The sequence below is a fragment of the Arthrobacter sp. TJ-178 genome, from assembly GCF_058269275.1.
Genome location: NZ_JBZCNK010000004.1, coordinates 224,279 through 280,850, shown reverse-complemented (window position 1 = coordinate 280,850; position 56,572 = coordinate 224,279). Strand labels below are relative to the sequence as shown.

The following is a 56,572-nucleotide window of genomic DNA, read 5'->3' as shown; positions in this document are numbered from 1 at the left end:
CCGCCACCTTCGAGACGAAGCTGGCAGGCGGCGAGCACGCCGGCGAAGACGCCACCGTCACGGTCACCATCAAGGCTGTCAAGGAGCGCGAGCTTCCCGAAGCCGACGACGACTTTGCCCAGCTGGCCAGCGAATTCGACACCATCGAAGAACTGCGCGAAGACCTGACCAAGCGTGCCGCTGAGTCCAAGCTCATGGAGCAGGGCGTCGAAGCCCGCGACAAGGTCCTGGAAAAGCTGCTGGAAATGATCGAGGTTCCGGTTCCGGAGTCCGTCATCGAAGAGCAGCTGGAACAGCACTTCAGCTCTGAGGGCGCACAGACCCAGGCTGCCGATCACGACACCGAAGAGCACCGCGCCGAAGTTCGCGAGAACACCGCCGCTGCCTTCAAGAACGAGATCATCCTTGATGCAGTTGCTGACAAGGAAGAGCTGGGAGTCAGCCAGAACGAGCTGATCGACTACATCGTGTCCGCTGCCGGCCAGTACGGCATGGATCCGAACCAGTTCGCCCAGCTGATCGACCAGAGCGGCCAGGTTCCGATGATGGTTGGCGAAGTCCGCCGCCGCAAGGCCCTCGCCAAGGTCCTGGAGCTGGCCAAGGTCACCGACACCACCGGTGCCGAGATCGACCTGACCGACTTCGTCCGCCCCGCAGGCGAAGAAGCACCGGCCGCTGAAGCTGAAACCGAAGCCCCCGAGGCCGAGGTTGCCGAAGAGTCCAAGAGCGACGACAAGGCATAGTCTCCTTCAAGAGGAGACCGTGACCCCGGGTCACTCCAGAAGCGCCGCCGGCCCTGAAAAGGGCCGGCGGCGCTTTTTTGCTGACCGGGGACGGTGTGACCGGGCTTGTCCAGCGCTGTGACGGGCATCGTGCGCCGTCAGCGAACAGTCAGCAAAACGGGAGCAGATCACAGCCGTAACAGGTTAGGGTCCTAGAAGAGATAAACGGCGGGACCAGCTGACGCGGTTAGCGGTTCTGTACCCCGCCAGAGCGAGAGGTCACTCAGTATGGCAATTGCACCCAACACACCCACAATGGCAACGGTGGACCCGGCTAGCCGGGACGACTACATCTACAATCGTCTGCTGCGTGAGCGGATCATCTGGTTGGGCTCTGAAGTCCGCGATGACAACGCCAACGCCATCTGCTCTCAGCTGCTGCTGCTCTCCGCCGAGGACCCTGAAAAGGACATCTTCCTCTACATCAACTCTCCCGGTGGATCCGTGACGGCCGGCATGGCCATCTACGACACCATGCAGTTCATCCCGAACGACGTGGTCACCGTGGCAACCGGCCTGGCCGCATCCATGGGCCAGTTCCTGCTGTCCTCGGGCACCAAGGGCAAGCGCTACGCCACGCCGCACGCACGCATCCTGATGCACCAGCCTTCCGGCGGCATCGGCGGCACCGCCTCCGATATCCGGATTCAGGCAGAACTGATCCTTCACATGAAGCAGGTCATGGCGGAACTGACTGCCGAGCAGACCGGCCAGACGGTGGAGACCATCCTGAAGGACAACGACCGCGACAAGTGGTTCACGGCCCAGGAAGCACTGGAGTACGGATTCTTCGACAAGATCTCCGCCCATGCAGGCGGCGTCACCGGCGGCGGCGGAACGGATCAGGACAAGGGCGCGGCTCCGGCCGAGGACTAACCCTCCCTTCCTCCCAGCGCACCTTTCTTAGACTTCAGGAGTAAAGCAATGAACATGAATTTTGGAACCGCAGGCGGTGCGGCACCGCAGATGCCATCCAACCGCTACGTATTGCCGCAGTTCGAAGAGCGCACGCCGTACGGCTTCAAGCGCCAGGACCCGTACACCAAGCTGTTTGAGGACCGCATCATCTTCCTGGGTGTCCAGGTAGACGACGCCTCCGCCGATGACGTGATGGCACAGCTCCTGGTTCTCGAGTCGAACGACCCGGACCGCGACATCACGCTGTACATCAACTCCCCGGGCGGTTCGTTCACGGCCATGACGGCCATTTACGACACCATGCAGTACATCCGCCCGGAAATCCAGACGGTCTGCCTGGGCCAGGCGGCCAGCGCCGCTGCGGTGCTGCTGGCAGCAGGTACGCCGGGCAAGCGCCTGGCCCTGCCGAACGCCCGCGTGCTGATCCACCAGCCGGCCCTTGGCGGCGGCGAGCGTGGTCAGGCTTCGGACCTGGAAATCCAGGCAGCCGAGGTCATGCGCATGCGGACCTGGCTGGAAGACACCCTGGCCCTGCACTCCAACCACACGTCCGAAGAAGTGAACCGGGACATCGAGCGTGACAAGATTCTCACGGCCGCCGGCGCTATGGAGTACGGACTGATCGACCAGGTGCTGGACTCCCGGAAGATCAAGACTCCGGCCATCAACCGAATGTAAGCCTCCCCAAGGCCCGCGGTGCGAAATTACGCACCGCGGGCCTTTCGGTTGCTGTATCACCGAACCAAGTGTCCTAGAGTGGAACATGGCTCCGGCCTTCGGCTGTCCCGCACGGGACGGATGCCGGCACTGTTTTAACGATGGACCATCTAAGGGGACTGAATTATGGCTCGCATTGGTGAGAGCACGGATCTGCTCAAGTGCTCTTTCTGCGGAAAGAGCCAGAAACAGGTTCGCAAGCTTATTGCCGGGCCCGGAGTCTACATTTGCGACGAGTGCATCGACCTCTGCAACGAGATCATCGAAGAGGAGCTCTCCGAGGTAGCTGATCTGGGCACCTTCGAGCTGCCCAAGCCCCGGGAAATCTTCGACTCCCTTCAGGAGTACGTCATCGGCCAGGAACCGGCCAAGCGTTCCCTCGCCGTCGCCGTGTACAACCATTACAAGCGCATCCAGGCCGGCCACGCTCCGCGCAACACCGGCAACCTGTCGGACGCAGTCATCTCCGACGACGTGGAAATCGGCAAGTCAAACATCCTCCTCATCGGCCCCACCGGCTGTGGCAAAACCTACCTTGCGCAGACTCTCGCGCGGCGGCTGAACGTTCCCTTCGCCGTCGCCGACGCCACCGCGCTCACGGAAGCCGGCTACGTGGGCGAGGACGTGGAAAACATCCTGCTCAAGCTCATCCAGGCCGCAGACTATGACGTCAAGCGCGCCGAGCAGGGCATCATCTACATCGACGAGATTGACAAGATCTCGCGCAAGAGCGAGAACCCCTCCATCACGCGCGACGTGTCCGGCGAGGGCGTGCAGCAGGCCCTGCTGAAAATCCTGGAAGGAACGGTCGCCTCCGTTCCCCCGCAGGGCGGCCGCAAGCATCCGCACCAGGAATTCATCCAGATCGACACCACCAATGTCCTCTTCATTGTTGCCGGCGCCTTCGCCGGCCTTGAGGAAATCATCGGCTCCCGGTCCGGCCGGAAGGGCATCGGCTTCGGCGCACCCCTGAACGAAAGCGCCAAGGAAGCAGATTCCTATGCCGACGTCATGCCGGAGGACCTGCTGAAGTTCGGCCTGATCCCCGAGTTCATCGGCCGGCTTCCCGTGATCACCACCGTGTCCAGCCTGGACCGCGAGGCGCTGATCCGGATCCTCACCGAACCCAAGAACGCCCTGGTCAAGCAGTACCAGCGGATGTTCCAGCTCGACGGCGTTGAACTCACCTTTGAACCGGCTGCCCTGAACGCGATCGCCGACGCAGCGCTGTCCCGCGGCACCGGCGCGCGCGGACTCCGGGCCATCCTGGAAGAGGTCCTGCTGCCGGTCATGTTTGATCTGCCCAGCCGCGAGGACGTCGCCACGGTGGTCATCACCGAAGACGTGGTCACGAACAAAGCAGAGCCCACGCTCATTTCGCAGGCCGTGGCAGCCAAGCGCCGGAACAAATCCGCCTGATCCGCGGTTGCCCCAAACAGCTGTTACTTTCAGCGGGGGAGCACCGGCCCGCCCGCTTCGTTTTTGAGACCCGAAGGAGTGTGCCGTGAGCTCACCCGATACTGCAGCAAAAGCCGACTTTTGGTTTGATCCGATCTGCCCGTTTGCCTGGGTAACCTCCCGCTGGATGGGCGAGGTGGAGCAGGTCCGCGACGTCAGCACTCAGTGGCATGTCATGAGCCTGTCCATCCTGAATGAGGGACGGGACCTGCCCGGCGACTACATGGAACGCATGAAGGCTGCCATCAAGCCGGTGCGCGTAATCACCGCTGCGAAGGAGCTGCACGGCGACCAGTACATCAAGCCGCTCTACGACGCCATAGGTACGCGGATCCACATCGGACAGAACGATGATTTCGATGCCGTCATCCGCGAGTCCCTGGAGGAAGTCGGCCTTCCGGCCGAGCTGGCCCAGTTCGCGGACAGCGACAAGTACGACACCCAGCTGCGCGCCTCGCACCAGGAGGGCATCTCCAAAGTGGGCGACGACGTCGGAACCCCCATCGTGGCCTTCAACGGCACCGCCTTCTTCGGGCCGGTCCTGACGCGTATCCCGCGCGGAGAGGAAGCAGGCCGGATGTTTGACGGAGCCGTCATGCTCGCCTCAAACCCCGCGTTCTTCGAACTCAAGCGCAGCCGCTCCGAGAGCCCGCAGTTCGACTAAAGCCCGCTGCTTCCAGCAAACAAAACGCCCGGCCGGAAATCTCCGGCCGGGCGTTCTGTTTTAACCTGTGCTGTGTCTGTTACTCGGGCGCAGGGGCCGGTTCCACCGGAGCCAGCTCCACGTCGGAGACAGCCAGTTCGCCGTCACCGGCAGCCAGGGACAGCTCGCGGACGTTGCCCGCCGCCTTGAGGTCAGCCAGGCCGGCCTGCAGCTGCGCCACCTGTGCAGCGGATGCGGTGACCGTGGCACTGAGGACCTCGGTGCGCTGCTTGACCTTGGCTTCGGACTTGGCCTTGCGGATGCCGCCCAGGGCGGTTGCCACGGTGGCGAGGATGCCGGCGTCGGCCGTTGCCACCGCGGTGGCCAGCGCGTCAACGTTCGGCCACGGTGCGCGGTGCACCGAGCCGTGGCGCCACCAGCCCCACACCTCTTCGGTGGCGAAGGGCAGGAACGGTGCAAAGAGGCGCAGCAGCGCATCCAGGGTGGTCGCCAGGGCGGCCAGCACCGATGCCTGCTCCTCTTCGCCGAAGGCTCCGTAGGCGCGGTCCTTGATCAGTTCCACGTAGTCATCCGTGAAGGACCAGAAGAAGGACTCGGTCAGCTGCAGGGCCTTGGCGTAGTCGTAACGCTCAAACGCTGCGGTGGAAGCATTCACCACTTCAGCAAGCTGCTTCAGCAGGGCGGAGTCCAGGGCGTTGGTGATCACCGAAGTGTCCGCCGTGACGACGTTCTTCTCGGTGGCACCCAGGTTCAGGACGAACTTCGAGGCGTTGAGCAGTTTGATGGCCAGACGGCGGCCGATCTTCATCTGCGCAATCTCATAGGCCGTGTCCGCGCCCAGCTTGGCGGAGGCCGCCCAGTAGCGCACGGCGTCGGATCCGTAGTCGTTGAGCACATCGGTGGGAACCACGACGTTGCCCTTGGACTTGGACATCTTCTTGCGGTCCGGGTCCAGGATCCAGCCGGAGATGGCCGCGTGCTTCCACGGTGCCGCGTGGTTGAGCGCATTGGCGCGAACCACGGAGGAGAACAGCCAGGTCCGGATGATGTCGTGGCCCTGCGGGCGCAGGTCAAACGGGAAGACCTTGCTGAAGAGGTCTTCATTGCGGCTCCAGCCGCCCACAATCTGCGGGGTGAGGGAAGAGGTGGCCCAGGTGTCCAGGACATCTGCATCACCCACGAAACCTCCGGGCTGATTGCGTGAGGATTCCTCGTAGCCCGGAGCCGGCTCGGCGGCGGGGTCCACGGGCAGCGACTCGGATGCCGGCAGAACGGGGTTGTCATAATCCGGGTTGCCCGAGGCATCCAGCGGATACCAAACGGGAACCGGGACACCGAAGAAGCGTTGGCGGGAGACCAGCCAGTCGCCGTTCAGGCCTTCGATCCAGTTTTCGTAGCGCGAACGCATGAACGCCGGGTGGAAGTCGATCTCCTTGCCGCGGGCAATCAGGGCCGCGCGGCGGTCCTCGTCACGGCCGCCGTTGCGGATGTACCACTGGCGGCTGGTGACGACCTCGAGGGGCTTGTCGCCCTTCTCGAAGAAGTTGACCGGGTGGGTGATCTTCTTGGGTTCGCCCTCGAGGTCTCCGCTTTCGCGCAGCATTTCGACGACGGCTTCCTTCGCGCTGAAGACCGTCTTGGCGGCCACGGCGGCGTAGTTTTCCTTCGCCTTTTCCGTGGTGATCCAGTCCGGGGTCTCAGCCAGCAGGCGTCCGTCGCGACCGACGACGGCGCGGGTGGGCAGGTTCAGCTCGCGCCACCAGGTGACGTCGGTCTGGTCGCCGAAGGTACAGATCATGGCGATGCCCGAGCCCTTGTCCGGCTTGGCCAGCGGATGTGCGCGCACCTCTACCTCGACGTCGAACAGCGGGGAGGTGACCTTGGTGCCGAACAGGCGCTGATAGCGCTCGTCGTCGGGGTGGGCCACCAGGGCCACGCAGGCCGGAAGCAGCTCGGGGCGGGTGGTCTCGATGAAGACCTTTTCGCCGTCCGGCGCATGGAAGCTGATGCGGTGGTAGGCGCCGGACTGTTCCCGGTCCTCCACCTCGGCCTGGGCCACAGCGGTGCGGAACGTGACGTCCCACAGGGTGGGAGCCTCGGACATGTAGGCGTCCCCGGCCTTGAGGTTCTCCAGGAAAGCGCGCTGGCTGACGGCGCGGGAGTTGTCATCGATGGTGCGGTAGGTGCGGGTCCAGTCAACGGACAGGCCCAGCGTGGAGAAGAGGTCCTCGAAGACCTTTTCATCCTCCACAGCCAGCTCTTCGCACAGCTCAATGAAGTTCCGGCGGGAAATCACGTCGAAGTCGCGCTGGTTCTTGGGTGCGGTAGCCGGCGGGCGGTAGTCCGGATCGTACGGCTTTGTAGGATCGCAGCGGACGCCGTAGTAGTTCTGCACCCGGCGTTCGGTGGGCAGGCCGTTGTCATCCCAGCCCATCGGGTAGAACACGTTCTTGCCGGTCATGCGCTGGTAACGCGCCATGACGTCGGTCTGCGTGTAGGAGAACATGTGTCCCACGTGCAGCGAGCCGGAGGCCGTGGGCGGGGGAGTGTCGATCGAGTAGACGTCCTCGCGGACGGTGTCTTCGTTGAACGCGTACGTTCCCTCATCCCGCCAGCGGCGGCTCAGGGTTGCTTCCAGCCCCTCAAGGGCGGGCTTGTCGGGGACGGATACGGTCTTGGGTTCATTGTCGGGCGTGTCTGTGCCCGGAAAGTTTTCAGCCATACTGCCATTCTTCCATGCGGGCGGGAGGGTGGGGGGAACTGTTGCGCGGTCCGGCCCGGTTCCTCCGGTGCGGCCCTGTCCGGTCCGGACCGCCCGCCGTAGCATCCGGGGTATGGAAAAGATCCAGGAAAATCCGGCTTCGATCCGCATCCGCCGTATTTATGAACCGCCCGACGGCGGCTACCGGGTTCTGGTGGACCGGCTGTGGCCGCGCGGTGTTTCCAAGGAACGGGCAGACCTGGACGAATGGGTTAAGGACCTCGCGCCAAGCACTGACCTGCGCAAGTGGTTCGGTCACCAGGAAGAGCGCTGGTCCGGATTCCAGGACCGGTACCGGGAGGAGCTTGCCGCGAATCCGGAGGTTGCGGATTTTTCCCGGGCCTGTGCCTCCCGGGCGGACACCGTGCTGCTCTACGGGGCGCGTTCCGGGACGGAGAATGAAGCCGCGGTGCTCCGCGACTACCTGTTGGGTCTGGGTCTGACCGGCCAGCCGTGACATTCGGGTGATTATTGGCCTGTGCGGCAAAATGGCAGGATGCCTCTGGAAAATCTTCTCCTCAGCCTCAGCGCGCTTCCCGAATCAGGACCGCGGGACGCATATCTGCAGTTCCTGAACGCCGCAGGGGATGCCTCCCTGCGGCGCGGCGGCGGCCCGGAACACGTCACGGGGTCGTGTTTCGTGTTTTCGCCCGACTTCGATCATGTGCTCCTGTGCTTCCACCGCAAGGGGCAGTTCTGGGTCCAGTTCGGCGGTCACATTGAGCCGAACGACGCAACAGTGGCGGAAGCCGCCCAACGGGAGGCACGGGAGGAGTCCGGAATCAGTGACCTGATCCTGCTTCCTGCCGGGTCTGCCCCCGTACTCATGGACCTTGACCGGCACGATCTGCACGGGGGCTTCTCCTGCTCAGCTCATTGGGACGTGGGATACGCAGCGGTTGTTAGCCCCGACGTCGTGATTTCGGTCAGCGATGAAAGCGAGGCCGTCCGCTGGTTCCCGGTTTCCGCAGTGCCGGCGCAGGTGCCGGCAGGTTTCGGTGCCCGTATGGAGCATGTCCGGCGCACGGCCATGTCACTGCCTGACGCCCCGGCCGGTAACTGACATGCCGGCTCCGCCTCCGACTGACCGCCTGTGCTTCCGTGAGATGACTGACGCCGACGTCGACAACATGGCCGCGTTGCTGGGGGACCCCGGGGTGATGCGCTTTTACCCTGCACCTAAGTCCCGGAGGGAAGCCGCGGATTGGATTCGGTGGAACCGGGAAAACTATGCGGAGCACGGGTACGGCCTGTGGATTGTCCAGACGCACGGTGGAGAGTTTGTCGGGGACTGCGGCTTGACCTGGCAGCAGGTAAATGCTGAGCAGAAGCTTGAGGTCGGGTACCACGTGCGCTCCGATGTGCAGGGCCGGGGGTTCGCAACCGAGACCGCCGCGGCCTGTCGGGATTACGCACGGGAACATGTTGAAACCGCTGAACTGGTAGCCATCATTCATCCGGATAATCGTGCCTCTGAGCGGGTAGCCGAGAAAATTGGAATGCGTCGCGTTGCAGATGACCGTGGCGGGTCGTCCCCGCTGGTCCGGACGGTCCTCAGCATGGAGCTGTAGCCGCACGCCCAGCCGGGTCACCGCAACACCGCAACACCGCAACACCGCAACACCGCAACACCGCAACACCGCAACACCGCAACACAGAAGCGTGCCCGGGAGGGGAAGTCGCTAGGGTGGTGCCATGACCCCTAAGCGCGCAGTAGTGACCGGAGCAAGTTCAGGAATTGGAGCGGCGGCCGTACGGGCCCTGCGGAATTCAGGCTGGGACGTGGTGGCGGTGGCCCGCCGCGGGGACAGGCTGCAGGCGCTTGCCGAGGAGACCGGTGCACAGGCCATCACCGCAGACGTGACCGACGGCGGGTCCGTGGCCCGGATGGCCGAAGAGGTGCTGGCGACCGGGGGAGTGGACGCCGTGATCAACAATGCCGGCGGAGCCTGGGGCGTGGACTCCGTGGCAACAGGAAAGCTCGGCGACTGGGAAGCCATGTACAACGTGAACGTGCTCGGAGCCCTCCGCGTCACGCAGGCCTTCCTGCCCGCGCTGCGGAGTTCCGGACAAGGCTCGGTGCTGATGCTGACCTCCACCGCGGCCCTGGCCTCCTACGAAGGCGGCGGCGGATACTGCGCCGCCAAGTCCGCTGAGCAGGCGCTCGCCGAAACCCTGCGCCTGGAAGAAGCGGAGAACAACGTCCGCGTCATCGAGATCCTCCCCGGCATGGTCAAGACGGACGAGTTCTCCCTGAACCGGCTCGGAGACAAAGATGCGGCGGAAAAGGTCTACGCCGGAGTGGAGAAACCCCTCACAGCAGAGGACGTCGCTGACGTCATGGCATACTCCCTGAACCTTCCGCACCACATCAACCTGGACAAGGTGGTGCTGCGTCCGCTGGCCCAGGCAGCCAACCACAAGGTCATCCGCCGCCAGCCGGCCCAGGCGTAACCTCCGCCGGCCCTAACCTGGACAATGCCTAACTGCCCGGGGCCTAACTTCGACAAGCCCCGGGGTGTGGCCTAAACTGGCGGAAGCAGCTTTGACCCGGCTATCACCGGTGAGCTTCCGGAAGAACGGCGCCGCACCCCTTTTGCAGATGTCTGGGGATGATCGTGCACCCAGTAGAACCGGACGGGTAAGCCCGTCACAGCAGTCAACGAGCGGCAGCCCGACTCGGCGGCGCAGTGCATCAAAATATGCACGGCACGACGACGACGGCGGCAAGCGAGGTGGTACCGCGGATTCTGAGCCGGCATTAAGCCGACGGGGGGTCCGCCCTCGCATCCTGTTTCTTACAGCCAGATTTACTTGCCGCTATCAGGATGACGAATATGCCCTCTATCTATCCCAAGGCCACTACGGCCGCCGCTCCGGCAGAAAACGCCGCCCCTTCTTCCCCTCGGTTTCCGGAACTCGAAGAACTGGTTCTGAAGTACTGGGACGAGGACGGCACCTTCCAGGCCTCCATCGACGCCCGGTCCGCCGGCAAGGACGGCTCCAACGAGTTTGTCTTCTATGACGGCCCGCCCTTCGCCAACGGCCTGCCGCACTACGGCCACCTGCTCACCGGCTACGTCAAGGACCTGGTGGCCCGCTACCAGACCCAGCGCGGCCGCCGCGTGGAACGCCGCTTCGGCTGGGACACCCACGGGCTGCCCGCCGAACTTGAAGCGATGAAGCAGCTGGGCATGACCGACAAGGTCCAGATCGAAAAGATGGGCATCGACAAGTTCAACGACGCCTGCCGCGCCTCCGTGATGGAATACGCCGGCGAGTGGAAGGACTACGTCACCCGCCAGGCCCGCTGGGTGGACTTCGAGAACGACTACAAGACCCTCAATGTCGAGTACATGGAGTCGGTCATCTGGGCCTTCAAGACCCTGCATGAAAAGGGCCTGACCTACAGCGGTTTCCGGGTGCTCCCGTACTGCTGGAAGGACGAGACTCCGCTGTCCAACCATGAACTGCGCATGGACGACGACGTCTACAAGGACCGCCAGGACCAGACCGTCACGGTCACCTTCCCCCTCACCGCCGGTGACAACGCGCTTTCCGCGGAGCTCGACGGCGTCCTCGCCATCGCCTGGACCACCACTCCCTGGACCCTGCCCACCAACATGGCCCTCGCCGTCGGGCCCAAGGTCCGCTACGCCGTCGTGCCCGCCGGACCCAACGGCACGCCGCAGGAGAACCCGGAGGCCCGCTATCTGCTGGCCGAAGACCTGGTGGGTGCCTACGCCAAGGATCTGGGGTACGACGACGCCGAGGCCGCCCGCGCGGCCGTCACCTCCGTGCACCTGGGCACCGAGCTGGCCGGGCTGAACTATGAGCCGCTGTGGAACTACTACACCGACACCGAAAAGTGGGGCACGAAGAACGCCTGGCAGATTGTCACGGCCGACTACGTCACCACCACCGACGGCACCGGAATCGTCCACCAGGCTCCGGCCTACGGTGAAGACGACCAGAAGATCTGCGAAGAAAACGGCATCCCCGTGATCCTGTCCGTGGACGAGGGCGGCAAGTTCCTGCCCATGTTCTCCGAGGGACCGCTGTCAGACATCGCCGGCCTGCAGGTGTTCGACGCCAACAAACCCATCACCAAGGTGCTGCGCGCCGACGGCCGCCTGCTGCGCCAGGCCAGCTACGAGCACTCCTACCCGCACTGCTGGCGCTGCCGGAATCCGCTGATCTACAAGGCTGTTTCCTCCTGGTTCGTGGAGGTCACCAAGATCAAGGACCGCATGGTCGAACTGAACCAGCAGATCAACTGGATCCCGGAGAACGTCAAGGACGGCCAGTTCGGCAAGTGGCTGGAAAACGCCCGCGACTGGTCCATCAGCCGCAACCGCTACTGGGGCAGCCCCATCCCGGTGTGGGTCTCGGATGACCCCAACTACCCGCGCACCGACGTGTACGGTTCGCTGGAAGAAATCAAGGCCGACTTTGGCCGGCTGCCGCTGAACCATGAGGGACAGCCGGACCTGCACCGCCCCTTCATCGACGAACTGACGCGCCCCAACCCGGATGATCCGCGCACCCCCGAAGAGGGCCAGTCCACTATGCGGCGCGTCGAAGACGTACTGGACGTCTGGTTCGACTCCGGTTCCATGCCCTACGCCCAGGTGCACTACCCGCATGAGAACGCCGACTGGTTTGAGCACCACAACCCGGGCGACTTCATTGTGGAGTACATCGGCCAGACCCGCGGCTGGTTCTACACGCTGCACGTGCTCGCCACGGCGCTGTTCGACCGCCCGGCCTTCCGCAACGTCATCAGCCACGGCATTGTGCTGGGTTCGGACGGGCAGAAGATGTCCAAGTCCCTGCGCAACTACCCGGACGTCTCCGAGGTCCTGGACCGCGACGGCTCCGACGCCATGCGCTGGTTCCTCATGGCCTCACCGATCCTGCGCGGCGGCAACCTGATCGTCACCGAACAGGGCATCCGCGAGGGCGTCCGCCAGGTCATCCTGCCGCTGTGGAATGTTTGGCACTTCTTCACGCTCTACACCAACGCCGCGAACAACGGCAACGGGTACGAGGCGAAGCCGCGCTACGAGTCCAGCGAACCGCTGGACAACTACATGCTGGCCGCCACCGGCGACCTGGTCCGGACCATGACCTCGCAGCTGGACAGCTATGACGTCTCCGAGGCCTGCGAAACCCTGCGCCAGTACATGGACACGCTGACCAACTGGTACATCCGCCGCAGCCGTACCCGGTTCTTTGATGAAGATACCCAGGCATTCGACGTGCTTTACACCTGCCTGGAAACCGTGTGCCGCGTGGCAGCTCCGCTGCTGCCGCTGGTCACCGAGGAAATCTGGCGCGGACTCACCGGCGGGCGCTCCGTGCACCTGACCGATTGGCCCGACGCCGGGCTGTTCCCGCAGGATCCCGCCCTGGTGGACCGGATGGACCGCACCCGGCGCATCGCCTCGGTGGGCTCGTCCCTGCGCAAGGCCGCGAACCTTCGGGTCCGGCTGCCGCTGTCCGAAATGACGGTTGTCGCTCCGAACGCCGAGGCGCTGCAGGGCCAGTTCGCGGCAATCATTGCCGATGAGCTGAACCTGAAGTCCGTCCGGCTGATGGAGGCTGCTGCGGCCGATCCGGCAGAATTCGGCATCACGCAGAAGCTGGTGGTCAACGCCCGCGCCGCGGGTCCGCGCCTGGGCAAGAATGTCCAGACCGCCATCAAGGCCTCCAAGTCCGGGGACTGGTCGGTGGACGACGCCGGCACGGTCACCGCAGGCGGCCTGGAACTGCAGCCTCAGGAATACACCCTGGAAACAGTGGTGGAAACCGCCGACGGCGAATCCGCCAAGGCTGTCTCCGTGCTGCCCGGCGGCGGCTTCCTGGTGCTGAACACCGAAGTTACCCCGGAGCTGGCCGCCGAGGGCACCGCCCGCGACGGCATCCGCGCCATCCAGCAGGCCCGCCGTGACGCGGACCTGCACATCAGCGATCACATCCGGACCGAGGTCACCACCTCGCAGGCTTCCGCCGCGGCTCTTGAAGCCAATGCGGAGCTGATCAAGTCCGAAACCCTGACCGACCAACTGGTGGTCACCGCCGTCGATCTTGCCGACGACGCTGAAGAATTCACCGTCACTGTGGAGAAGATCTAATGAGCATGTCTGACGGACCCTCCGGGGCCATCGACGGTTTCTCCGTCGAAAGCGTCTACGCCGAGCTGCTGAGCCGCGCCCCAGAGAACAAGATGGAGCCGCGCATGGCGCCGCTATTCCGTGCGATGGAGGTGCTGGGGGAGCCGAACAAGGCGTTCCCGATCATCCACATCACCGGAACCAACGGCAAGACCTCCACGGCACGGATGATCGAGGCCGGACTGCGGGCCTACGGGCTGCGCACCGGCCGGTACACCAGCCCGCACCTGAGCAAGGTCACCGAACGGATCAGCATCGACGGCGAGCCCGTCTCCGATGAAACGTTCGTGCGGATCTGGGACGAGATCCACCCGTACCTGGACATCGTCGACGGCGAACTGACGGCGGCCGGGGAACCGCGCCTGACCTACTTTGAGGCCGTCACGATCCTCGCGTTTGCGGTGTTTGCCGACGAACCCGTGGACGTTGCGGTCATCGAGGTGGGCCTGGGCGGCATCACCGACGCCACCAACGTGGGCGACGGCGCCGTTGCGGTTGTGACGCCGATTTCCCTGGACCACACGGAACTGCTTGGTGACGACGTCGCTGACATTGCGATGGAAAAGGCCGGCATCATCAAGGAGGGCGGCTTCCTGATCAGCGCCGCCCAGCCGATGGAAGCTGCACAGGTCCTGCTGGAAAAGGCCCGTGAAGTGGGCATTCCGTACCGCTTCGAGGGCGTCGAGTTCGGCGTCGAATCCCGTGTGATGGCGGTCGGCGGACAGATGCTCACCATCGCCGGACTTGCCGGCCGCTACGAGGACCTGCTCCTGCCGCTGCACGGCAAGCACCAGGCGGAGAATGCCGCCGTCGCCGTGGCAGCGCTGGAGGCGTTCATCGGCGGAGGCACGAAGGAACTGGACGTTGAACTGCTGCGCACCGGATTCTCCACCGTCTCCTCACCCGGCCGGCTGGAAGTGGTGCGCACTGCGCCCACCATCGTGGTGGACGCTGCGCACAACCCCGCCGGTGCCAAGGCATCAGCCGAAGCGGTGCTGGAAGCCTTCAGCTTCACCTCCCTGGTGCTTGTGGTCGGCATCCTTGCCGAAAAGGATTCCGTGGGAATCCTTACGGAACTGAGGGAGACCCTGGGCGACCAAATCGCCGGCGTCTGCCTCACGCAGTCCAGCTCGCCGCGCGCCCTTTCGGCTGAAGACCTGGTCCAGGACGCCGTCGACGCAGGTTTTGCCGACGAAGACCTGCAAGTGGAACCCGGCCTGGACAACGCCATTGAGTGGGCGGTGGCCAAGGCCGAGGAAAACAATGACCTCGCCGGAGGCGTGCTGATCATCGGCTCCATCACCCTGGTGGCCGAAGCGCGCACCCTTCTCGGAAAGTAAGCACGATGGCAAAACTCACCAAGGCGCAGCGCGAGTGGCGTCCCGGAATGCCCAAGAAACGGCGTTCCATCCGCACAATGTTCGCTTCCACCGTTCTGGTCCTGGAAGCGTTCCTCGTGCTCTTTGCAACGCTGGCCGTCTTCGGCACGCAGCGCGACGCCCTGTCCCCGGCCATTATCCTCACCGGCGGGCTGGTCCTTTTCGCCGTGCTGATCGGTACCTGCGCGATTCTGTCCAAACCGGCCGGTCCGGTGATCGGCTGGATCCTGCAGCTGGTCATCATTGCCACCGGTTTCCTGGAACCGATGATGTTCCTGATTGGTGCAGTCTTTGCCGCCACCTGGTGGTACGGGCTGAAGACCGGCATGCGCCTGGACCGGGAGAACCGGGAGCGGGACCGTGAGCAGGCGGAATGGGAAAAAGCCCATCCCGAGGCAACAAGGGAAGCAGGCACTGCCGGCGACGCAGCCACGGACTAGGCTTAGACTCGAAAACCGCAACTTCGCAAGGAGATACACCGTGAGCACTGAGCGCACACTCGTACTGATCAAGCCCGACGGCGTGGAGCGCAAGCTCTCCGGCGCAATCCTGGCCCGGGTCGAAGCCAAGGGATACACCCTGGCGGAACTGAAGAAGGTCAATGCAACCCGCGAGGTGCTCGAAGAGCACTACGCGGAGCACGAGGGCAAGCCGTTCTACGAACCGCTGGTTGAGTTCATGCTGAGCGGTCCCATTGTGGCGGCGATCTTTGAAGGCGAACGCGTCATCGAAGGCTTCCGCTCCCTGGCCGGAACCACGGACCCCACCACGGCGGCTCCGGGCACCATCCGCGGCGACTTCGGCCGCGACTGGGGAACTGCTGTCCAGCAGAACCTGGTGCACGGCTCGGATTCACCCGAATCTGCTGCCCGTGAAATCGGCATCTGGTTCAAGTAGAACCCGCAGTACATGACCTTGCTGTAAAGACGCAGAAGGGGCCGGCACCAGTAGTGGTGCCGGCCCCTTCTGCGTGTTTGCCTGGCTTACGGAATCAGGCGCTCGGCCCGCAGCCGGTCAAAGAGCTCCTTGAAGGCATCTTCGGTCCGGCGGTAGCCGGTGAACCCGGCCACGCGGCTCTTGCTCATGTCCGTGAGGACCTCGATGTTCCGGCCAAGATCAGCGTCGGTGTGCCACCAGGTGGCCAGGCGGGAAAGATTCGGTTCCGCCAGGTTGTAGCGGGCCGCCAGCTTCTCCCACGCCTCGTCCATGCCCGCCATCTGCTCCTCGAGCGGGCGCGGCTTGGTATCGAAGCCGGCCGGTTCCACGCCGAAGTATTCCGCCAGGCGCGGCCACAGGGAACGCCACCGGAACACGTCGCCGTTGACCACGTTGAAGGCCTCGTTGGCGGTGTTCGGATCGGTGGCAGCCCAGAGCATGTGCTCGGCGAGCAGACCGGCGTCAGTCATATCGGTGACGGAGTTCCACTGGGTTTCCGAGCCGGGGAAGACAAAGGGCAGGCCCAGCTCGCGGCACAGTGTTGCCTGCGCGGCCAGCGTCTGGCCCATGTTCATCGCGTTGCCGACGGCGAAGCCGATCACCGTGTGCGCGCGGTGAACGGACCAGGCGAAACCCTGCCGTTCGGCGGCGGCCATGAGCTCGTCCTCCTGCGCGTAGTAGAAGTTGTCCACCGGCAGGCGCGGCTCTTCTTCAGAGAACGGAGTGTCCGGCATGGGGCCTTCGCCGTATGCCTCGAATGGTCCCATGTAGTGCTTGAGCCCGGTCATCAGGGCGACGTGTTCCAGCGGCGCATGCTCCAGGGCGGTGAGCAGATTCCGGACCATTGCGGAGTTGACGGCAATGTTCTCCACTTCCGTTTCCTGCCGGGACCAGGAGGTGAAGAAGACGTGCGTCGGATGCTTGTCTTCCAGCACGGCGGTGAGGCTTTCCGGGTTGGTCAGGTCCGCGGCAACGGGCACGACGCCGGGGCGCGCCGGGTCGGGGGCGCCGCCTTTGCGGGACAGGGCCAGGACGGTCCATCCCTGCGCGGAGAGGAGATCCACAATTGCGGCACCGGCGATTCCGGTGGCCCCTGCCACCAGCGCGGTGCGCGCAGAGTTGGATGAGGCGTTTTCCGTCGGGACAGTTCTAAGCATGGTTCTCCTGATCAAATGGTGCGTTCAGCCGGACGCGGCAGGGTAAACCTGCCGGGGGCTTTGAAGGCGACAACCGGCCGGCGGCGGGAGAAATTCCTGACGATCGGACGCAGAGCCCCTAGGCTGGGCGCATGGCACTCATTTATCACGCAGACCTGCACCCGGACAAAATGGAAATTCTCGCGTCCTGGTTGCCCACAACCTCCTGGTTTCCCCGCACGGGCGAGCTGCCCCTGGAGCGCGTGGGTTCCTTTCGATTCGATGATCCGGACGGAGATGTGGGCATCGAAACCCATCTTGTTGCCGTCGGAGCCAACGTGGTCCAGGTTCCACTGACCTACCGCGGGGCACCGTTGGAGGGCGCAGAACAGTACCTCATCAGCACGATGGAGCATTCAGTGCTGGGACGGCGCTGGGTGTACGACGGATGCGCGGACCCCGTGTATGCAGAGGCGCTGGCCGTTTCGATCCTCTCGGGCCAGGGGCAGGCCGCGCAGTATTTCCTGAACGACGGCGTTCGGGAGGACATCCCGGAGACCATCAGCGTTGTGGCCAGCGGCCTGCCGGACGGCGAAGAACTTGCTGACGGACCGCAGCCGGGCCCGGATAACCTGACAGTTGCCCGCATCCGGACCGAAAACTGGGACCTTTCGGTGGTTCGGATCTTGGAACTCGGCGGAGAAGCGGTGGCGGATCCGTCCCTGACCGCAACCTGGAACGGCCAGGACGTTCCCGTCCTCCTGGCGTGGGCCCTGCCGCGCGGCTGACCAGCCGTCGTCGGGCATCTCATTCCGGATCGAGTGTCGCGTAAAAGCCCTAACCGCCCATCCAGTGTCGCGCAGATGCCGCACTGGGGCGGCTGTTTCCGCATTTGCGCGACACTCGGCGGAGTTCAGAAGGCGGGGACCAGAAGGCGGAGTCCAGAAGGCGGGGTCCAGGAGGCGGAGTTCAGAAGGTGGGCGGCAGGAGGCGGGTTTCAACCGCCGCGGTTCAGGCGGCGTGAACGCGTCCTGCTAGCCGAGGAAGGAGTTGATAAAGCGGAAGAAAATGCTTGCCGCGGTTGCTACCCACAGCAGCGCCACAATCACCCAGGTCCACTCCGAGAGGAACTTCACCAGCCCGGGAGAGGCGGGGATAACACCCTGCGCAAGGTTGCGCACGGTGGTGAAGACGAAGAGCGGGATCATCGCGGTCCAGACAACAATGCAGTAAATGCAGAGTACGTAGATGTCGAACAGTGCCTGGCTCCACAGCCACACTACGAACACCATGCCCAGCGTGACGCCTGCCTGCATGCCCAGCCAGTACCAGCGGGCGTACCGGGCGCCGGCCAGCATCCCCATGGCGGTTGTGATGACAACGGCAAAGGCCACAATGCCGATCAGCGGATTGGGGAAACCGAAGATCGCTGCCTGCCAGGTCTTGAAGACGGTGCCGCAGGAAACCCAGGGACTGATGTCGCAGCTGGTGATGTAGTTGGCGTCCGCGTAGACACGGAGGCGTTCCAGGACCAGGACGGCCGAGGCCACCCAGCCGACGACGCCGGTAATCAGCAGGGTCCAGGCGAAGCCCCGTTCCGGCGCGCGCTGCTCGGTGTCCCGGGAAGCGGCTTGCTGTCTGGCGGCGGTGGAAGGCACGGAGATCTCCTTTTGACTGGTGGCGATATGTGTCGAGTCTATGCTCTGTTGCAGGCCAAAAAGACGGGTGTGTGAGATAATGACTGTGGCTGATGGCGGAACCACATTCCGGCACCGGTCCAGCGACAGGCTTCCGGTTCTGTCGGTGACGCTTCCCAAGCAGTTCGCCCATCAATCCGGATGGGAACCAGGGAATCCGCCGATGAGACCTACCCGCAGCGGCAACGTCGTTTACGTGCCGACAGGTAGCAGGAAAAGCGCCGCTGGTCTTCGAGTGATACCGCGCCCTACAGATGGCGCGACCTCGGATGACATCCAGACGACTTCCGGCTGACGGCAGGCAACTGATGCCCCCCGTACAGCCGACACATTGCCCGCTGGGCATTGGAATGTGGCCAGTGCCGCAGGGGCCGGAGCGTAGCCTTTTATGAGTGAAGCACTGAATAATGACCTAGCAGCAAACGAAAACAGCGTTGAACCCGCACCCGCGGCGGATTCTGCGCAGGGCCAGGATTCTCCCGGGACAGATGCTCCCGAGGTTAAGGAACCGGTCAAGCGAGCCACCCGCAGCCGCCGCAAGTCGGTGGCTGCTTCTGCACCCGCCCCCGCAGAGGCGCCCGCTGCCGAAGCTCCAGCTGAAGTTCCTGCCGAGGCTGCTGCGGAGACCGTTCCCGCCGAGAAGCCGAAGCGCGTGCGGGCCTCCCGCCGCAAGACGGTTCCGGCCTCAGAGGCAGCCCCCGCCGCGGAAGCACCTGTGGAAGCACCCGCCGAGCCGGCTGCTGAGACTCCCGCTGCTGAGACTCCGGCTGCACAGACCCCCGCTGAAGCGGCACCCGCAGACGAGGCGCCGGTGAAGGCTCCCCGCCGTCGTCGTGCGCCCGTCAAGAAAACGGCAGCAGAGCCTGTCGCGGAGACGGTTGAGACTCCCGCCGCTGAGGAAACAGTGGTTGCAGAGACCGCCCCCGAGGCCAAGGCTGCGCCCAAGACCCGTGCCCGCCGCCGTCCGGCCAAGGCTGCCCAGCAGACGCCGGCGGCCCCGGTTGATGCCGCTGTCGGTGCCGCCGATGACACCGTTGCCTCTGCGGCCTCGGCGTCTGCTCCGGCACCTGCTGGGACTGCGGCTGCCGAAGCAGCCCCGGCCGGAACAGTGCAGCAGCAGGAAGAAGCCGCGGCCGAAGACGCCGATGCCGCTTCAAGCCTGAACCCGTTTGCGGTTCCGGCCCTGCCGCTGTTCCACGCCCCTGACCTCAGCGTTGTCCGCCCCGCCCCGGTGCATGACGCAGGCGAGGCCGCAGATGAGGATGAGGATTCCGAAGAGAACCGCAGCCGGCGGCGCAGCCGGCGCGGGCGCAACCGTACCCGCACCGACTCCCAGCACGCTTCCGCAGGACACGCTGCAGAGGCCGAAGGTTCCTCCAAGGATGCCCCGGAGGAAGCGGCAGCCGCACCGGAAAAGCCCGCCGGTGAGGAAGGCCACGAGGGTGTGACCTCGCGCCGCCGTCGCCGCCGCCGCCGCGGTGACGCCGATCTGGAACTGACCGGCGGAGCCGACGACGATCCGCCCAACACGGTGACCCGCGTCCGTGCGCCGCGTGCCCACGCCGACGCTCCCGTGTCCGACCGCGTCACCAGCGTCAAGGGTTCCACCCGGCTCGAAGCCAAGAAGCAGCGCCGCCGCGAGTCCCGTGAGTCGGGCCGCCGCCGCCACGTGATCACCGAGGCGGAGTTCCTGGCCCGCCGCGAGTCCGTCGACCGGCAGATGATCGTCCGCCAGCGCGACGAACGGATCCAGATTGGTGTGCTCGAAGACGGCGTCCTCGCCGAGCACTTCGTGTCCAACACCCAGCAGGACTCGCTGATCGGCAACGTGTACGTCGGCAAGGTCCAGAACGTGCTGCCTAGCATGGAAGCCGCCTTCGTGGACATCGGACGCGGCCGCAACGCCGTGCTGTACGCCGGTGAAGTCAACTGGGACGCAGCGGGCCTGGACGGCCAGCCGCGCCGCATTGAACTGGCGCTGAAGTCCGGCGATTCCGTCCTGGTGCAGGTCACCAAGGACCCGGTGGGCCACAAGGGTGCCCGCCTGACCAGCCAGATCTCCCTGCCGGGCCGCTACCTCGTCTACGTGCCGGGCGGTTCCATGACCGGCATCTCCCGCAAGCTGCCCGACGTGGAGCGCAACCGGCTGAAGAAGATCCTCAAGGACCACCTGCCCCAGGACGCGGGCGTCATTGTGCGCACCGCGGCAGAGGGAGCCAGCGAAGAAGAGTTGATGAATGACATCAACCGCCTGCGGGCACAGTGGGAAACCATTGAGGCCAAGGCCAAGTCCACCAAGACGCTGGCGCCGGAACTGCTGTACGGCGAGCCGGACCTGACCATCAAGGTGGTCCGGGACGTCTTCAATGAGGACTTCTCCAAGCTGATCGTTTCGGGCGAGGAAGCCTGGGACACCATCGAGGCCTACGTCACTTATGTGGCGCCTGATCTGGTGGGACGTCTCGAGAAGTGGACCAAGGACGAAGACATCTTCGCTGCCAGCCGGATCGACGAGCAGATCGCCAAGGCACTGGACCGCAAGGTATTCCTGCCCTCCGGCGGTTCGCTGGTCATTGACCGCACCGAAGCCATGACCGTGGTGGACGTTAACACCGGTAAGTTCACCGGCAGCGGCGGCAACTTGGAAGAAACCGTCACCAAGAACAACCTGGAAGCGGCCGAGGAGGTTGTCCGCCAGCTGCGCCTGCGGGATATCGGCGGCATCATCGTCATCGACTTCATCGACATGGTGCTCGAAGCCAACCGCGACCTGGTGCTCCGCCGCCTCGTTGAGTGCCTGGGCCGTGACCGGACCAAGCACCAGGTGGCCGAGGTGACGTCGCTGGGCCTGGTCCAGATGACGCGCAAGCGCATGGGCACCGGACTGCTGGAAGTGTTCGGGGAAGAGTGCGAGGCATGTGCCGGCCGCGGTGTCATCACCCATGAGATCCCCGTGGAGCACCGCCGCAGCACCAGCTACAACGGCAACCCCGCAAACAGTGTGGTGGCGCACGCCGTGTCCGAGGACAACCACCAGCAGCACCTGAAGCAGGAAAAGCAGTCCCGCGGTGACCGCAAGCGCAACCGCAGCCGCGGCTCCGGCGCTCCGCAGCAGACCCCTGCCGCGGCCGTCGATGCACCGGCCAAGACGGAGGAGCCGGCACAGGACGACGCCGAGCGGTTGGCGAAGGCCGAAGCCGCGCGCGCCGCGCTGGCAACCATTGCTGCTGCCACCGCCGCCGCCCACGACACCGTTGAGGCGGGGGAGAGGGCAGCGGGGCGCAACAAACCCGAACAGGCTGCAGCGGCTTCGGCCGCCGAAGCTCCGGTTGAGCCGCTGGATCCTGATGCGGGAGCCGTCCTGAAGATTCAGGGCGAAACCGTGGTGGTTCCGCGCCGTGACCGGCGTGAGCCGGTCCGGGAGGAATCCCGCTTCACGCTGGAGAACCTCGCCGAGGCCTTCAATGATGTGGCTGCCGCTGCGGCGCCGGAGCAGCAGAAGGCCCAGGAGCAGCCGGCTGAGCAGAACAAGCCCGAGGTAAAGCAGGCTGAGGCCGGGAACGGGCAGCCTGCAGCCCGGGCGCCTCGCCGCTCCCGCCGGAGCAGTGCTGCCGCACGGAACGTCCAGGCTCCTGCGGCTGCGGAGGCCCCGACCGGGGTCAGGGAAGTTCCTGCTGCGGTCCAGCCTGCAGCGGCAGCCCCTGTGGCGTCCCCGGCTCCCGAACGGGCAGCCGCACCTGCGGCTTCGGCAGCTCCCGCTGCCGCGCCCACGCGGGCGCCCCGCCGTCGTCGTGCTGCGGGCAGCCCTCAGGGGGCGGCCGGTGCAGATGCCATCCACACCGGCCCTGCTGAGTCCTCACCTGCGCTTCCCGTGGCCGTGCGCCATGCTGCTGCCGCTCCTGCAGCAGCCCAGAAGCAGGAGAAGCGCCGCGAGTCCGCCGGTGCCGCTCCGGTAATCCTGGGCGTCGGCGTCCCGGCGTCGGAGCTGTAAACAGCGTTTCGGAGCCCTGCCGGCCCGAACAGACGGAGGCGGCCATCCCTTTGCAGGGGTGGCCGCCTCCTTCTCTGTCCTGTGGCTTGTCCTCCTTCGCTGTCCTTCTTCTTTCCTCCGGCGGCGATGGAGCGGAAAATGCTATAAAGTAGTACAAGAGCAGTGACGTCCGAAAAGGCGGCGCGCCTGGAAGCCCCCAGCATTTGCGGGTTATCGGTTGCGTAGCGTAACCTTGAACTTCGGTGCGAACGCCTTCGAATCCGTTTTCGGTACAGGGCGTGACTGCATGGCGCAAGGCGGGCGAATATCTAGCCCAGCCAAATGCGCATCCAAGTATTAACGTCGAGAGAAGTGAGTTCCCAAGTGGTGTACGCGATTGTCCGCGCTGGCGGCCGCCAAGAAAAGGTTTCCGTCGGAGACCTCGTAACCCTGGACCGCGTCCCCGGTGGAGCCGGCAGCACATTTGAGCTGCCCGCCCTGCTTTTGGTTGATGGCGACCAGGTCACCTCTTCCGCACAGGACCTGGCCAAGGTCACCGTGACGGCAGAGATCGTTGAGAATTTTCGGGGTCCGAAGATTGTCATCCAGAAATTCAAGAACAAGACCGGCTACAAGAAGCGTCAGGGCTACCGCTCCTCGCTGACCAAGGTCAAGGTTACGTCCATCAACTCCTGATTCTCGTGCCGGCTCCATTAGGGGCCGGGAACGCGGGAAGCATCCCGCCCCTGAGTTTCATAATCAGTAAAGCAAAGGCAGGCAGTAGAAAATGGCACATAAGAAAGGTGCGAGTTCCACTCGCAACGGTCGCGACTCCAACGCCCAGTACCTCGGCGTAAAGCGTTTCGGCGGCCAGGTTGTCAAGGCAGGCGAAATCATCGTTCGCCAGCGCGGCACCCACTTCCACCCGGGCGAGGGCGTTGGCCGCGGAGGCGACGACACACTGTTCGCCCTCGAAGCAGGCGCAGTTGAATTCGGCAGCCGTCGTGGCCGCCGCGTCGTGAACATCGTGGCTGCTGCAGCCGCCGAGTAATTACCGGCAAATTAGCTTTTCCGACGGGGCGGGCCTTGATGGCCCGCCCCGTTGTCTTTTAAGCCAAGTAGAATTGGCATGATCAAGTAGTTCCTTTGAAGGAGAACCATGGCCAGCTTTGTAGACCGCGTAGTGCTGCATGTTTCGGGCGGTACAGGCGGCCATGGTTGCGTGTCCGTCAAGCGTGAAAAGTTCAAGCCCCTGGGTGGGCCCGACGGCGGAAACGGCGGCGACGGCGGCGACGTCATCCTGCGCGTTGACTCCAGCGCCACCACGCTGCTCGACTACCACCACGTCCCGCACCGCCACGCCACCAACGGCGGCAACGGCATGGGCGACTGGCGCAACGGCAAGACCGGCGAAACGCTGATCCTGCCGGTGCCGGACGGCACCGTCGTCAAGAACAAGGACGGCGAAGTCCTCGCCGACCTCGTTGGTGAAGGCACTGAATACATTGCCGCCGCCGGCGGCCAGGGCGGCCTCGGCAACTCCTCGCTCTCCTCGCAGAAGCGCAAGGCTCCCGGCTTTGCCCTCCTGGGTATTCCCGGCGACGAGCGGGACATCGTCCTGGAGCTCAAGTCCATTGCCGACATTGCCCTGGTCGGCTTCCCGTCCGCCGGCAAGTCCTCGCTGATCGCCGCGATGTCCGCTGCCCGGCCCAAGATTGCCGACTACCCGTTCACCACCCTGATCCCGAACCTGGGCGTGGTGGAAGCCGGCGACGTCCGCTTCACCGTTGCCGATGTTCCCGGACTCATCGAAGGTGCCTCCGAGGGCAAGGGCCTGGGCCACAACTTCCTGCGCCACGTAGAGCGCTGCGCCGCGCTGGTCCATGTGCTGGACTGCGCTGCCCTGGAAACCGACCGCGATCCGCTCGGTGACCTGGACATCATCGAAAAGGAGCTGGACAAGTACACGGTGGACATGAGCTTCGCCGGCACCGACGGAGACGTGGTGCCGCTGAACCAGCGTCCGCGCCTGGTGGCCCTGAACAAGGTGGACGTCCCCGACGGCCGCGACATGGCTGAGTTCGTGCGCCCGGAACTGGAGAAGCGCGGCTACCGCGTCTTCGAAGTCTCCGCCTCCAGCCACGAGGGCCTGAAGGCCCTGGGCTACGCCATGGCGGAAATCGTCCGCGACGCCCGCACCGCCGTGAAGACTGCCCCGCCGCGGGTCAAGACCCCCACCCTGCGCGTACGCAACGCTGACGCCAAGGGCGGCTTCACTATCCGCAAGGAAGAGCGCAACCTGGAACCGCTGTTCCGCGTCCTCGGCGACAAGCCGGTGCGCTGGGTGCAGCAGACGGACTTCACCAACGACGAAGCCGTGGGCTACCTGGCCGACCGCCTGGCCAAGCTCGGTGTGGAAGACAAGCTCTTCAAGGCCGGCGCCAAGCCCGGCGACGCCGTGGTGATCGGCGAGGGCGACGGCGTCGTCTTCGACTGGGAGCCGACCATGATCGGCGGCGCGGAACTGCTTGCAGCGTCCCCGCGCGGCTCGGACATCCGCATCGAAGAGTTCTCCCGGCCCACCCGTGAAGAGAAGCGCGAAGACCACCAGCAGCGCCGTGATGCCCGGGCGGCAGCGCGTGCAGAGCTGGAAGCTGAGCGCAAGGCCGGAATCTGGACCGAATCGGTGAACTATAAGCACAATCCGCCGGCAGCGCCGAAAGACGGCGAATAGCGGCTTAACACAGCCCGCAGGGGCGCGGAGTACGCATAAAGTGGTGGGGACATGACTGACAACACAGCCTCCCCCCTCACTGCTTCCGCGCCCCGGCGTACGCTTCGATCCCGCAGCGGGCTTGCCCGCGCCCGGCGCATAGTCGTGAAAGTGGGCTCGTCCTCCCTCACCTCCGTTGCCGGCGGCATCTCCGATGAAGCGCTGACCCGCCTCGCGGATGTCCTGGCGGCGCGCCGTGCCGGGGGGACGGAAATTATCCTGGTGTCATCCGGTGCTATTTCCGCCGGCCTGGCACCGCTGGGACTGACCAAGCGTCCCACCCAGCTTTCCTCCCAGCAGGCCGCTGCCTCCGTGGGGCAGGGACTGCTCATGGCCCGGTACACCGAAGCCTTCGGAAAACACGGGGTCACCGTCAGCCAGGTCCTGCTCACTGTTGAAGACCTGATGCGGCGCACCACCCACGTCAACGCCAACCGGGCCATGGAACGGCTGCTGAACTTCGGCGTCGTGCCCATCGTGAATGAAAATGACACCGTGGCCAGCCACGAGATCCGTTTCGGCGACAATGACCGCCTGGCCGCCCTTGTGGCCCACCTGGTCAAAGCCGATGCGCTGATCCTGCTCTCCGACGTGGATGCACTCTATGACGGCCCGCCCTCCGAGGGTGCGGTGCGGATTCCCGAAGTCACCGGGATGCAGGATCTCGAAGCCGTGCGGATCGGCAAGGTGGGCGGCGCCGGGGTGGGGACCGGCGGCATGGCCACCAAGGTGGAAGCGGCCACCATCGCCGCCCAGTCCGGCATTCCTGCCCTGGTCACGTCAACCTCCAATGCCGCTGCCGCCCTGGCCGGCGAGGACGTGGGAACCTGGTTCACCGGCCGCGGCCGCCGACAGCCGGTGCGGCTGCTGTGGCTGGCCCATGTGGCCCGGATCCAGGGCACGCTGGTGGTGGACGACGGCGCCGCCAAAGCCGTGGGGGACCGCCGCCGGTCGCTGCTGGCGGCGGGAATCACGTCCGTGGAAGGGCACTTTGAGCCCGGGGATCCAGTAGCCATTTCGGATCAGGCAGGCAGCGTCATTGCCCACGGCCTGACCAACTACGGGTCCGATGAACTGCCGCAGATGCTCGGCCGGTCCACCCGCGAACTGTCCAAGGATCTGGGCCGCAGCTATGAACGTGCGGTGGTGCACGTGAATGACCTGGTTCTCCTGCAGGACCACGGGTCCGGTGCGCCGGCCCCGGAAGTCCCGGAGGCGCCGTCGTCCGCCGTTGCACCCGCCGCAACCGCCAATACACTGGGAGCATGAGCGCCGTGAATGCACGCACTGAGACTGTTGAAACTGGGACTGTTGAAGCCGAGACTGCTGAAGCCGCGGCTGAGGCACCTGTAACCGGCGCCGCCGAGCAGGTCGAGTCGGGCGTCCACGCCCTGGCAGACCGTGCCCGGACTGCCGCCCGCCGCCTGGCCCGGGCAAACCGCGCCGTCAAGGATCTGGGTCTGCTGGAGATAGGCCGCAACATCGTTGCTCAGCGGGACCTCGTGCTCGCAGCCAACGGCCGGGACCTTGCGGCCGGCCGGGAAAAGGGAACGTCTGCAGCGCTTCTGGATCGCCTGACACTGACCCCGGACCGCCTTGACGCGCTGGCCGCGGCGCTGGAGATGCTGGCCGGACTGCCCGATCCCGTGGGTTCCGTTGCCCGCGGACAGACGCTGCCCAACGGACTGCGGCTGCGGCAGGTGCACGTGCCGCTGGGCGTGGTGGCGGCTATTTATGAAGCCCGCCCCAATGTCACCGTTGATATTGCCGGCCTGGCGCTGAAGAGCGGCAACGCCGTCCTCCTCCGCGGCGGAAGTGCAGCAGAGAACACCAACGCGGTGCTCGTGGACATCATCCGGGACTCGCTGGACGCCGTCGGCCTGCCGGCAGATGCCGTGCAGAGCGTGGACGCGTACGGCCGTGCCGGCGCCAACGTGCTGATGCGGGCCCGCGGAAAGGTTGACGTCCTGATTCCCCGCGGCGGCCGCGACCTGATCCAGACAGTGGTGGCCAACGCCTCCGTTCCGGTGATTGAAACGGGTGAAGGCAACGTCCACATTTACCTGGACGAGAGTGCGCCGGCGGAAATGGCCGTGGACATCCTGCTCAACGCCAAGACCCAGCGCCCCAGCGTATGCAATACCGTTGAAACCCTTTTGGTCCACCGCGATGCCGCCGCTGCCGGCGACGTCCTGTCCGCGCTGGCGGCGGCCGGCGTCCGCCTGCACGCCGACGAGCGGATCCGTGCCGTCCTTCCCGCAGGAGTAACAGCCAGCGAGGCCGGCGACGATGACTGGGGGCGTGAATACATGGATCTGGACCTCGCTGTGGCCATGGTTGATGACCTGGACGAAGCCCTTGCCCACATCCGCCGCTGGACCACCGGCCATACCGAAGCCATCATCACCAATGATTTGGCCAATGCCGAACGCTTTATCGCGGAGATTGATTCAGCTGCGGTGATTGTGAATGCGTCCACCCGGTTTACCGACGGCGGTGAATTCGGCCTTGGCGCGGAGGTGGGCATCTCCACCCAGAAGATGCACGCCCGCGGGCCGATGGGGCTGCGGGAACTGACCACCACCAAATGGATTGTCCAGGGCGACGGACAAATCCGGACCTGAGCCGCCGCAGGCCGGCCGGGGAGGGCGGTCATGCCGCCGCGGCGGGTACAGGGTGCCTGCGCTTACGCGTAGACTTGAAGGAAACCATTACTGTGCCTGCTGACGCGGGTGATCTGATTATTCAAAGCTCCTGAGGGGAAATCCATGCTGATCCAGCTTTCCAGCGCTGTACTTGCTGCCAGTGAAACGGCCGAAGAACACGTGTCCATTCCGATGGACCCGGTCATGTACGGCGTCATCATCATGGGCATCCTGCTGGTTCTGATGTTTGCCACCATCTCCTTCACGAGCGTGGGAAACCGGCACGACGCACCGGCCGAGCACATCGATCCCCAGCGGCAGTTCCCGAACAAGCATGACCACGGCCAGGGCATCGAGGGCTGATTCCTCCGTGGAATCAGTGGGAACGTTCCTCTCGGCGGCACCGCCGGAGCAGGATCCCGAGAACCGCCGGGTGCGCCTTGGGGTGATGGGTGGAACCTTCGATCCGATCCACCACGGCCACCTGGTGGCAGCCAGCGAAGTGGCGTCCGTCTTTGACCTGGATGAAGTGGTATTCGTGCCTACGGGGGAGCCCTGGCACAAATCATCGCGGGAAGTCAGCCCGGCGGAGCACCGCTACCTGATGACCGTCATTGCCACGGCGTCCAATCCGAGGTTTACCGTCAGCCGGGTGGACATTGACCGTCCGGGGCCGACCTACACCATCGATACCCTGCGGGACCTGCGTGAATCCCGTCCGGAAGCGGAACTGTTCTTCATTACCGGAGCAGACGCCATGGCCCAGATTCTGTCCTGGAAAGACATCCAGGAACTGTGGTCGCTCGCCCACTTTGTGGGCGTCACGCGTCCGGGCCACGTGCTGGAAAACATGGGCCGGGATGACGTCAGCCTGCTGGAGGTTCCGGCCATGGCCATCTCTTCGACGGACTGCCGGGAGCGGGTGGCGGACGGGGAACCGGTTTGGTACCTCGTCCCCGACGGAGTGGTGCAGTACATCGCCAAACACGGATTGTATGCCGCTGAACCCCAGCCGGCCGAGCAGTCTCCAGCCACCTCCGAACCAGTAGCTTGAACAACAAAACCGATGGGCAGGAAATGACTAAGGGTCCAAAGTCCGCCGGCGCACCGCCGCGCAGCAGCGGTGCGTCTGACGTACCGGCGGACACCGCTCCGCCGACCCGCCGCCAGCTGAGGCTCCAGCAGCAGCGCGCCGGTGCCTCGGAAGAGACCTCTGCTGCGACCGTCGTCGACGCTCCGCCGGCAGCACTGAACCCGGTGCGTGAGGGCGGGCGACGGGACCGCCGCCGTCGTGCGGAGCTGGAAGCGCGGGCGGGACTGCAGGCGCAGGCCCGCAACCAGGCCGCAGCCGTGGAGGCCATCCAGGCCAAGGCTTCCGGGGCCGGCACGGAACGGCCCGCCGGGGGCAGTGAGCCTATTGCTCCGGTAAATGACCCCGCCGCCGCGCATAACCTGGCCATGGTGACACCGCTGGAATTTGTGCGCGTCCCCGGAATGGACCGGCCTGTCATGAAGCGGCCGCCAACCTCGCATGTTCCCGTTGTCACTTCCGCCATTCCGGTGCAGTCAGCCAAGGCGGCTGCCGGTACTGCGGGGCGGACGGATTCCGGAGACAGTGCACCCATAGATGACAGTGCACCCATAGATTCTGCCGGCGGCGCGAAGCCCGTCGGTGCAAGAAACGCTTTCGGGCTTGACCCGTTGGACGTGTTGACGGCCGGACTCGGCCGCACCCGGCGACTGCGTTTTGTATCGCTGGGCATTGGTGGTTTGGGCATTCTGGCCCTGATCATCGCAGTAGTAATAATCGTCGGCGGCTCTGGCAGCTGATGTTAAACAAGGAGACACACTTTGAGTGCCACTGAATCATCCATTGACATTGCACGGGTGGCCGCGCAGGCAGCCTCCGGGAAGCTGGCCAACGACATCGTTGCCATCGACGTCAGTGACCGCCTTGCCATCACGGACATCTTCCTGATCGCCTCGGCTTCCAACGAGCGCCAGGTCAACGCCATTGTTGACGGTGTTGAAGAAGAGCTTGCCAAGAAGGGCCTGAAGCCGGTCCGCCGTGAAGGCCGCAGCGAGGGCCGCTGGGTCCTCCTGGACTACGCCAACGTTGTTGTCCACGTCCAGCACGAGGAAGACCGTGTCTTCTACGCGCTGGAACGCCTGTGGAAGGACTGCCCCGCCGTCGACCTGCAGATCGAGGGGGCAGCCGTCTCGGCTCCCGCCGCGCCGGACGCCGAGTAGCTTCGGACTTCGAGTGACTTCCTCCGCCGCCTGGGACCCCGCCCGTACGGGAAAACGTGTTGTCTTTTGGCGGCACGGCCGTACGGAGTGGAACCGCGCCGGCAGGTTCCAGGGCCAGCAGGACATTGCCCTGGATCCCTCCGGCGCCCATCAGGCCGTAGAGGCGGCTGCGGTGCTGAGGCATTTGCATCCCGACGTCGTCATCTCCTCGGATCTGGGCCGTGCACTCGCCACGGCCCAGGCGCTGGGGGAGGCCGCGGGAAAGCCGGTGGGCACGGACCGGCGGCTGCGGGAAACCTATGCCGGAGCCTGGGAAGGCATGCTCTTCGCGGACATCGCCGTGCAGTTTCCCGAGGAACAGGCGGGGTGGGCCGCAGGCAGCGGTGACGTGCGTGCCGGCGGCGGAGAGAGCCGTGTGGATGTGGGCCGGCGCGTAGCGGAAGCCGTCACAGATGCCGCCGACGCACTGGCGCCCGGAGGAACACTCGTGGCGGTAAGCCACGGAGGTGCCATCCGGGCCGGAATCTGCGCACTGCTGGGTTTGCCCACCGATTCCTGGACCGTGATCAGCGGAGTGTCCAACTGCCACTGGTCTGTCCTTGAGGAGCGGGATACCTCCGGCGGAGGCGTCCGCTGGAACCTGGCCCAGCACAACGTGGGGCTGGATTCCCTTCCCAGCGGACCGCTGGAAGGGTAGCTCGCCGGAAGGCCATTCCGGGAGGCTGAAAGGACCGTCCAGGGGCGCGAATTTCACCGGTGTAGTTCGATTTTGCACTCTGTTATTTCTGTACTAAAGTAGAGGAGTTGCTTCGGCCCGGGGGATACAAATTCCAACGGTTCGGGCATAGTTGAAATAGATTTTGGGGCTGTGGCGCAGCTGGTAGCGCACCTGCATGGCATGCAGGGGGTCAGGGGTTCGAATCCCCTCAGCTCCACCAAAACTTTCGGGAAACCGGAGGATTTGCGGTGGAAATCCGATTGCGAAAGCATCGGAAAGCACTTGTTTTGGGGCTGTGGCGCAGCTGGTAGCGCACCTGCATGGCATGCAGGGGGTCAGGGGTTCGAATCCCCTCAGCTCCACCAAAACGCATCAAGAAAATGCCCCGCCTACCGGCGGGGCATTTTTTGTATCTGCTTCCGCCGGCTTCACCGAGAGCGAAGTCCCGGGCATTGACTGCCGCCGGTGCTGGTCCCGGTGGCTGTCGCGGCGCAGAATGCTTGGATGCGTACACTCTTGGAACTTCCACGCCGTCCACGCGGGGCGGTCTGACGTGGAAAAGATTTCCGCTTCTCTGCTCCTGGCGTTCACCGCACTGGCGCTGATCTGGGCCAACCTTCCGTTCGGGGACTCCTACGCGCAGTTCTGGGCCACCGCCGTCGACCTCCGAATCGGCGGAACTTCCGTGGAAATGTCCTTGCATGACCTGGTGAATGACGGTTTGATGGCGTTTTTCTTCTTTACCGTCGGTCTGGAAGTGAAGCGCGAATTTACCATCGGCGAGCTGACGGAACCCGCACGGGCCGTGGTTCCGGTGGCAGCAGCCCTGGCCGGGCTCGTGGTTCCGGCCGGCATTTTCCTGCTTCTCAATCCGACCGGTCAAAATGCGGCGGTATGGGGTGCCGTAATTTCCACTGACACAGCATTCCTGGTGGGGGCGCTGGCGGTGGCAGGACCTAAGTTTCCGGGCCGGCTGCGGGTTTTCCTGCTGACGCTGGCTGTGGTGGACGACGTCGGTGCCCTGGCTGCGATTGCTGTGTTCTACACCGGCGGCCTGAAGCTGGTTCCGCTGCTCGCGGCGGTGTTCCTCTTGATACTGGTGGGTTTGGTGAGATTCCTGCCACTGGGCCGCGGCCCCGCGTACGCCCTGCTCAGCCTGGCGGCGTGGGTGGCGCTCTACGCGTCAGGAGTGCATCCGACGCTCGCCGGGGTGGCCGTGGCGCTGCTGATTCCCGTCTATCCTCCGCGGCGCGGACACGTTGAACGGACAGCTGAACTGGCACAGGCCTTCCGGCAGTCGCCCAACCCCGAGTATGCAGCCGCAACGGCGCGGAGCCTGAAGGAATCCATCTCCATCAACGAAAGGCTCCAGCGGTCCTACGGCCCCTACGTGTCCTTCCTGATTCTGCCGCTGTTCGCCCTGGCCAATGCAGGAGTCCGGTTGGACGGTGCCACCCTTGAAGCGGCGGCAACGTCCCGGCTCACCTGGGGCATCATCATCGCCCTGGTGATCGGAAAAGCCGTGGGCATCACCGGGGCCACCGCGCTGCTGCGGGTCACGGGCATCGGGCAGCTGGCTCCCGGGCTGACCCTGGCCCGCGTGGGCGGGGGAGCGGTGCTGTGCGGAATCGGATTCACCATCTCCCTGTTCATTGTGGGGCTTGCCGTGGAGGATCCCGTGCTGCAGGCGCAGGCCCGGGTGGGGATCCTTGCCGCTTCCGTTATCGCCTTTGCGGTGGGCTGGGCCTGGTTCCGCGTCGTGGACCGGGTGCAGCCGCCGTCGTCCGTCGGGCGCTTCCTGGTGCGGCCCTTCGATCCGGAACGGGACCATTTCCGCGGTGATCCCCAGGCGCCCCTGCAGCTCATTGAATACGGGGACTTCGAATGTCCCTTCTGCTCGCGGGCCACCGGTTCCATCGACGAAGTGCGGGAACATTTCGGTCCCCGGCTGGTCTATGTGTGGCGGCACCTGCCGCTGACCAGGGTCCATCCGCACGCGGAGGAAGCCGCGCGGGCCAGTGAAGCCGCAGACCGGCAGGGGGCCTTCCGGGAATACGCCCAGCTCCTCTTCCGGCACCAGGACCATCTGGAGGCCGAGGACCTGATTGGCTATGCGGGGGACCTGGGACTGGACATGGAGCAGTTCCGGGACGATCTGCAGTCTGCCGCGGTCAATAACCGGGTGGAGGATGATGCGCTGGACGCGGAGTTCATGGACCTTTCCTCCACGCCCACGTTTTTTGTTGGCTCAGCACGGCACACCGGACCCTTTGACGCCGCCGCGCTCATCAGCGCGCTGGACGCGCTGCCGCAGCGCTGACTCCGGGGTGGCGGGTTTCAAACCGCGGCATTCAGGATCAGTGAAGCGAAACATCGGCATCCGTCACCTCCCAGGAATGGAACCGGACGGTGAGCCCGGCCCGGGTCGGAGCGCACAGGAACGGGCCGGCCTCGGCTTTTCGATCCCGGGCGAACGGGACCACCCGCACAAACTGCAGCGGCGCTTCCGCGATTCCGGCCCGGATAATGAGGGCATCGGCGGTGCGGCTGACCCGAACGGTGACTTTTTGCCCGTCCCAGTCCTGGACGGGGGCAACCGACCAGTCCGAAGCACCATAGGTGACCACGGCGCCCACTTGGAGCAAACCGTCTGAGCGTTCGAGTCCGGCTTTGATCCACGTGGAGCCGTCCACGCGGACAAACACGCCGGCCTGATCGAACTGGGCGGGGAGATTTGCAGTGAAAGCAACTTCCACGGCGGAGCCGGCATCGAAGGGCGACAGAAGGGCATGCTCGGATTCATGGATAAAGCCGTATGCCGTTGTCCGCCACGCATCGGAGCCCTCGGCGGCCTCCGCCAGCAGATCGGTTCCGTCCTCCGCGGCGCGCACCGGCGGATGCGTCCACCGGCCGGCCGGCCACGGGATCGGGCCGCGCCGAAGTTCATCGCCTGACAAGTTCACCTCTGACAAGTTCGTCCTCCGGAGAGTGTTCGCATGCCCGTGCGGGGCGGGGCTGATGACGGCCATGATTCCATCCCCCGGTTCCGGTGCCGGGAAGCCCGGCGCCGGGCAGCCCGGTGGCGTGTCGCGGCGGGGCCGGCTAACAGATCCACGTTCACCGGCGGCGCCGTGCTGCAACTCAGCCCGTGTGGCAGGGTGGGCACATGATGACTGAGCACCAAGCTTCGGATAAGCCGCCCCGCCGCGCCGGTCCGAGGAATCCCGGTGACGCCTGGGTCACCGCGCCGGACGGCCAGCGGTATTGGGGCCGGTTCGGTGCTGCGGGGCTGCTGGCGTTCGACCCGGGACGCGGAATACTGCTGCAGCACCGTGCGTCGTGGAGCCATCACGGAGACACCTGGGCTCTGCCCGGGGGCGCCCGGCATGAAGGGGAGTCAGCGCCGGCGGCTGCACTGCGGGAATCAGCAGAGGAAGCGGGTGTTCCGGCGGCAGCCATCAGGCCGCGGCTGCTGAGCGTGCTGGATCTGGGGGTCTGGAGTTACGCCACCCTGATTGGTGATGTCGTGGAACCGTTTGAGCCGGTCATCAGTGATCCGGAAAGCCTGGCGCTGGCCTGGGTTCCCCTGGATGAGGTGGAAGGTCTTCCGCTGCACCCGGCGTTCCGGAGTTCCTGGCCGGGGCTGCGGCCGCTGCTGCAGGTGCGGCCGGCAGTTGTCGTGGACGCGGCCAATGTTGTCGGCTCGGTTCCGGACGGCTGGTGGAAGGACCGCGCGGGGGCAGCATCGCGGCTCCTCACGGCAGTATCGGCCCTGGCTGCCGGGGGAATCCCTTCCGCCTTCCTGGAGCTTCCCGGGGACACCGCGTTTCCGGAATACACGGTGGTTCTTGAGGGGCGGGCCCGCGATGTCCCCGCTCCGGAGCAGCCCGGGCTGCAGACACCGCCGGTGAAGCTGGTCCGTGCCGCAGGTTCCGGCGACGACGCCGTTATCACCCTGACAGAGCAGCTGGCCTCCGCCGGGCTCACGGTCACCGTTGCCACCAGCGACCGTGAGCTCACCGACCGCAGCCGCCGGATCGGAGCATCGGTGGTGGGCGCCGGCCGGCTGCGGGAGCTGCTGGGTTACTGAGCCGGGCTCTTGAACCGGGCTCTTGAAGCGGGCTACTGAACCGGGCTACTGGAGTGGAGGCCCCGCGGCGCGGGTGCGGAGTACCCCGGCCACAATCAGGCCCTGCCCGGCGCAGTAGGTCAGCATCACCACGGCGCTGGTCCAGTTCGGCATGGCGTCGGGCAAAAAGATGCGGAGGGACAGAATCGTGTCGGAAGCAAGGAACAACACCCCGCCGGCCGCCACCGTTGGGCTGCACCGTGCGGCAGTGGCTGCCGTTCCGGCCAGTACGATCCCGTAGGCGGCCACGGCCAGCGTCAGGCTGCCGAGCGCAGGCCACAACACCACGAGCATGAGTACCCACCACAGCGGAAAGACCAGTGCCCACCGGGGGAAGGGCCGGCGGGCCACATAGCGGGCCAGAAGCCAGATGTAACAAAGGTGGACTATGCCGAAGGAAGCCAGCATCACCGGAAGCTCCGGTGCGAAAGGGAAGAAGGCAGCAGCTCCGTCACCCAGCCAGGAGAAGAAGAGCGCCGCAAACAACAGGATCGAAGGCAGGGCACGGTTCGGGGCAGAGCCGATGCCGCGGCGGGTCCCGGAGCTGTTCCCGCGGGCTGCCCACAGGGCGGCGACGGCGAGCAGCGGCATCAGCGCGAGCTTGGTTGGCTCTGCGATGTCCGCGGAGCCGGCAAACCGGGCACCGACGTGAACCGCGGAAACCGCGGCGAAGGGCAGGAAACCCCACCACCGTGAACGGGGCTGCTTAAAGGTTCGGCTCCGGGCGGGGGCGGCGGTCACGGGACTCCTTCGGGTTGGCAGGAGCCCATCCTATGGTGGACCGGGCGCCGCGCTGCGCGGGCCCGCCGGGTCGGCGCAATCCGGGCTTCAGTGCCCCAGCACCCGGTCCAGATAGTCATTGGCGAAGATCCTGTCCGGGTCCAGCCGGTTCCGCACGGCCAGGAAGTCATGGAAGCGGGGATACCGGGGAGCCAGCGATGCGGCGTCCAGGGAATGCAGCTTGCCCCAGTGCGGACGCCCGCCGAAGGCCAGCAGGATCTCCTCCACTGCGGTGAAGTATTCCCGGTGATCTTCACGGTAATAACGGTGCACGGCAATGTAGGCGGTGTCCCGGCCGTACGCCGTGGACAGCCAGCGATCATCTGCGGCAGCCCAGCGAACCTCCACCGGAAAGGAAATCCGCCACGCCCGGTCCGCAACCAGCTGCCGCACCGCAGCGAAAGCCGCCGGCAGACGGTCGGCGGGAAGGCCGTACTCCATTTCCCGGAAGCGGACAGTTCGGCGCTGGGTAAAGACACGGTGCGAAGCTTCCGTGTAGCTGTGTCCGCCCAAAAGCCGGGCCGCTGCCCGGTTTACCGGCGGTATGAGGGCCGGGACGGCGGTGCCGGCAGCGCAGGTGGCCCGGAACAGGGAGTTGGATAACAGCGACTCATCAATCCCGCGGCTCAGGGGCGGGCGCGGGTGAAGGGGGACGGACCCCGGCAGCCGGGTATTGGACTTCGTTGCTGCGCGGTCCGTGTGCGGGAACCAATAAAACTCAAAGTGGTCGGTGGAGCCAATCCGCCGGCCCAGAGCGGCCAGCGTATCGGCCAGCAGTTCGGACTCCTCCTGTGCCTGCAGCGCGAAGGCCGGTACACATTGCAGCGTGACGTCGGCAATGATTCCCAGGGCGCCCAGGCCAAGCGCGGCGGCCGGCAGCAGCGGATCGCCGTCGTCCACGGTGAGCAGGCCGCCGTCGGGCTGGACCAGGGTCAGCCCCGCCACCTGGGTGGCGAGTCCGCCAAATCCGGCGCCGGTCCCGTGGGTTCCGGTGGAGATCGCTCCGGCCAGCGACTGCCGGTCAATGTCGCCCAGGTTCGGCATGGCCAGGTTGAGCCCGGACAGCAGGCCCGGAACACGGTAAAGGCGGGTTCCGGCCCGGAACCTTACGCGCCGGCGCTCGCGGTCGACGTCGATAACTCCCTGCAGCTTGTCCAGCTGCAGCAGGACGTCCGGAGCGGCTGCAATGCCGGTGAAGCTGTGGCCGGCGCCTACGGCCTTGACCCGCCTGCCCGCCGCGGCCGCCCGTTTGACGGCCAGCTGCAGCGCTTCGAGGGAATCCGGGCGCTCAACGGACCGGGGAGTTACCGCGATGGAGCGCCCCCAATTCCGCCAGACCCGGTTTCCGGCGTTCACAGGAACGCCTTTCCTTCACCGCGGTAGGTGGCCAGCAGAGCCACAACACTTCCGCCGTCCACCACCGCGTATTCGTTGACTCGCTCCGAAAGTTCACCGCTCTTGGCATGGCGCAGCCAGACGCGGTCGCCCACGGCAAGACCCGACGCCGTCCGTCCGGCCAGCGGAGTCTGCACTTCGCCGGCCCCTTCGCGCGGCAGCAGCGCCAGCCCCGGCGGCCAGGCCACCTGCGGGACCCGGGACGTCCCGGGCGGCCCGGAAGCTATCCATCCGCCGCCGAGGACAGTGGCGATGCCCGCGGCGGGGCGGCGCACCACATCAAGCGCGACGGCGGCGGCCGGTGCCGGAGTAAACGCACGGTAGGAGTCGAAGAGATGTCCTGCGAACAGTCCCGACCCGGCGGTTATCTCGGTGACCGACGGATCGGCGGCGGTGGCCTCAACGGATCCCGTGCCGCCGCCGTTCACGAATTCCAGGTCCGCGAGTTCCGCCAGACCGCGGGCAATGGCACCGCGGCGGGCGCTGAGCTCCTTCATCGACCGCGGCTGTACCCAGCGCATCACGGTATTCATCACCGCCGCACCGGCAACAGCATCGCCGACCCCGGCAACCTGGCCCTCGTACATCATCAGTCCTACCAAGGTGAATCCCGGCCGGGCAACAATGCGGCGGGCGAGGTTCACGGCGTCGGCCTCGCTGTGCACGGGAGAACGGCGCGTGCCGATGAACCCCAGGACCGGCGCCCGCCACGACGCGTCGGCGTCCAGGCACACCCGCACCCTGGGGCGGCGGCCGGCAGGCGCAACGGAATCGACCAGGTCCAGCTGGGTCTCGTCGTCAATCATCAGCGTCACCCGAGAGGCAAGCCGCTCATCGGATAAGAGCCGGGCCAGGGCGGCGCGGTCCGCGCTGGGATAACCAACGACGACGTCGTCACAGGTTTGGGCGAGCCACAGTGCTTCAGCGAGGGTGAAGGCAAAAATGCCGCGGAAACCGGGAAGCTCCAACAGGGCATCAAGAACGCTGCGGACCCGGATCGATTTGCTGGCGACACGCAGGGGAGTGCCGCCGGCACGCCGGAGCAGATCCTGAGCGTTGAAACGCAGGGCTCCGGCATCCAGTGTTGCGACCGGTGCGGGCAGATGGGCAACAGCCTTGCTGAGGGCCGGCCAATAGGCTGCCGGATCTTGCCACGGCCGTGTCCCGCCGGTATCCGCGGACTCGCCAAGACGCAGCGCGCCGTACCCGGGCCGGGGAGTTTTCGGGAACGTCATGTCGCCAGTCCAATCCGGGGCGCTCTGCTGTCTTTGGGGCCTGCTCCGGATACTAGCTGCCGAGGGGCGGGAACGGCGGAGGAATACCTGCGCGGCGGACACAAATGACGAACCTGTGCAAAGGGTCACTCCTTTGTGACTGCGATACAGGTTACGCTGGGGTATCCGCAGAGCAGATTTGCTCGATTACCGCCGGCCGGGATGCCGAAGATTCCAGAGGTTCGCATGAGCGCAACTGCACAACCAGCAAAGACAGCCGTATCGAAGACCCGCACCAACTCCGTCGTCAGCAGCTATTCAGGGTTGCTGAAGGCTGTTCGTGAGGAAGGGCTGCTGAAGCGCCGCCGTTCTTTCTACATCACGACATTCGTTTTTCTGTGCGCCGGCCTGGTAGCCGCAGGCACCGGGTTCTTCCTGATCGGTGAAAGCTGGTTCCAGCTGCTGATCGCTGCTGCGCTGGGAGTGCTGCTGACGCAGTTGGCCTTTATTGCCCACGAGGCAGCCCACAAGCAGGTCTTTGAATCAGGTCCCGCGAATGACCGCGCGGGGCGCTTTGTTGCCAACGCCGTCGTCGGCATCAGCTACCAGTGGTGGATGAACAAGCACAGCCGGCACCACGCGAACCCGAATACCATCGGCAAGGATCCGGATATCGACATGGATACCATTTCCTTCCTGCCGGAGCAGGCGGCACGGCAAAAGGGCTTCATGGCCTGGTTTGCCCGCCGCCAGGGATGGCTCTTCTTCCCGCTGCTGATGCTTGAGGGCATCAACCTGCATGCCACCTCCATCAAGCACCTCTTCGCCAACAAGCAGATCAAGGGCCGCTTCACGGAGCTGACCATGGTGTTCCTGCGCCTGGGACTGTACATCGGCGCCGTCTTCTTCTTCCTCCCGGTGGGCATGGCATTTGCCTTCCTCGGTGTGCAGCTGGCTGTCTTCGGCGTGTACATGGGTGCTTCCTTTGCTCCCAACCACAAGGGCATGCCGATCCTGCCCAAGGACTCCAAGGCGGACTTCCTCTCCCGCCAGGTCCTGACCTCCCGCAACATCAAGGGAAAGGGCATGAACACGCTGATGGGCGGGCTCAACTACCAGATTGAGCACCACCTCTTCCCGAACATGCCCCGCCCGCACCTGGCCCGCGCGTCGGAAATCGTGAAGGCCTACTGCGCCGAGCACAAGATTCCCTACACCGAGACGTCCCTGACGCAGTCCTACGGAATCGTTGTTCGTTACCTGAACACGGTCGGCCTCTCCGCGAGGGATCCCTTCGACTGCCCCATGACTTCCCAGTACCGGCGGTAATCCGCCGCTCACAACCCGGCAGCAGGAAAGCCGGCAGCATTGTCCACGGACGGTGCTGCCGGCTTTTTGCTGCCGCTGCGGCTGCATCTGACAGACTGGAGCCATGTCTCCGACACCAACAGACCATTCCGCCAGCACTTCCGCTTCCGACGGTTCCTCCACAGTCAAGGAGCAGGCCAGCCACATCGGCATGCGCCTGGAAGACGCCCTCCACAGCTACCGCGAAGGACGGGCCCGCAAACGGGGTGAAGTTCAAACCGTCCTGCCTTTCACCGGCTACGGCAGCACGGAGTGGGTTCGGGTGCTGGGGCGCGTCATTCTCACCAAGCCGGGGTATGCCTCACCCGATGAGAATTCGGCGGGTGCCAAGGCCATCCGTGACGGTATCCGCGGCTGGCGCAACTTCATGAGCCCCCCGATCAACAAGGCCGCCGTCACCGTGGAAATCAACGGCGAACAGTACCCGGTCACCGCGGACCGCGGCGGCGTTATCGACGTCGTCATTCCGGTGAAGCTTGCACCGGGCTGGACCACCGTCACGCTGCGCTCGGAAGATTCGGAAGCCGCCGTCGCACCCGTGTACATCGTGGACCCGTCGGCCCGGGTGGGAGTGGTCTCGGATATAGATGACACCATCATGGTCACCGCGCTGCCGCGTCCGTTCCTTGCCGCCTGGAATACGTTCGTGCTTGATGAGCACGCGCGCACCCCTACCCCGGGCATGGCCGTGACAATGGACCGGCTCTCCCGGGAGACCCCCGGCGGCCCTGTCCTGTACCTGTCCACCGGCGCCTGGAACGTGGCCGCGACGCTGACCCGCTTCATCACCCGCAACTTGTATCCGGCCGGGCCGCTGCTGCTGACTGACTGGGGACCCACGAGGGACCGCTGGTTCCGCAGCGGACAGGAGCACAAGAAGACGCAGCTCGAACGCCTGGCCAAGGAATTCCCGCAGATTAAGTGGCTGCTGATTGGTGACAACGGGCAGCACGACGAAGCGATCTATGCAGAATTTGCCAAGCGGCATCCGGAGAATGTCCGGGCCATCGCCATCCGTCAGCTTTCGGCCGGCGAGGCCGTCCTGGCCGGCGGCCGGTCGCCGTCGCGTTCGGGTGAGCGGCCGTCCGAGATCCCCTGGATCTACGCTCCGGACGGTGCAGGGATGTCCCGGCAGCTGAGCGAACTGGGGCTGCTGCCCGAGGCCGGTTAACCGCCGGGGCTGCTGCCCGGCCGGGCAGCAGCTAGGGCTGGTCTTTTTCGGTTTTCACGGTGCGCAGGATCCGGCGCATGCTCATCGCCAGGGAGGCCGTGACGTCCACGGGGCTGTCCGGGGATGCCTGGGAGTTCATATCGATCTGGAGCTTGTGGACGGCCTCACGCGCCCGGGCATATTCCTCGGTATCCGCATCCCATTTCTCCACCGCTTCGCCGCAGGCCAGCATCGCCTCGGACAGCTGTTCGGAGAGCTGATCCTGCACCGGCATATCCTTTGGAAGGGTCCAGATGGCGGTGGCGAGGACCTCGGTCATGTCCTCCACATACAGCGTCACCCGCTCCATGGCCCGCAGCGCCCGGTAGTCCCCGTCGAGATCGCGGGTGTGGCGGCGGCTGCGCAGGTTGCCGAAGCGGCTGCGTTCCGCGAGCTGGACGGACTCACGCACTTCCTTGCTGAAGGAGATGAGTTCGCTGCGGCGGCCCGACCAGTCCTCATGTTTCGGCGGCCAGGACTCCGTAATGGCGGTCCCCATTTCCTTGAGCTGGCGGGACAGGGCCAGGCGCAGGGATGCCAGTCCGTCCACGGCGCCGTTCAGATGCAGCGGCGGGAAGACAACGGCGTTGATGCTCAGGCCCACGGCTACGCCCACCAGCATCTGCACGGTGTAGCCCAGTGAGTAGCCGTCCGGATCGTCACTGCCGACCACCAGCACAAACAGGGCTGCCATGGGAAGGTAGTCCTGGCCGGCGCCCAGCTTGGGGATGCCGGCGAGCAGAACTCCAACGCCCACAATGAGGGCGATGGTCCAGGTGGTGGGGCTGCCGAAGAGCAAGGCGGTCAGGGCCAGGGCAATGCCGGTGACGAGTCCGATCAGGGTTTGGATGCCGGCCTTCGCGGAACCCGAGACGGTGGGGTACATGCTCACCAGGGCACCCAGCGGGGCGTAGTACGGGTACTGCGCGGCGACACCGGGCACCATCGGAGCGACGGTCCAGGCAACGGCCACGGCAAGGGCTGCCTTGATGGAGAGCTGCAGGCGCGTGTAGCGCAGGATGCCCTTGAGACGGCTGGAAACGCCGGAGAGAGTGGTGCCGCGAAGCATGCTCCCTGTTCGGCGAAAGAGAGTTCCGGTAGAAGGCATTGTTACATTATGGTCACGGTCCCGGGCGGGAGAGGCATTCTGTAGCCACGGTCACAGGCCCGGCGAACGGGAGGGTTCGAGACCCCGTGCACTTCAGGCGCCGGCGGCGGCGCGGGGCGCAATGCTGTGGGTCCGCAGGACTTCGGCGAGCTGGTCGAGGAAGAGCCTGACCTGCGGATTTTCGCGTTCGTTGATGATCAGCGCGAAGATGCTGCGGGCGAGTCGGATTTCCGGTACGTCCAAGACGACGACGCCGTCGTGCCGGCTGAGCATGGCCAGCTCCGGAACCAAAGCGGCGCCGAGCCCTGCCGCGGCCATCTCCAGGCTGGCGTTGAAGTCATCGCAGTAGGCCGCCACGCGGGGGTGCAGGTTGCAGCCGGCAAAGAGCCGTTCAATGACCAGGGCATCCGGGGTTCCCGGGTGATGCATGATCCAGGGCATGTCCGAAAGCTGCTCGGCGGAGATCTGTGATCCTTCACGGATGCCCCAGGCCCGGGGGAGGACCACCCGGAAGTCGTCGTCGCCGAGCCACTGGCGGCTGATGGTGGAGGGCCAGGCCAGCCCGCCCTGGCCCACCTGGTAGATGAGTGCGACGTCGAGCTCCCCGCCCGTGCGCAGGCCCTGGATGGTTTGGCCGGGCTCGGCGACGTGGATCTTCAGATTGATGCCCAGATCCTGCCAGCCGGGGGAGCCCACCAGCCTCGGCAGGGCGAAGGTGGCCAGACTCGGGAAGATCCCCAGCCGCAGCTCATGGGTGGTTCCGGCCTCCACCCGGGCGGAAGCCGCCATGAGCGCATCCATGTCCGTGAGGACCTTGGCTGCGTGCCGGGCCATGACAAGGGCTGCCTCCGTGGGGGCCGCCGTGCGGGCGGAACGGACAAACAGGTGGGTGCCCGTGGCGCGTTCCAGGGCAGACATCTGCTGGGAGACGGCAGAAGCAGTGTAGCCAAGCCGGAGTGCGGCTGCGGCAAAGGACCCTACCCGGATGACTTCAAGGAGCGTCTTGAGGTGAATCGGATTTACCACTGCTGCCGCCTTCCGGAGCCTTGATGCGGCCGGCCTGCTGCTGGAACCGCAGTCGCCCACTTTAGCCGGTTGGCACCGGCGGCCGGGTACCCGCGTGCGGGCGGCGGGGCGACACGCCGGGGTGAGCGCGACACGCGCTCAATTTGTGGTCTTCACTACGCAGCCCGGGCTGTGCACTCAGTCTGCACAGCCTGTGGAGAACCTGCGGCCGGCCTGCGGAAATCCACGGAATTTTCCTGCCTGCCCTGTGCATTAACTGTGGACGACGGCTCAGGGGAATGACATACTTGTAATACATCATCTTGGGGTTACCCCGGGGGCTGCGCACTAGATGTAGTGTCTGGATGTAGTATCAATGGACAGACTTCAAGGCTTCACAAGGGGAGACCAACCATGACCGTTACGGTTTACACCAAGCCCTCCTGCGTTCAGTGCAACGCTACTTACCGGGCGCTGGACAAGAAGGGCATCACGTACCAGATCGTGGATATGTCCCAGGATGCCGAGGCCCTGGAGCGGGTCCGCGCACTGGGTTACATGCAGGCTCCCGTTGTTGTCACCGAGCAGGATTCCTGGTCCGGCTTCCGGCCGGACAAGATTGCCGAACTGACCCAGTCATCGGTCTCCTCGGTAGCCTAAGACGGCTTCAGCAACACCCGCACCACACCCGCAACACCCGCACCGTCAGGAGCGCAGGACCATGACACTGGGGATAGCAGACCGCACCGGGATTTCCCCGGAAGCGGGATCCGCAGCACATGAGCATCCAGTCACCGATGCGCCCCTGATTTTCTTTTCATCGGCGTCCGGATACACCGGCCGCTTCGTTGCCAAGCTGGATACGCAGGCGGGAAAGATCCCGCTGCACACCTCAGAACCCACGTTGTTGGCCCAGCGGCCGTATGTCCTGCTGCTGCCCACCTACGGCGGCACCGCTGCGCAGCCGGGGGCAGCAGCACGCGGCGCCGTTCCCAAACAGGTCATCAAGTTCCTGAACAATGAGCACAACCGCTCCCTGATCCGGGGAGTCATCGGCGCCGGCAACACAAACTTCGGGGAATCCTATTGCCTTGCGGCGGACATCGTCTCCGCAAAGTGCAAGGTCCCTGTTCTCTATAGATTTGAACTCATGGGCACGTCCGACGACGTCGCCAAAGTTAACGAAGGATTGGAAGAGTTTTGGACGCATCAGTCGCAGAAGCCGGCATGACGGACTCGAAGGAGCTCCCCGCGGCCTATAAGGATCTGGGCTATCACGAGCTCAACGCGATGCTGAACCTGTACGGCAAGAACGGCGAGATCCAGTTCGACGCCGACCGCGCTGCTGCGCGTCAGTACTTCCTTGAGCACGTGAACAACAACACCGTGTTCTTCCACGACCTGGAAGAGAAGCTCGAATACCTGGTCAAGAACGAGTACTACGAGAAGGAAACTCTCGACCAGTACTCCATGGACTTCATCAAGGACCTGTACCAGCGCGCCTACAAGAAGAAGTTCCGCTTCGAGACCTTCCTAGGCGCCTTCAAGTTCTACACCTCGTACACGCTGAAGACGTTTGACGGCAAGCGTTACCTGGAGCGCTACGAAGACCGTGTGTGCATGGTTGCCCTGCACCTGGCCCGCGGCGACGAGAAGCTTGCCACGCAGATGGTGGATGAAATCATCGGCGGCCGCTTCCAGCCCGCCACCCCCACGTTCCTGAACGCCGGCAAGGCCCAGCGCGGCGAGCTCGTCTCCTGCTTCCTGCTGCGCATCGAAGACAACATGGAGTCGATCGGCCGTTCCATCAACTCCGCCCTGCAGCTGTCCAAGCGCGGCGGCGGCGTGGCCTTCGCCCTGACCAACATCCGCGAGGTCGGCGCGCCGATCAAGCAGATCGAGAACCAGTCCTCCGGCGTCATCCCCGTGATGAAGCTCCTCGAGGACAGCTTCTCCTACGCCAACCAGCTCGGTGCCCGCCAGGGTGCCGGTGCCGTGTACCTGCACGCACACCACCCGGACATCAACCGGTTCCTGGACACCAAGCGCGAAAATGCCGACGAGAAGATCCGCATCAAGACCCTCTCCCTCGGCGTCGTCGTTCCCGACATCACCTTTGAGCTGGCCAAGCGCGACGAGGACATGTACCTGTTCTCCCCGTACGACGTCGAAAAGGTCTACGGCGTCCCGTTCTCCGACATCTCGGTCACCGAGAAGTACTACGAGATGGTGGACGACGCGCGGATCAAGAAGACCAAGATCCGGGCCCGCGACTTCTTCCAGACCCTCGCCGAGATCCAGTTCGAGTCCGGTTACCCGTACATCATGTTCGAGGACACGGTGAACCGGGAAAACCCGATCGAGGGCAAGATCATCATGTCCAACCTGTGCTCCGAGATCCTCCAGGTCTCCGAGCCCACCACGTACAACGATGACCTCTCCTACGCCGAGACCGGCAAGGACATCTCCTGCAACCTTGGTTCGCTGAACATCGCCAAGACGATGGACTCCCCGGACTTCGGCCAGACCATCGAGACGTCCATCCGCGCCCTGACTGCTGTGTCGGACATGAGCCACATCGGTTCCGTGCCGTCCATCGCCAAGGGCAACGACGCCTCGCACGCCATCGGCCTGGGCCAGATGAACCTGCACGGCTACCTGGCACGGGAGCGGGTGTACTACGGCTCCGAAGAAGGCATCGACTTCACGAACATCTACTTCTACTCCGTGGTTTACCACGCTGTGCGCGCCTCGAACCTGCTCTCGATCGAGACCGGCCGCAAGTTTGCCGGATTCGACCGCTCCAAATACGCCACGGGCGAGTTCTTCGACAAGTACGTCAACCAGGAATGGGTCCCGAAGACGCAGCGCGTGCGTGAACTCTTCGAGGGCATCCACATCCCCACGCAGGCTGACTGGGCCGCGCTGAAGGCCTCCGTCATGGAGCACGGCATCTACAACCAGAACCTGCAGGCGGTGCCGCCGACCGGCTCCATCTCCTACATCAACAACTCGACCTCCTCCATCCACCCGGTGGCTGCGAAGATCGAGATCCGCAAGGAAGGCAAGCTGGGCCGCGTTTACTACCCGGCTCCGTACCTGACGAACGACAACCTGGAGTACTACCAGGATGCGTACGAAATCGGCTACGAGAAGATCATCGACACCTACGCTGCTGCCACGCAGCACGTGGACCAGGGCCTGTCCCTGACGCTGTTCTTCAAGGACACCGCCACCACGCGTGACATCAACAAGGCGCAGATCTACGCATGGCGCAAGGGCATCAAGACCATCTACTACATCCGCCTGCGCCAGCTCGCGCTTGAGGGCACTGAGGTGGAGGGCTGCGTCAGCTGCATGCTGTAAGCAGCAGCGCCGTTTTCGCCTAACCCCTCGCACTCTTTCAAGACAAGGAATTATTCATGACCGAGAAGCTGAAGCTGATCGACAGCGTCCAGGCGATCAACTGGAACCGCATCCAGGACGATAAGGACGTGGAAGTCTGGAACCGTCTGGTCAACAACTTCTGGCTGCCGGAGAAGGTGCCGCTGTCCAACGACGTCCAGTCGTGGAACACGCTCACTCCGGAAGAGCAGCAGCTGACCATGCGCGTGTTCACCGGCCTGACCCTGCTGGACACCATGCAGGCCACCGTCGGCGCCGTCTCGCTGATCCCCGATGCGATCACCCCGCACGAGGAAGCGGTCTACACGAACATTGCGTTCATGGAGTCCGTGCACGCTAAGAGCTACTCTTCGATTTTCTCCACGCTGGCCTCCACGAAGGAGATCGACGAGGCGTTCCGCTGGTCCACCGAGAACGAGAACCTGCAGAAGAAAGCCCACATCGTCACGGATTACTACCGCGGCGATGACCCCCTGAAGCGCAAGGTCGCCTCCACCCTGCTGGAGTCCTTCCTCTTCTACTCCGGGTTCTACCTGCCGATGTACTGGTCCTCGCGGGCCAAGCTGACAAACACGGCTGACCTGATCCGCCTGATCATCCGTGATGAGGCCGTGCACGGCTACTACATCGGCTACAAGTTCCAGAAGGGCCTGGAAGGCGCCTCGGAAGAGCGTAAGGCTGAGATCAAGGACTACACGTTCGAGCTGCTCTTTGAGCTGTACGAAAACGAAGTCCAGTACACGCACGACCTGTATGACGGCGTCGGCCTGGCCGAAGACGTCAAGAAGTTCCTGCACTACAACGCCAACAAGGCGCTGATGAACCTGGGCTACGAAGCCATGTTCCCGTCCTCCGTGACGGACGTGAACCCGGCGATCCTGTCGGCTCTGTCCCCGAACGCCGACGAGAACCACGACTTCTTCTCCGGGTCCGGTTCCTCCTACGTGATCGGCAAGGCCGTCAACACGGAAGACGACGACTGGGACTTCTAGTTCCGCAAAACAAAGGTCCGGCTCCTCAGGGAGCCGGACCTTTGTTTTGCGGGCACTTATGGACAGGGTCTTTTCCCGGGACTAGTCTCTGGCGGCATGACTGACACCAACTCAGCCGGCCGCATTGAGCCGCCGCTGGCCGGAACCGAAGCGGAAACCCTGGCCGGATCCCTGGACCGTCAGCGGACAACCTTTGCCTGGAAAACAGCAGGCCTCGATGCCGAAGCGCTGGCCGTGCAATTCGGCTCCTCCGCCATAACACTGGGCGGGCTGCTCAAGCATCTGGCCGGAGTGGAGGACATCTACTTCTCCTGGCGCCTCTGGGGCCGGGATCCCGGCGCTCCGTGGAACACGGTGGATTGGGAAAATGACGGGGACTGGGACTGGCGCACCGGTGCCGGCGACAGCCCCGAGGATCTCTACCGCCTGTGGAACGATGCCGTAGCGCGTTCCCGGGTAAGCCTTGCCGAGGCGCTGGACAACGGAGGGCTCGACCAGTTGCTGCCGGCTGCCGGCGGCGAGGTCGGGAGCCTCCGCCGCATGTTGATTGATTTGATCGAGGAGTATTCCCGCCATGTGGGGCATGCCGATCTGATCAGGGAATCGATCGACGGTCTGGTAGGGGAGGATCCGCCGGTCCAAGCATGAAGTTCCCGGTTAGGGCAACCGGCCGGGACGGGGCAGGGAGGCTCTGCCGGCACCGGCAGGATCCAGCGGCACCGGGCTGATGAGCACCGCCGGACCGCGCTGGAGGATGCCGCTGGTCAGCGGCCTGCAGCGCAGCCCGCCCCGGCCCCGCATCGCCTTATGCGCCCCGGGAGCCAGGACAGCATCCATCCAGGCACACGGGTGCGCGTGCCGGCCGCCGTGGAAGGTTACGCTGCCTGCAGCTGTTTGGAGGGTGAAGTCCTGCCCGATGAGCGGCACAAGTTCCGCACCGCGGAGCACCACATTGCGCCGGGGCAGCAGCGGATCGAATGGCTCCGCCTCAAGGTCCGCAGCGATTGCCTCCAGGGACTCGACGGCGAAGAGGGTGACGGCAGCGTCCATGTGGGCCGCCTTGCCGAAGAACCGGTCCCCGACGATCCCCTTCCCGGCCACCACCTCCACCCGCTCGGCATCGGTGGTGGGGACGTCGGCTGCACCGTCCCGGGCACGTCCGAAATAGGCGTGGCTGCCTGAGACGAGCAGGTGGAGGATCTCGACGTCGTACTTGTAGTCCATGCCTTCCACGCTAGCGGTTCCCACGGCGGCAACTCCCCGCCCGGGAAAGCAGGAAATCTCCGCTACAGCTGAAAGCGCTCCGACAGCTTCATGGTGGTGTTCCAGCTGCGGATGGTCATGGACTTGTACAGCGGTGAGGCCACAATCGCACTCAACCGGCTTCGCGTGAGTTCCGAGCTGAGCCGCTGCGAATAAACGACGCCGTCCCCGGCCCAGACGTCATCCACACCTTCCCGCGGCCGGAACGCCGTCATGGCCGTTTCGGCGTCGATGTCCATCAGGAAGATCGCATCGGAGTGGTACTTCTCCGGCTGCTCCCCGAACCCCTCCGGCTTGTGGCCGATCACGCTGTGCAGCTGTTCGGGAGTGAGCACCAGCACCTTGATGAGTTCGTCGTCGAGGTCGAATTTCTCCACCAGTGCCGCTTCGATCTCCTCGCCCACCTCTTCGGGTGAAGCGGACGCGGTGAGGAGGACGTTGCCGCTGGCTATGTACGTCGACACCTGCCGGTACCCCAGCTCTTCCAGATGCTCCCGCAGCGCCTTCATGGGGATCTTGTTCCTGCCGCCCACGTTGATGCCGCGCAGGAGGACCAGATACGGATTCATGTCAGTGCTCCTTCGCCGTGAACATCGCCAGCCCGAGGTCGTCCAGGATCCTCTCCGCCTCCTCCCGTTCCAGAGGCTCCGCGCGCCGGCGGTGCAGCAGATCAAACGGAATGTTGGTGCCGGCGTCGGTCATGTGGATGTAGCCCACGTGTTCGCCGTCCAGGGAACGCGGTGATCGAAAGTGTTGTCCGGCGGGAGCTGCTGGGGCATGGGAGGACCCTAACACCGGCAGCCACGTGGAGAACATGGTTTCGCGTCGCTCCTGTGCACCGCAGAACCGTTATGGAACAGTCTGGGGGAGGAGGTAAATATGCCGCGTCAGTTCGTTCGGAATTCCATCGCTGTCCTTGCCGGTGTCTGTCTGTGCCTGCTGCTGGTGTACCTTTCCGGGCCCGGGTCCAAAGAGGTTCCGGCTCAGTCGGCGCAGCTCCCGGTCGAGGCCCAGGCGGCAGAGCTCCCGGAACTGCCGGCGCAGCCCGATGCGGTGGATTCCGATTCCCCGGACAGCACTTTGGTGGTGGTCAACAAGCAGCGTCCGCTGCCGGTGGATTACGTTCCGCAGGATCTTGCTGACGCCGACGGCGTTCCCCTGCGGGTCGAGGCGGCGGAGGCCTACCTGCAGATGGCTGCGGAAGCGGCCGCTGCCGGAGTGCCTATTTCTGCCGTGAGCGGTTTCCGGACCGGAGCCGAGCAGGACCAGCTGTACGTTTCCTACACGGAGAACTTTGGTCCGGAAACGGCGGACTCCATTTCCGCCCGCCCCGGTTACAGCGAGCACCAGACAGGGCTGGCCATCGATATCGCCAACCCGGACGGAAGCTGCGCCCTGGAAGCCTGTTTTGTTGAAAGTCTGGCGGGTTCCTGGGCTGCAGCCAACGCCCATTACTACGGTTTCATCGTCCGTTATCCGGCAGGCGCCGAACACATCACCGGGTACGCCCACGAACCGTGGCACCTTCGGTATGTCGGGGCGGAGCAGTCCCTTTCCATCCGCGACGCCGGAACCACCTTGGAAGAGTTTGCGGGCCTCCCTGCCGCGCCGGATTACGGACAGTGAGGCTGGGCCGTGAAAACAGTGAGAGGCCTCCGACGGCTTCTGAGGGAGCTTCCTCAGCCCGCCCGCAGTACATTCCGGATTGCTTTCGCCGCAGGTGTGGCCGCAATAATTTTGGGTGCAGTCGTCAACCGTTTTTGGGCGGTGCTGCCCGGCGTGGCAGTAGCGGGAGCGGCGCTGGCAGTCACAGGATGGTGTCTCTTGCGTGACTTCCGCGGTTCCGCTGCGATCTGGGTCCGCATTTACCGCGAGACCAGAGGCGTTCCGGCGGGTGCCTTCTCCATGGCCGATGTTCCCACCATCAAAGCGATGGGTTTCTTTTACCTCGTGACGGGGGTCATCTGGTTTGGCGGAGCCGGATGGGGCCTGCTGAACCCCTAGGCGTCCTTGGCAGCGTTGAAACGCTCCAAAGCGGCGGCGAACTCCGTCAGCTCGGATTCGCTCCAGCCATCCAGGCGGTGGCGGACAGCTTCGCGGTGAATGGCCAGGGAGCGCCGGAGGCGGTCTGCCCCCTCATCAGTCACTGACAGGGCGCGGCCGCGGCGCGGCTGGTTGTCGCCGTCGTCGTCCTCCACCACCAGGCCAAGCTCCGCCAAGGCGTGCACCTGGCGGGAAACGGTGGAGCGGTTCAGCGAGAAGGCGGAAGCGATGTCCGTGGCACGGCACCCGGGGTTGCTGCCGATGAAGGCCAGGAGAGACTGCTCGACCTGCGTGAGAGGGGCATTGATCCGCCGCGAGCGGGCAACGGCCCGCCGGTAGATCGCGTCAATCTGGTCGTAGACGCTTCCCACTGCTGTGTCCCTGGACCTGTCCTGTTGTGCCACCCCTCCAACTTACCTTCTTCAGAGGGAGCGGGGCCGCGGTAAGAAGGTGATGTTGCACTATGCAACAATAGAGTGTTGCATAGTGCAACTTACGTCGGAGTTTTCCGCGCCGTATCCAGAGAGGTCCCATGCCTGACCCGTCCACTTCCGTACTGTCACCTGAGCCCCTCCGCCCGGCGCGGACAAACCGGCCAACCCGGCCGGGACGTGCGGCTTCCATCCCAGCAGCTTCTTTCTGGAAGTCGCTGGGAATGCATCTTCTGATTCCGTTCTTCCTGGCCGCGGGAATGGGGCTGGCCTACCTGGGTGCCTTCCACGAACCCGAGCCCAACCATCTGTCCCTGGCTGTTGTCGGCTCCGGTGCCCCCGCCGCTGTCTTCGCCCAGCAGCTCAACGACGCCGAGCCCGGACGCCTGCAGGCCCGTGTGGTCGCCGACGCCGGCACGGCCCGCCAGCTTATGGAGGACCGCGAAATTTCCGCCGCCTATGAACCCGGCGCGGATCAGGCCACGCTGTATGTTGCCTCGGCGGCATCCGCGACAACAGCGGAGGTGGCGAAGAAAATCTTCCAGCCCCTGGCTTTTGACCAGCACCTGCCGCTGGACATTGTGGACGTGGTTCCCACGAACGAGCATGACCCCACCTCGCAGGGGCTCTTTTTCCTGCTCGTGGGACTGAGCGTGGGCGCCTACTCCAGCGCGGTGGCGATCTCGGCGGTGGCCGGACGGGTATCCGTCCCGTGGCGGGCCGCCGTCGTCGTCGGCAGTTCCGCAGTGGTTGCGGCGATCGGCGTGATCATCGCCGGGCCCATCTACGGCATCCTGGAACACGGACTCTGGGGCCTGTGGCTGTTGTCCTGGCTCTACGTCACCACCATTGCCCTGCTGGGCGTCGCCCTGCATCCGGTGCTGCGGAAGTGGACCACTCCCACCCTCACCATGCTGTTTGTCATGCTGAACTTCACCAGCTCCGGCGGCATTTTCACATCCGAAACCCTGCCGCCGTTCTTTGCGGCGCTGGGAACGTTCTGGAACGGCGCAGCCTGGCTGCACGCGGCACAGAGCATGGTGTACTTCCCGGGGCAGTCCTTCGGCACTGACGGACTCAAGCTGGCGCTGTGGCTGGTTGTGGCGGCAGCACTGCTGGTGCTGACCCACCTGTGGAGCGTCCGCCGGACCCGGCTGTCCGACGAGCTCGCCCGGGTCAGGGAAGAAGAAACAATCGTGGCTGCCTAGGGTTTCCACAGGCAGGGCACGTGAAAAGCACCGGTGCAAACCGGTGCTTTTCCCATGCATACTTCGTCTATGACGGATCAAACACCTCTGCCGGAGCTCTGGCGCAGCCTGGAACCGCTGTTGCCCGAAGGCGTTGAAGCGGCTGGCTGCTTGGGACCGCGGTGGTGGTGGGCGGGACCGCTCGACGTCGAAGGCCTCGGGCTGGGAGCCCTTCAGACGCTGGCAACCGCCGTCGCTGCCTATGGTTCGGCCGCCGGGCGCCGGGACCAGGTCAGCTTTGCCTCCGACGGCGCGGCGGCGTCCTTCGCCTCGTTCACCCACCTGCGCATCGACGGACTGCCGGTGGTGGGATTTGCCCCGCTGTCCGGTTTTCGGCGCAGCGCCGACGGCTGGGTGCGGCTGCATGCCAATTATCCGCATCATGAACGGGCCCTGCTGGAAGCCCTGGAAATCCGCGGGCCCGAGGAAGTGGACCGTGCCGTGCGCCGGCTCACCTCGGCAGAAGTCGAAAACGCAGTTACGGACCACGGCGGTCTGGCCTCCACGGTGCGAAGCCCTGAAGAATGGGCGGCTTCCGAGCCCGGACGCGCTGTGCGTCAGGAACCGTGGCTGCGGCTGGATATCGAAGAAGCTGCCGGGCCTCCGCCCCTGCCAAAGGGCGGCCGCGGCATCCTGGCCGGCCTGCGCGTCCTGGACCTGACCCGGGTCATTGCCGGTCCCTCAGGCAGCCGGATCCTCGGCTCCCTGGGTGCGGACGTGCTGCGCGTGGACCCGCCGGCCGTTCCGGAATTGGAAGACCAATATGTGGATACGGGGTTCTCCAAACGCAGCGCGGTGGCGGACTTCAACGACCCGGAGGCCTTCCGGAAGCTGCGCCTGCTGCTGGAGGGGGCCGACGTCGTCCTGACCGCCTACCGCGGCGGGTCGATGTCCCGCTTCGGGCTGGATGCGGCGTCGCTGCGTGCGGACCATCCCGGGCTGGCCGTGGTCTCCCTCGATGCCTGGGGAGATCAGGGCGGGTGGAGCGGGCGGCGGGGTTTTGACAGCATCGTGCAGGCCGCGGCGGGTATCTCCCACCTATACGGGAGCACGGGGGAGGACGGCCAGTGGCGGCCGGGCGCCCTTCCGGTGCAGATCCTGGACTACGCCACCGGGCTGGGCATGGCAGCTGCCGCCGTCGCCCTGGCGGCAGCACCTTTCAGCGGAGTGACCGGATCCGCTCATTTGTCCTTGGCCCGGACGGCTCTGGAACTGATGAGCCTGCCCGTCCCGCCGCCCGGCACCGAGGCGGTGGTGTTCGAGCCGGCGCTGCGCAGCTGCCGAAGCAGCTACGGCGATCTGGTCTATGCGCCGCCGCCGCTGCTGATCAACGGAACACAGCTGGAGTACAGCTGGCCTCCGCCGCGCTACGGCAGCTCCGAACTGGCCTGGCGGACGGCATAGCAGGTGGGCTGCGCCGTCCGTGGCGGGTTCGTTTAGCCGGCCACGCGGGCGCGCTGCGAGGTGTCGACGGCGGCCACCACGCCGCCGTCCACCAGCATGTCCATTCCGGTGATGAAACTGGCGTCCGGGCCCAGGAGGAAGGCTGCGGCGTTGGCAATGTCGCCCGGTGTGCCCACGCGCTTGGTGCCGGAGCCCTCAATCATGGCCCGCATCTGCGCGCCCGATTCGCCGGCCAGTTCCTGCTGGCCCATGGGCGTGGAAATAACGCCGGGGCTGATGCTGTTGACGCGCGCCCCGCGGGCACCCCAGGCAAGGCTCGCGGCCTGAACCCGTACCTGATTGGCCCGCTTGGCGATGCCGTAGGCATATCCGGGGTTGTCAATGCCGGCGAGGAACGGGACGAGGAGCAGGTCGTCTGTCGGTACTGCGGCAAGGCTGGCCAGTGCGTCATCGGGAATCCGGCTGCCCACCATGTAGGCGGACATGCTGGAGATGAAGACCCCGGACCCTCCCGGAGCAATAACCTTCTGGAACTCATCCAGGACCACGGCGGTACCGAACAGATCCACCTTCCAAATGGCATCCACGGGTGCCTGGACGGGGGAGAGCCCCGCGGTATGCACAACGCCGGTGACAGTCCCGAGCTCCGCAGCAGTTGCCGCCAGCGCTGCCACGGAATTGCGGGAGGACACGTCCACACGCTGGGAAACGACGTCGTATCCGTCCCCGAGCGCGGTGGCTACGGCAGTCTCCAGGAGTGATTCGTCGAAATCGGCCAGCAGCACTTTGCGTCCGGCGCCCGAGCGGCGCAGAACGGCCTGCCCCATGCCGCCCATTCCAACAATTACCAGTACTTCGGCTGCCATGATGCTCCAATCCTCACAGGTCCGGTCAGGGGTACCTGTCCGGAGTTCTGAGCCTACCGCTTGGCGGAGCCGGCCGGGCAGGCATTTCTTTGACCCGGTTTCCCGCAAAGATGCACCGGGTCTGATGTATTAGCGGAGGCAGCTGCAGCGCATTTAGGGTCAATGTCCCGTCCGGCGAACGGGGTCCGCCCCGCTCCGTAACAATCCGGACGCCCTCCGAAATGCAGGAACCGCCCTAAAGGCATCCGCGGGACCGTCTGAAGAGAAGGAAATTCACGATTCCCGGTAGCAGACTTGTCTTTCTCGGGAGTTCAGCGGGATTTTCGTCCTGCGACTCTAGACGAACGAAATGCGGGTATGTAACGATTTACCTGCAAAATACTCATTTCGCCTATGCCGGTCTGATGCACAGAAATATCGTGCCCTACGGTATAAGTAGCCCGCGGCATCTATTGCCACGGTACTGAAAGCGGTCCGGTGCCTCCATTAGTGCCGGGGCTTCGTCGCGGGCTTAGGTACAACTTCGCAGCATTGCAGAGCGTTAAAGAAGAACCGTGGGGGGTTTTTCACATCTGCGGACAACGCGGGAAATTCATCCACTTCTCATCCAGGACATAATGAAAAAAACAACTCTTTCAACGGGACTGACCTCAGTAGCCCTCGCTGCCATCTTGGCGGTTTCAGCCCTGGCCGGCCCGGCCGGCGCTGCAGTGCCCGCCGTCACCGCTGATACGCCGAGCAGCGGACTCAGCGAGGCCGAGCAGGCCCGGATCATCGGAGAGAACGGCGCGAGCATGGGCCAGGGCATGCAGCGGCTCAACATCTCCGGAGACGCGCAGGTGCCGGCTCCGAACGAGGCTGGCTCTGCCCCCGCCGCCGAAGCTCCGCAGCAGGGCCTCGATTCCAGTGCGGCAAAGGCGCAGGCGGTTGATCCTGAGGCCGTTGATCCTGAGGCAGCCGAAGAACTGGGGGGAAACTGGCGGCCCGCCGGCATCCAGGGCATGGATGTCTCCAGCCACCAGGGCAATGTCGATTGGAACCGTGCCTGGTCACAGGGATCCAGGTTTGCCTATGCGAAGGCCACCGAGGGCACCGGATACAAGAACCCGAACTTCGGCCAGCAGTACGCCGGTTCTTATAACGTGGGCATGGTTCGCGGTGCCTACCACTTCGCGCTCCCGAACGTCTCCTCGGCCGTTGAACAGGCAAATTACTTTGTCAACAACGGAGGGGGCTGGTCGGCGGACGGCAAAACACTTCCCCCGCTCCTGGATATTGAATACAACCCCTACGCTTCCCTGGGTAACACCTGCTACGACATGAGCCAGACCCAGATGGTCAACTGGATCAAGGCATTCTCCAACCAGGTCAAGGCCCGGACGGGCCGGGCACCGATGATTTACACCACCACGGACTGGTGGTCCTACTGCACCGGCAACAGTGCCGCATTCAGCGAAAACCCGCTGCACATTGCCAGCTACAACGAAGTTGGCGCCGGCCCCCTCCCGGCCAGCTGGAGTTTCTACAGCCTCTGGCAGTACAGCAGCACCGGACCGTTCGTGGGCGACTCGAACGTCTGGAACGGGACAGCAGCAGGACTGACCGCTTTTGCCCGGGATACACCCGCAGCCGCACCGGCCGCACCGCAGGGTCCGTTCCGGGATGTTCCCGCGGGCAGGGCCTTTGCCAAGGAAATCACCTGGCTCAAGAATGCAAAGATCACCACAGGGTA

At 64.9% G+C, this 56,572-nt stretch carries 53 protein-coding genes and 2 tRNA genes (2 of these 55 cut by a window edge); 41 read left to right on the top strand and 14 right to left on the bottom strand.

What is annotated here, in order from left to right:
• The 5 genes from tig to AC4D2Q_RS12915 form a co-directional block, all read left to right on the top strand.
• On the top strand, positions 1-743 hold the 3' portion of the coding sequence (tig, locus tag AC4D2Q_RS12935) for a trigger factor (protein WP_490946817.1). The gene continues 637 nt to the left of window position 1, outside the view; 743 of the gene's 1,380 nt are visible here — the last part of the coding sequence; its start codon lies beyond the left edge, outside the window; its stop codon occupies positions 741-743.
• A 294-nt stretch (positions 744-1,037) separates the two neighbouring features.
• Complete coding sequence (locus AC4D2Q_RS12930; protein WP_104054784.1) at positions 1,038-1,658, top strand: ATP-dependent Clp protease proteolytic subunit; 621 nt, start codon at positions 1,038-1,040, stop codon at positions 1,656-1,658.
• Positions 1,659-1,706: 48 nt separating this feature from the next.
• A complete protein-coding gene (locus AC4D2Q_RS12925) occupies positions 1,707-2,378 on the top strand; it encodes an ATP-dependent Clp protease proteolytic subunit (RefSeq protein ID WP_490925854.1) in 672 nt (223 codons plus the stop codon).
• A gap of 165 nt (positions 2,379-2,543) precedes the next feature.
• Complete coding sequence (clpX, locus tag AC4D2Q_RS12920; RefSeq protein ID WP_400928123.1) at positions 2,544-3,836, top strand: ATP-dependent Clp protease ATP-binding subunit ClpX; 1,293 nt, start codon at positions 2,544-2,546, stop codon at positions 3,834-3,836.
• An 85-nt stretch (positions 3,837-3,921) separates the two neighbouring features.
• On the top strand, positions 3,922-4,539 hold the full coding sequence (locus tag AC4D2Q_RS12915) for a mycothiol-dependent nitroreductase Rv2466c family protein (RefSeq protein ID WP_490946816.1): 618 nt from the start codon (positions 3,922-3,924) through the stop codon (positions 4,537-4,539).
• 79 nt (positions 4,540-4,618) lie between these two features.
• Here AC4D2Q_RS12915 and valS read toward each other — a convergent pair whose 3' ends face one another.
• The gene (valS, locus tag AC4D2Q_RS12910) at positions 4,619-7,261 is read right to left on the bottom strand and encodes a valine--tRNA ligase (RefSeq protein ID WP_490946815.1); all 2,643 of its coding nucleotides are present in this window, start codon (positions 7,259-7,261) and stop codon (positions 4,619-4,621) included.
• 112 nt (positions 7,262-7,373) lie between these two features.
• Here valS and AC4D2Q_RS12905 point away from each other — a divergent pair, with 112 nt between their 5' ends.
• The 8 genes from AC4D2Q_RS12905 (at position 7,374) to ndk (ending at position 15,752) form a co-directional block, all read left to right on the top strand.
• Positions 7,374-7,757: a DUF488 domain-containing protein gene (locus AC4D2Q_RS12905; RefSeq protein ID WP_490946814.1), complete on the top strand. Its 384-nt coding sequence runs from the start codon at positions 7,374-7,376 to the stop codon at positions 7,755-7,757.
• A 39-nt stretch (positions 7,758-7,796) separates the two neighbouring features.
• Positions 7,797-8,363: an NUDIX hydrolase gene (locus AC4D2Q_RS12900; RefSeq protein ID WP_490946813.1), complete on the top strand. Its 567-nt coding sequence runs from the start codon at positions 7,797-7,799 to the stop codon at positions 8,361-8,363.
• A gap of 1 nt (position 8,364) precedes the next feature.
• Positions 8,365-8,871, top strand: coding sequence for a GNAT family N-acetyltransferase (locus AC4D2Q_RS12895; protein WP_490946812.1), 507 nt, complete (start codon positions 8,365-8,367; stop codon positions 8,869-8,871).
• A gap of 124 nt (positions 8,872-8,995) precedes the next feature.
• The gene (locus AC4D2Q_RS12890; protein ID WP_490946811.1) at positions 8,996-9,754 is read left to right on the top strand and encodes an SDR family oxidoreductase; all 759 of its coding nucleotides are present in this window, start codon (positions 8,996-8,998) and stop codon (positions 9,752-9,754) included.
• Positions 9,755-10,137: 383 nt separating this feature from the next.
• Positions 10,138-13,437, top strand: a complete 3,300-nt coding sequence (gene ileS / locus AC4D2Q_RS12885; RefSeq protein ID WP_490946810.1) for an isoleucine--tRNA ligase — start codon at positions 10,138-10,140, stop codon at positions 13,435-13,437.
• Entirely contained in the window at positions 13,437-14,816 is a 1,380-nt protein-coding gene (locus tag AC4D2Q_RS12880) for a bifunctional folylpolyglutamate synthase/dihydrofolate synthase (protein WP_490925847.1), read from the top strand. The genes ileS and AC4D2Q_RS12880 overlap by 1 nt, the downstream gene beginning before the upstream one ends.
• A 5-nt stretch (positions 14,817-14,821) precedes the next feature.
• Complete coding sequence (locus AC4D2Q_RS12875; protein WP_490925846.1) at positions 14,822-15,295, top strand: DUF4233 domain-containing protein; 474 nt, start codon at positions 14,822-14,824, stop codon at positions 15,293-15,295.
• A gap of 40 nt (positions 15,296-15,335) precedes the next feature.
• Positions 15,336-15,752 carry a nucleoside-diphosphate kinase gene (gene ndk, locus AC4D2Q_RS12870; RefSeq protein ID WP_490925845.1) on the top strand — a complete coding sequence of 139 codons (417 nt, stop codon included), beginning with the start codon at positions 15,336-15,338 and terminating at the stop codon, positions 15,750-15,752.
• Between the two features lie 86 nt (positions 15,753-15,838).
• Here ndk and AC4D2Q_RS12865 read toward each other — a convergent pair whose 3' ends face one another.
• Entirely contained in the window at positions 15,839-16,948 is a 1,110-nt protein-coding gene (locus AC4D2Q_RS12865; RefSeq protein WP_490925844.1) for an SDR family oxidoreductase, read from the bottom strand.
• Between the two features lie 131 nt (positions 16,949-17,079).
• Here AC4D2Q_RS12865 and AC4D2Q_RS12860 point away from each other — a divergent pair, with 131 nt between their 5' ends.
• A complete protein-coding gene (locus tag AC4D2Q_RS12860) occupies positions 17,080-17,715 on the top strand; it encodes a CG0192-related protein (protein WP_490946809.1) in 636 nt (211 codons plus the stop codon).
• Between the two features lie 246 nt (positions 17,716-17,961).
• Here AC4D2Q_RS12860 and AC4D2Q_RS12855 read toward each other — a convergent pair whose 3' ends face one another.
• Positions 17,962-18,585, bottom strand: a complete 624-nt coding sequence (locus AC4D2Q_RS12855; RefSeq protein WP_490946808.1) for a vitamin K epoxide reductase family protein — start codon at positions 18,583-18,585, stop codon at positions 17,962-17,964.
• A gap of 427 nt (positions 18,586-19,012) precedes the next feature.
• Between AC4D2Q_RS12855 and AC4D2Q_RS12850 the strand changes: the two genes are divergently transcribed.
• From AC4D2Q_RS12850 to nhaA, 14 genes are all read left to right on the top strand, one after another.
• Positions 19,013-22,615 carry an Rne/Rng family ribonuclease gene (locus tag AC4D2Q_RS12850; RefSeq protein ID WP_490946807.1) on the top strand — a complete coding sequence of 1,201 codons (3,603 nt, stop codon included), beginning with the start codon at positions 19,013-19,015 and terminating at the stop codon, positions 22,613-22,615.
• A gap of 363 nt (positions 22,616-22,978) precedes the next feature.
• Positions 22,979-23,290, top strand: a complete 312-nt coding sequence (rplU, locus tag AC4D2Q_RS12845; RefSeq protein ID WP_104053917.1) for a 50S ribosomal protein L21 — start codon at positions 22,979-22,981, stop codon at positions 23,288-23,290.
• Between the two features lie 91 nt (positions 23,291-23,381).
• Complete coding sequence (gene rpmA / locus AC4D2Q_RS12840; RefSeq protein ID WP_104053918.1) at positions 23,382-23,645, top strand: 50S ribosomal protein L27; 264 nt, start codon at positions 23,382-23,384, stop codon at positions 23,643-23,645.
• A 108-nt stretch (positions 23,646-23,753) separates the two neighbouring features.
• On the top strand, positions 23,754-25,328 hold the full coding sequence (obgE, locus tag AC4D2Q_RS12835; RefSeq protein ID WP_490925840.1) for a GTPase ObgE: 1,575 nt from the start codon (positions 23,754-23,756) through the stop codon (positions 25,326-25,328).
• Between the two features lie 51 nt (positions 25,329-25,379).
• Positions 25,380-26,636 carry a glutamate 5-kinase gene (gene proB / locus AC4D2Q_RS12830; protein ID WP_490946806.1) on the top strand — a complete coding sequence of 419 codons (1,257 nt, stop codon included), beginning with the start codon at positions 25,380-25,382 and terminating at the stop codon, positions 26,634-26,636.
• On the top strand, positions 26,633-27,991 hold the full coding sequence (locus AC4D2Q_RS12825; protein ID WP_490946805.1) for a glutamate-5-semialdehyde dehydrogenase: 1,359 nt from the start codon (positions 26,633-26,635) through the stop codon (positions 27,989-27,991). Before proB ends, AC4D2Q_RS12825 begins: the two co-directional genes overlap by 4 nt.
• 144 nt (positions 27,992-28,135) lie before the next feature.
• Complete coding sequence (locus AC4D2Q_RS12820; RefSeq protein ID WP_490925837.1) at positions 28,136-28,375, top strand: hypothetical protein; 240 nt, start codon at positions 28,136-28,138, stop codon at positions 28,373-28,375.
• Positions 28,347-29,066, top strand: a complete 720-nt coding sequence (gene nadD / locus AC4D2Q_RS12815; RefSeq protein ID WP_490925836.1) for a nicotinate-nucleotide adenylyltransferase — start codon at positions 28,347-28,349, stop codon at positions 29,064-29,066. The genes AC4D2Q_RS12820 and nadD overlap by 29 nt, the downstream gene beginning before the upstream one ends.
• A gap of 23 nt (positions 29,067-29,089) precedes the next feature.
• On the top strand, positions 29,090-29,842 hold the full coding sequence (locus AC4D2Q_RS12810; protein WP_490946804.1) for a hypothetical protein: 753 nt from the start codon (positions 29,090-29,092) through the stop codon (positions 29,840-29,842).
• Positions 29,843-29,863: 21 nt separating this feature from the next.
• Positions 29,864-30,262, top strand: coding sequence for a ribosome silencing factor (gene rsfS / locus AC4D2Q_RS12805; RefSeq protein WP_400928177.1), 399 nt, complete (start codon positions 29,864-29,866; stop codon positions 30,260-30,262).
• A 13-nt stretch (positions 30,263-30,275) separates the two neighbouring features.
• Positions 30,276-30,959, top strand: coding sequence for a histidine phosphatase family protein (locus tag AC4D2Q_RS12800; RefSeq protein ID WP_490946803.1), 684 nt, complete (start codon positions 30,276-30,278; stop codon positions 30,957-30,959).
• Positions 30,960-31,124: 165 nt separating this feature from the next.
• Positions 31,125-31,200 (top strand) — tRNA-Ala (locus AC4D2Q_RS12795).
• A 69-nt stretch (positions 31,201-31,269) separates the two neighbouring features.
• Positions 31,270-31,345, top strand: a tRNA-Ala gene (locus AC4D2Q_RS12790).
• A gap of 188 nt (positions 31,346-31,533) precedes the next feature.
• The gene (nhaA, locus tag AC4D2Q_RS12785) at positions 31,534-33,300 is read left to right on the top strand and encodes a Na+/H+ antiporter NhaA (protein WP_490946802.1); all 1,767 of its coding nucleotides are present in this window, start codon (positions 31,534-31,536) and stop codon (positions 33,298-33,300) included.
• A gap of 37 nt (positions 33,301-33,337) precedes the next feature.
• Here nhaA and AC4D2Q_RS12780 read toward each other — a convergent pair whose 3' ends face one another.
• On the bottom strand, positions 33,338-33,952 hold the full coding sequence (locus AC4D2Q_RS12780) for a DUF1349 domain-containing protein (RefSeq protein WP_490946800.1): 615 nt from the start codon (positions 33,950-33,952) through the stop codon (positions 33,338-33,340).
• Positions 33,953-34,146: 194 nt separating this feature from the next.
• Between AC4D2Q_RS12780 and AC4D2Q_RS12775 the strand changes: the two genes are divergently transcribed.
• Positions 34,147-35,070: an NUDIX domain-containing protein gene (locus tag AC4D2Q_RS12775; RefSeq protein ID WP_490946799.1), complete on the top strand. Its 924-nt coding sequence runs from the start codon at positions 34,147-34,149 to the stop codon at positions 35,068-35,070.
• A gap of 45 nt (positions 35,071-35,115) precedes the next feature.
• On the opposite strand, the gene AC4D2Q_RS12770 is transcribed toward AC4D2Q_RS12775, so the two are convergent.
• The 3 genes from AC4D2Q_RS12770 to AC4D2Q_RS12760 all read right to left on the bottom strand — a co-directional run bounded on the left by AC4D2Q_RS12770 (position 35,116) and on the right by AC4D2Q_RS12760 (position 38,519).
• Positions 35,116-35,850 (bottom strand): lysoplasmalogenase, encoded by a 735-nt coding sequence (locus AC4D2Q_RS12770; protein ID WP_490946798.1) that lies wholly within the window; start codon positions 35,848-35,850, stop codon positions 35,116-35,118.
• A gap of 87 nt (positions 35,851-35,937) precedes the next feature.
• Positions 35,938-37,245 carry a D-arabinono-1,4-lactone oxidase gene (locus tag AC4D2Q_RS12765; protein WP_490946797.1) on the bottom strand — a complete coding sequence of 436 codons (1,308 nt, stop codon included), beginning with the start codon at positions 37,243-37,245 and terminating at the stop codon, positions 35,938-35,940.
• Entirely contained in the window at positions 37,242-38,519 is a 1,278-nt protein-coding gene (locus AC4D2Q_RS12760; RefSeq protein WP_490946796.1) for an amino acid deaminase/aldolase, read from the bottom strand. The genes AC4D2Q_RS12765 and AC4D2Q_RS12760 overlap by 4 nt, the downstream gene beginning before the upstream one ends.
• A 225-nt stretch (positions 38,520-38,744) precedes the next feature.
• Here AC4D2Q_RS12760 and AC4D2Q_RS12755 point away from each other — a divergent pair, with 225 nt between their 5' ends.
• A complete protein-coding gene (locus tag AC4D2Q_RS12755) occupies positions 38,745-39,827 on the top strand; it encodes a fatty acid desaturase family protein (RefSeq protein ID WP_490946795.1) in 1,083 nt (360 codons plus the stop codon).
• A 103-nt stretch (positions 39,828-39,930) separates the two neighbouring features.
• Positions 39,931-41,037: an App1 family protein phosphatidate phosphatase gene (locus AC4D2Q_RS12750; protein ID WP_490946794.1), complete on the top strand. Its 1,107-nt coding sequence runs from the start codon at positions 39,931-39,933 to the stop codon at positions 41,035-41,037.
• A gap of 31 nt (positions 41,038-41,068) precedes the next feature.
• On the opposite strand, the gene AC4D2Q_RS12745 is transcribed toward AC4D2Q_RS12750, so the two are convergent.
• Together AC4D2Q_RS12745 and AC4D2Q_RS12740 are read right to left on the bottom strand one after the other, a co-directional pair.
• Positions 41,069-42,184, bottom strand: a complete 1,116-nt coding sequence (locus AC4D2Q_RS12745; RefSeq protein ID WP_490946793.1) for an FUSC family protein — start codon at positions 42,182-42,184, stop codon at positions 41,069-41,071.
• A gap of 93 nt (positions 42,185-42,277) precedes the next feature.
• Complete coding sequence (locus tag AC4D2Q_RS12740; protein ID WP_490946792.1) at positions 42,278-43,210, bottom strand: LysR family transcriptional regulator; 933 nt, start codon at positions 43,208-43,210, stop codon at positions 42,278-42,280.
• A 393-nt stretch (positions 43,211-43,603) separates the two neighbouring features.
• Between AC4D2Q_RS12740 and nrdH the strand changes: the two genes are divergently transcribed.
• The 5 genes from nrdH (at position 43,604) to AC4D2Q_RS12715 (ending at position 48,234) form a co-directional block, all read left to right on the top strand.
• Positions 43,604-43,849: a glutaredoxin-like protein NrdH gene (gene nrdH, locus AC4D2Q_RS12735; RefSeq protein WP_490925823.1), complete on the top strand. Its 246-nt coding sequence runs from the start codon at positions 43,604-43,606 to the stop codon at positions 43,847-43,849.
• A 61-nt stretch (positions 43,850-43,910) separates the two neighbouring features.
• Positions 43,911-44,420 carry a class Ib ribonucleoside-diphosphate reductase assembly flavoprotein NrdI gene (gene nrdI / locus AC4D2Q_RS12730; protein WP_490946791.1) on the top strand — a complete coding sequence of 170 codons (510 nt, stop codon included), beginning with the start codon at positions 43,911-43,913 and terminating at the stop codon, positions 44,418-44,420.
• Complete coding sequence (nrdE, locus tag AC4D2Q_RS12725; RefSeq protein WP_490946790.1) at positions 44,417-46,555, top strand: class 1b ribonucleoside-diphosphate reductase subunit alpha; 2,139 nt, start codon at positions 44,417-44,419, stop codon at positions 46,553-46,555. Before nrdI ends, nrdE begins: the two co-directional genes overlap by 4 nt.
• 56 nt (positions 46,556-46,611) lie before the next feature.
• Positions 46,612-47,586 (top strand): class 1b ribonucleoside-diphosphate reductase subunit beta, encoded by a 975-nt coding sequence (nrdF, locus tag AC4D2Q_RS12720; RefSeq protein ID WP_490946789.1) that lies wholly within the window; start codon positions 46,612-46,614, stop codon positions 47,584-47,586.
• Between the two features lie 96 nt (positions 47,587-47,682).
• Complete coding sequence (locus AC4D2Q_RS12715) at positions 47,683-48,234, top strand: mycothiol transferase (protein WP_490946788.1); 552 nt, start codon at positions 47,683-47,685, stop codon at positions 48,232-48,234.
• A 9-nt stretch (positions 48,235-48,243) separates the two neighbouring features.
• Here the strand turns inward: AC4D2Q_RS12715 and AC4D2Q_RS12710 are convergent, their stop codons facing one another.
• From AC4D2Q_RS12710 to AC4D2Q_RS12700, 3 genes are all read right to left on the bottom strand, one after another.
• Complete coding sequence (locus AC4D2Q_RS12710; RefSeq protein WP_490947066.1) at positions 48,244-48,810, bottom strand: MOSC domain-containing protein; 567 nt, start codon at positions 48,808-48,810, stop codon at positions 48,244-48,246.
• A 62-nt stretch (positions 48,811-48,872) separates the two neighbouring features.
• On the bottom strand, positions 48,873-49,418 hold the full coding sequence (locus AC4D2Q_RS12705; protein WP_490946787.1) for a DUF1697 domain-containing protein: 546 nt from the start codon (positions 49,416-49,418) through the stop codon (positions 48,873-48,875).
• Position 49,419: 1 nt separating this feature from the next.
• Positions 49,420-49,665: a hypothetical protein gene (locus AC4D2Q_RS12700; protein ID WP_490946786.1), complete on the bottom strand. Its 246-nt coding sequence runs from the start codon at positions 49,663-49,665 to the stop codon at positions 49,420-49,422.
• 63 nt (positions 49,666-49,728) lie between these two features.
• Here AC4D2Q_RS12700 and AC4D2Q_RS12695 point away from each other — a divergent pair, with 63 nt between their 5' ends.
• Together AC4D2Q_RS12695 and AC4D2Q_RS12690 are read left to right on the top strand one after the other, a co-directional pair.
• Entirely contained in the window at positions 49,729-50,475 is a 747-nt protein-coding gene (locus tag AC4D2Q_RS12695) for a M15 family metallopeptidase (protein WP_490946785.1), read from the top strand.
• A 198-nt stretch (positions 50,476-50,673) separates the two neighbouring features.
• Positions 50,674-50,853: a hypothetical protein gene (locus AC4D2Q_RS12690; RefSeq protein ID WP_490946784.1), complete on the top strand. Its 180-nt coding sequence runs from the start codon at positions 50,674-50,676 to the stop codon at positions 50,851-50,853.
• Here the strand turns inward: AC4D2Q_RS12690 and AC4D2Q_RS12685 are convergent.
• Positions 50,850-51,296, bottom strand: coding sequence for a MarR family winged helix-turn-helix transcriptional regulator (locus AC4D2Q_RS12685; protein ID WP_490925815.1), 447 nt, complete (start codon positions 51,294-51,296; stop codon positions 50,850-50,852). The two genes, AC4D2Q_RS12690 and AC4D2Q_RS12685, sit on opposite strands and share 4 nt — an antisense overlap.
• Before the next feature lie 251 nt (positions 51,297-51,547).
• Here AC4D2Q_RS12685 and AC4D2Q_RS12680 point away from each other — a divergent pair, with 251 nt between their 5' ends.
• Both AC4D2Q_RS12680 and AC4D2Q_RS12675 read left to right on the top strand, forming a co-directional pair.
• Positions 51,548-52,531, top strand: coding sequence for a hypothetical protein (locus tag AC4D2Q_RS12680; RefSeq protein WP_490946783.1), 984 nt, complete (start codon positions 51,548-51,550; stop codon positions 52,529-52,531).
• A 69-nt stretch (positions 52,532-52,600) separates the two neighbouring features.
• Complete coding sequence (locus AC4D2Q_RS12675) at positions 52,601-53,974, top strand: CoA transferase (protein WP_490946782.1); 1,374 nt, start codon at positions 52,601-52,603, stop codon at positions 53,972-53,974.
• 32 nt (positions 53,975-54,006) lie between these two features.
• Here AC4D2Q_RS12675 and AC4D2Q_RS12670 read toward each other — a convergent pair whose 3' ends face one another.
• Positions 54,007-54,840: an SDR family oxidoreductase gene (locus AC4D2Q_RS12670; RefSeq protein ID WP_490946780.1), complete on the bottom strand. Its 834-nt coding sequence runs from the start codon at positions 54,838-54,840 to the stop codon at positions 54,007-54,009.
• Positions 54,841-55,457: 617 nt separating this feature from the next.
• Between AC4D2Q_RS12670 and AC4D2Q_RS12665 the strand changes: the two genes are divergently transcribed.
• Positions 55,458-56,572: the 5' portion of a GH25 family lysozyme gene (locus tag AC4D2Q_RS12665; RefSeq protein WP_490946778.1), read on the top strand. Its footprint extends 454 nt past the window's final position; only the first 1,115 of its 1,569 coding nucleotides appear in the window; the start codon lies at positions 55,458-55,460; its stop codon lies off the right edge, out of view.

Bases quoted from the DNA above. Each gene is read 5' to 3' on its own strand.
- AC4D2Q_RS12850 (WP_490946807.1), top strand. From the start codon at position 19,013: ATGAGTGAAGCACTGAATAATGACCTAGCAGCAAACGAAAACAGCGTT.
- obgE (WP_490925840.1), top strand. From the start codon at position 23,754: ATGGCCAGCTTTGTAGACCGCGTAGTGCTGCATGTTTCGGGCGGTACA.
- nadD (WP_490925836.1), top strand. From the start codon at position 28,347: ATGACCACGGCCAGGGCATCGAGGGCTGATTCCTCCGTGGAATCAGTG.
- clpX (WP_400928123.1), top strand. From the start codon at position 2,544: ATGGCTCGCATTGGTGAGAGCACGGATCTGCTCAAGTGCTCTTTCTGC.
- AC4D2Q_RS12880 (WP_490925847.1), top strand. From the start codon at position 13,437: ATGAGCATGTCTGACGGACCCTCCGGGGCCATCGACGGTTTCTCCGTC.
- AC4D2Q_RS12750 (WP_490946794.1), top strand. From the start codon at position 39,931: ATGTCTCCGACACCAACAGACCATTCCGCCAGCACTTCCGCTTCCGAC.
- AC4D2Q_RS12715 (WP_490946788.1), top strand. From the start codon at position 47,683: ATGACTGACACCAACTCAGCCGGCCGCATTGAGCCGCCGCTGGCCGGA.
- AC4D2Q_RS12925 (WP_490925854.1), top strand. From the start codon at position 1,707: ATGAACATGAATTTTGGAACCGCAGGCGGTGCGGCACCGCAGATGCCA.
- AC4D2Q_RS12705 (WP_490946787.1), bottom strand. From the start codon at position 49,418: ATGAATCCGTATCTGGTCCTCCTGCGCGGCATCAACGTGGGCGGCAGG.
- AC4D2Q_RS12775 (WP_490946799.1), top strand. From the start codon at position 34,147: ATGATGACTGAGCACCAAGCTTCGGATAAGCCGCCCCGCCGCGCCGGT.
- ileS (WP_490946810.1), top strand. From the start codon at position 10,138: ATGCCCTCTATCTATCCCAAGGCCACTACGGCCGCCGCTCCGGCAGAA.
- AC4D2Q_RS12695 (WP_490946785.1), top strand. From the start codon at position 49,729: ATGCCGCGTCAGTTCGTTCGGAATTCCATCGCTGTCCTTGCCGGTGTC.
- AC4D2Q_RS12820 (WP_490925837.1), top strand. From the start codon at position 28,136: ATGCTGATCCAGCTTTCCAGCGCTGTACTTGCTGCCAGTGAAACGGCC.
- AC4D2Q_RS12865 (WP_490925844.1), bottom strand. From the start codon at position 16,948: ATGCTTAGAACTGTCCCGACGGAAAACGCCTCATCCAACTCTGCGCGC.
- AC4D2Q_RS12680 (WP_490946783.1), top strand. From the start codon at position 51,548: ATGCATCTTCTGATTCCGTTCTTCCTGGCCGCGGGAATGGGGCTGGCC.
- AC4D2Q_RS12755 (WP_490946795.1), top strand. From the start codon at position 38,745: ATGAGCGCAACTGCACAACCAGCAAAGACAGCCGTATCGAAGACCCGC.
- AC4D2Q_RS12675 (WP_490946782.1), top strand. From the start codon at position 52,601: ATGACGGATCAAACACCTCTGCCGGAGCTCTGGCGCAGCCTGGAACCG.
- AC4D2Q_RS12895 (WP_490946812.1), top strand. From the start codon at position 8,365: ATGCCGGCTCCGCCTCCGACTGACCGCCTGTGCTTCCGTGAGATGACT.
- nrdH (WP_490925823.1), top strand. From the start codon at position 43,604: ATGACCGTTACGGTTTACACCAAGCCCTCCTGCGTTCAGTGCAACGCT.
- AC4D2Q_RS12890 (WP_490946811.1), top strand. From the start codon at position 8,996: ATGACCCCTAAGCGCGCAGTAGTGACCGGAGCAAGTTCAGGAATTGGA.
- AC4D2Q_RS12760 (WP_490946796.1), bottom strand. From the start codon at position 38,519: ATGACGTTCCCGAAAACTCCCCGGCCCGGGTACGGCGCGCTGCGTCTT.
- AC4D2Q_RS12860 (WP_490946809.1), top strand. From the start codon at position 17,080: ATGGCACTCATTTATCACGCAGACCTGCACCCGGACAAAATGGAAATT.
- AC4D2Q_RS12930 (WP_104054784.1), top strand. From the start codon at position 1,038: ATGGCAACGGTGGACCCGGCTAGCCGGGACGACTACATCTACAATCGT.
- AC4D2Q_RS12670 (WP_490946780.1), bottom strand. From the start codon at position 54,840: ATGGCAGCCGAAGTACTGGTAATTGTTGGAATGGGCGGCATGGGGCAG.
- AC4D2Q_RS12710 (WP_490947066.1), bottom strand. From the start codon at position 48,810: ATGGACTACAAGTACGACGTCGAGATCCTCCACCTGCTCGTCTCAGGC.
- AC4D2Q_RS12905 (WP_490946814.1), top strand. From the start codon at position 7,374: ATGGAAAAGATCCAGGAAAATCCGGCTTCGATCCGCATCCGCCGTATT.
- rpmA (WP_104053918.1), top strand. From the start codon at position 23,382: ATGGCACATAAGAAAGGTGCGAGTTCCACTCGCAACGGTCGCGACTCC.
- AC4D2Q_RS12900 (WP_490946813.1), top strand. From the start codon at position 7,797: ATGCCTCTGGAAAATCTTCTCCTCAGCCTCAGCGCGCTTCCCGAATCA.
- AC4D2Q_RS12825 (WP_490946805.1), top strand. From the start codon at position 26,633: ATGAGCGCCGTGAATGCACGCACTGAGACTGTTGAAACTGGGACTGTT.
- proB (WP_490946806.1), top strand. From the start codon at position 25,380: ATGACTGACAACACAGCCTCCCCCCTCACTGCTTCCGCGCCCCGGCGT.
- AC4D2Q_RS12875 (WP_490925846.1), top strand. From the start codon at position 14,822: ATGGCAAAACTCACCAAGGCGCAGCGCGAGTGGCGTCCCGGAATGCCC.
- nrdI (WP_490946791.1), top strand. From the start codon at position 43,911: ATGACACTGGGGATAGCAGACCGCACCGGGATTTCCCCGGAAGCGGGA.
- nrdE (WP_490946790.1), top strand. From the start codon at position 44,417: ATGACGGACTCGAAGGAGCTCCCCGCGGCCTATAAGGATCTGGGCTAT.
- AC4D2Q_RS12700 (WP_490946786.1), bottom strand. From the start codon at position 49,665: ATGTTCTCCACGTGGCTGCCGGTGTTAGGGTCCTCCCATGCCCCAGCA.
- AC4D2Q_RS12810 (WP_490946804.1), top strand. From the start codon at position 29,090: ATGACTAAGGGTCCAAAGTCCGCCGGCGCACCGCCGCGCAGCAGCGGT.
- valS (WP_490946815.1), bottom strand. From the start codon at position 7,261: ATGGCTGAAAACTTTCCGGGCACAGACACGCCCGACAATGAACCCAAG.
- nrdF (WP_490946789.1), top strand. From the start codon at position 46,612: ATGACCGAGAAGCTGAAGCTGATCGACAGCGTCCAGGCGATCAACTGG.
- AC4D2Q_RS12745 (WP_490946793.1), bottom strand. From the start codon at position 42,184: ATGCCTTCTACCGGAACTCTCTTTCGCCGAACAGGGAGCATGCTTCGC.